Annotated in this window: 54 protein-coding genes and 2 pseudogenes (1 of these 56 running past the window's edge); 15 read left to right on the plus strand and 41 right to left on the minus strand. The window is 59.7% G+C overall.

Features of this window, described 5'->3' with window-relative positions; translation table 11 throughout:
• Both CYD26_RS14290 and CYD26_RS14295 read right to left on the minus strand, forming a co-directional pair.
• Positions 1–251, minus strand: the start of a protein-coding gene (locus CYD26_RS14290) for an efflux RND transporter permease subunit (protein ID WP_102052880.1). Its footprint begins 2,815 nt before the window's first position; only the first 251 of its 3,066 coding nucleotides appear in the window; its start codon is at positions 249–251; the stop codon falls past the left edge of the window.
• Between the two features lie 6 nt (positions 252–257).
• Positions 258–1,358 carry an efflux RND transporter periplasmic adaptor subunit gene (locus CYD26_RS14295; RefSeq protein WP_102052881.1) on the minus strand — a complete coding sequence of 367 codons (1,101 nt, stop codon included), beginning with the start codon at positions 1,356–1,358 and terminating at the stop codon, positions 258–260.
• A gap of 203 nt (positions 1,359–1,561) precedes the next feature.
• On the opposite strand from CYD26_RS14295, the gene CYD26_RS14300 reads away from it, so the two are divergent.
• The gene (locus CYD26_RS14300; protein WP_102052882.1) at positions 1,562–2,197 is read left to right on the plus strand and encodes a TetR/AcrR family transcriptional regulator; all 636 of its coding nucleotides are present in this window, start codon (positions 1,562–1,564) and stop codon (positions 2,195–2,197) included.
• Here the strand turns inward: CYD26_RS14300 and CYD26_RS14305 are convergent, their stop codons facing one another.
• Entirely contained in the window at positions 2,198–2,980 is a 783-nt protein-coding gene (locus CYD26_RS14305; protein ID WP_102052883.1) for a class I SAM-dependent methyltransferase, read from the minus strand.
• A 95-nt stretch (positions 2,981–3,075) separates the two neighbouring features.
• On the opposite strand from CYD26_RS14305, the gene CYD26_RS14310 reads away from it, so the two are divergent.
• The gene (locus CYD26_RS14310; RefSeq protein ID WP_102052884.1) at positions 3,076–3,696 is read left to right on the plus strand and encodes an energy transducer TonB; all 621 of its coding nucleotides are present in this window, start codon (positions 3,076–3,078) and stop codon (positions 3,694–3,696) included.
• Positions 3,697–3,718: 22 nt separating this feature from the next.
• Here the strand turns inward: CYD26_RS14310 and CYD26_RS14315 are convergent, their stop codons facing one another.
• From CYD26_RS14315 to ppc, 5 genes are all read right to left on the minus strand, one after another.
• Positions 3,719–4,588 carry a DUF72 domain-containing protein gene (locus CYD26_RS14315; protein WP_102052885.1) on the minus strand — a complete coding sequence of 290 codons (870 nt, stop codon included), beginning with the start codon at positions 4,586–4,588 and terminating at the stop codon, positions 3,719–3,721.
• A 3-nt stretch (positions 4,589–4,591) separates the two neighbouring features.
• Complete coding sequence (locus CYD26_RS14320; protein ID WP_102052886.1) at positions 4,592–4,885, minus strand: hypothetical protein; 294 nt, start codon at positions 4,883–4,885, stop codon at positions 4,592–4,594.
• Positions 4,886–5,014: 129 nt separating this feature from the next.
• Positions 5,015–5,689, minus strand: a complete 675-nt coding sequence (tsaB, locus tag CYD26_RS14325; protein ID WP_099773691.1) for a tRNA (adenosine(37)-N6)-threonylcarbamoyltransferase complex dimerization subunit type 1 TsaB — start codon at positions 5,687–5,689, stop codon at positions 5,015–5,017.
• Between the two features lie 88 nt (positions 5,690–5,777).
• Positions 5,778–6,425 (minus strand): adenylate kinase, encoded by a 648-nt coding sequence (adk, locus tag CYD26_RS14330; protein ID WP_099773690.1) that lies wholly within the window; start codon positions 6,423–6,425, stop codon positions 5,778–5,780.
• A gap of 209 nt (positions 6,426–6,634) precedes the next feature.
• Positions 6,635–9,262 carry a phosphoenolpyruvate carboxylase gene (gene ppc, locus CYD26_RS14335; RefSeq protein ID WP_102052887.1) on the minus strand — a complete coding sequence of 876 codons (2,628 nt, stop codon included), beginning with the start codon at positions 9,260–9,262 and terminating at the stop codon, positions 6,635–6,637.
• 132 nt (positions 9,263–9,394) lie between these two features.
• Between ppc and CYD26_RS14340 the strand changes: the two genes are divergently transcribed.
• A complete protein-coding gene (locus CYD26_RS14340; protein ID WP_099773688.1) occupies positions 9,395–9,739 on the plus strand; it encodes a pilin assembly protein in 345 nt (114 codons plus the stop codon).
• Between the two features lie 52 nt (positions 9,740–9,791).
• Here the strand turns inward: CYD26_RS14340 and CYD26_RS14345 are convergent, their stop codons facing one another.
• The 15 genes from CYD26_RS14345 to CYD26_RS14415 form a co-directional block, all read right to left on the minus strand.
• Complete coding sequence (locus CYD26_RS14345) at positions 9,792–10,118, minus strand: hypothetical protein (protein ID WP_065761723.1); 327 nt, start codon at positions 10,116–10,118, stop codon at positions 9,792–9,794.
• 2 nt (positions 10,119–10,120) lie between these two features.
• Positions 10,121–11,038, minus strand: a complete 918-nt coding sequence (locus CYD26_RS14350; protein ID WP_102052888.1) for an alpha/beta hydrolase — start codon at positions 11,036–11,038, stop codon at positions 10,121–10,123.
• Positions 11,010–12,287, minus strand: a complete 1,278-nt coding sequence (locus CYD26_RS14355) for a flavohemoglobin expression-modulating QEGLA motif protein (RefSeq protein WP_102052889.1) — start codon at positions 12,285–12,287, stop codon at positions 11,010–11,012. Before CYD26_RS14355 ends, CYD26_RS14350 begins: the two co-directional genes overlap by 29 nt.
• Positions 12,288–12,311: 24 nt before the next feature.
• A complete protein-coding gene (locus CYD26_RS14360) occupies positions 12,312–12,857 on the minus strand; it encodes a hypothetical protein (RefSeq protein WP_102052890.1) in 546 nt (181 codons plus the stop codon).
• A gap of 27 nt (positions 12,858–12,884) precedes the next feature.
• Complete coding sequence (locus tag CYD26_RS14365) at positions 12,885–13,589, minus strand: TetR/AcrR family transcriptional regulator (RefSeq protein ID WP_065761727.1); 705 nt, start codon at positions 13,587–13,589, stop codon at positions 12,885–12,887.
• A gap of 102 nt (positions 13,590–13,691) precedes the next feature.
• Positions 13,692–15,194, minus strand: a complete 1,503-nt coding sequence (gene lysS, locus CYD26_RS14370; protein ID WP_065761728.1) for a lysine--tRNA ligase — start codon at positions 15,192–15,194, stop codon at positions 13,692–13,694.
• Positions 15,195–15,268: 74 nt separating this feature from the next.
• Positions 15,269–16,364, minus strand: a protein-coding gene (gene prfB / locus CYD26_RS14375) for a peptide chain release factor 2 (protein WP_099773686.1) whose coding sequence is annotated in 2 segments (ribosomal slippage) — positions 15,269–16,291 and positions 16,293–16,364 — 1,095 coding nt in all. Because the reading frame shifts where the segments join, the coding sequence is not laid out codon by codon here.
• Between the two features lie 102 nt (positions 16,365–16,466).
• The gene (locus CYD26_RS14380; RefSeq protein ID WP_102052891.1) at positions 16,467–17,471 is read right to left on the minus strand and encodes a PleD family two-component system response regulator; all 1,005 of its coding nucleotides are present in this window, start codon (positions 17,469–17,471) and stop codon (positions 16,467–16,469) included.
• Positions 17,472–17,522: 51 nt separating this feature from the next.
• Entirely contained in the window at positions 17,523–18,533 is a 1,011-nt protein-coding gene (locus CYD26_RS14385; RefSeq protein WP_102052892.1) for a chemotaxis response regulator protein-glutamate methylesterase, read from the minus strand.
• Entirely contained in the window at positions 18,530–20,851 is a 2,322-nt protein-coding gene (locus tag CYD26_RS14390; protein ID WP_102052893.1) for a hybrid sensor histidine kinase/response regulator, read from the minus strand. Before CYD26_RS14390 ends, CYD26_RS14385 begins: the two co-directional genes overlap by 4 nt.
• Entirely contained in the window at positions 20,848–21,516 is a 669-nt protein-coding gene (locus CYD26_RS14395) for a chemotaxis protein CheW (protein WP_102052894.1), read from the minus strand. Before CYD26_RS14395 ends, CYD26_RS14390 begins: the two co-directional genes overlap by 4 nt.
• Positions 21,513–22,781 carry a protein-glutamate O-methyltransferase CheR gene (locus tag CYD26_RS14400; protein WP_102052895.1) on the minus strand — a complete coding sequence of 423 codons (1,269 nt, stop codon included), beginning with the start codon at positions 22,779–22,781 and terminating at the stop codon, positions 21,513–21,515. The genes CYD26_RS14395 and CYD26_RS14400 overlap by 4 nt, the downstream gene beginning before the upstream one ends.
• The gene (locus CYD26_RS14405; RefSeq protein WP_102052896.1) at positions 22,778–23,308 is read right to left on the minus strand and encodes a chemotaxis protein CheW; all 531 of its coding nucleotides are present in this window, start codon (positions 23,306–23,308) and stop codon (positions 22,778–22,780) included. Before CYD26_RS14405 ends, CYD26_RS14400 begins: the two co-directional genes overlap by 4 nt.
• A gap of 7 nt (positions 23,309–23,315) precedes the next feature.
• Complete coding sequence (locus CYD26_RS14410) at positions 23,316–24,938, minus strand: methyl-accepting chemotaxis protein (protein WP_102052897.1); 1,623 nt, start codon at positions 24,936–24,938, stop codon at positions 23,316–23,318.
• A gap of 137 nt (positions 24,939–25,075) precedes the next feature.
• Positions 25,076–25,759 carry a tellurite resistance TerB family protein gene (locus tag CYD26_RS14415; RefSeq protein ID WP_102052898.1) on the minus strand — a complete coding sequence of 228 codons (684 nt, stop codon included), beginning with the start codon at positions 25,757–25,759 and terminating at the stop codon, positions 25,076–25,078.
• 168 nt (positions 25,760–25,927) lie between these two features.
• On the opposite strand from CYD26_RS14415, the gene CYD26_RS14420 reads away from it, so the two are divergent.
• From CYD26_RS14420 to CYD26_RS14450, 7 genes are all read left to right on the plus strand, one after another.
• Entirely contained in the window at positions 25,928–26,839 is a 912-nt protein-coding gene (locus tag CYD26_RS14420) for a LysR family transcriptional regulator (RefSeq protein WP_065759944.1), read from the plus strand.
• 133 nt (positions 26,840–26,972) lie between these two features.
• On the plus strand, positions 26,973–28,430 hold the full coding sequence (locus CYD26_RS14425) for a gamma-aminobutyraldehyde dehydrogenase (protein ID WP_065759945.1): 1,458 nt from the start codon (positions 26,973–26,975) through the stop codon (positions 28,428–28,430).
• An 89-nt stretch (positions 28,431–28,519) separates the two neighbouring features.
• A complete protein-coding gene (gene ydcS / locus CYD26_RS14430; protein ID WP_065759946.1) occupies positions 28,520–29,671 on the plus strand; it encodes a putative ABC transporter substrate-binding protein YdcS in 1,152 nt (383 codons plus the stop codon).
• A 142-nt stretch (positions 29,672–29,813) separates the two neighbouring features.
• Positions 29,814–30,854: an ABC transporter ATP-binding protein gene (locus CYD26_RS14435; protein ID WP_102052899.1), complete on the plus strand. Its 1,041-nt coding sequence runs from the start codon at positions 29,814–29,816 to the stop codon at positions 30,852–30,854.
• 1 nt (position 30,855) lies between these two features.
• Entirely contained in the window at positions 30,856–31,806 is a 951-nt protein-coding gene (locus tag CYD26_RS14440) for an ABC transporter permease (protein WP_102052900.1), read from the plus strand.
• Complete coding sequence (locus tag CYD26_RS14445; RefSeq protein ID WP_102052901.1) at positions 31,796–32,602, plus strand: ABC transporter permease; 807 nt, start codon at positions 31,796–31,798, stop codon at positions 32,600–32,602. The genes CYD26_RS14440 and CYD26_RS14445 overlap by 11 nt, the downstream gene beginning before the upstream one ends.
• Positions 32,603–32,620: 18 nt before the next feature.
• Positions 32,621–34,045: a gamma-aminobutyraldehyde dehydrogenase gene (locus CYD26_RS14450; protein ID WP_102052902.1), complete on the plus strand. Its 1,425-nt coding sequence runs from the start codon at positions 32,621–32,623 to the stop codon at positions 34,043–34,045.
• A gap of 83 nt (positions 34,046–34,128) precedes the next feature.
• Here the strand turns inward: CYD26_RS14450 and CYD26_RS14455 are convergent, their stop codons facing one another.
• The 3 genes from CYD26_RS14455 to CYD26_RS14465 form a co-directional block, all read right to left on the minus strand.
• Positions 34,129–35,235 carry an NADH:flavin oxidoreductase/NADH oxidase gene (locus tag CYD26_RS14455; RefSeq protein WP_065759951.1) on the minus strand — a complete coding sequence of 369 codons (1,107 nt, stop codon included), beginning with the start codon at positions 35,233–35,235 and terminating at the stop codon, positions 34,129–34,131.
• A 125-nt stretch (positions 35,236–35,360) separates the two neighbouring features.
• Positions 35,361–37,070 carry a single-stranded-DNA-specific exonuclease RecJ gene (gene recJ / locus CYD26_RS14460; protein WP_102052903.1) on the minus strand — a complete coding sequence of 570 codons (1,710 nt, stop codon included), beginning with the start codon at positions 37,068–37,070 and terminating at the stop codon, positions 35,361–35,363.
• 46 nt (positions 37,071–37,116) lie between these two features.
• Positions 37,117–37,659 (minus strand): YaeQ family protein, encoded by a 543-nt coding sequence (locus CYD26_RS14465; protein ID WP_065759953.1) that lies wholly within the window; start codon positions 37,657–37,659, stop codon positions 37,117–37,119.
• 143 nt (positions 37,660–37,802) lie between these two features.
• On the opposite strand from CYD26_RS14465, the gene CYD26_RS14470 reads away from it, so the two are divergent.
• Positions 37,803–39,002, plus strand: a complete 1,200-nt coding sequence (locus CYD26_RS14470) for a CaiB/BaiF CoA-transferase family protein (protein ID WP_102052904.1) — start codon at positions 37,803–37,805, stop codon at positions 39,000–39,002.
• A gap of 20 nt (positions 39,003–39,022) precedes the next feature.
• On the plus strand, positions 39,023–39,901 hold the full coding sequence (locus CYD26_RS14475; protein ID WP_102052905.1) for a TIGR02285 family protein: 879 nt from the start codon (positions 39,023–39,025) through the stop codon (positions 39,899–39,901).
• Here CYD26_RS14475 and CYD26_RS25240 read toward each other — a convergent pair.
• The 11 genes from CYD26_RS25240 to ffh form a co-directional block, all read right to left on the minus strand.
• Positions 39,865–40,326, minus strand: coding sequence for a response regulator (locus CYD26_RS25240; RefSeq protein WP_145991794.1), 462 nt, complete (start codon positions 40,324–40,326; stop codon positions 39,865–39,867). The genes CYD26_RS14475 and CYD26_RS25240 overlap by 37 nt on opposite strands.
• A 183-nt stretch (positions 40,327–40,509) precedes the next feature.
• Positions 40,510–41,919 carry a threonine synthase gene (gene thrC / locus CYD26_RS14485; RefSeq protein WP_065759957.1) on the minus strand — a complete coding sequence of 470 codons (1,410 nt, stop codon included), beginning with the start codon at positions 41,917–41,919 and terminating at the stop codon, positions 40,510–40,512.
• Positions 41,920–41,946: 27 nt separating this feature from the next.
• Positions 41,947–43,251, minus strand: coding sequence for a homoserine dehydrogenase (locus CYD26_RS14490; RefSeq protein WP_102052906.1), 1,305 nt, complete (start codon positions 43,249–43,251; stop codon positions 41,947–41,949).
• A 79-nt stretch (positions 43,252–43,330) separates the two neighbouring features.
• A complete protein-coding gene (locus CYD26_RS14495) occupies positions 43,331–44,062 on the minus strand; it encodes a thioredoxin fold domain-containing protein (protein ID WP_102052907.1) in 732 nt (243 codons plus the stop codon).
• A 136-nt stretch (positions 44,063–44,198) separates the two neighbouring features.
• The gene (xerD, locus tag CYD26_RS14500) at positions 44,199–45,095 is read right to left on the minus strand and encodes a site-specific tyrosine recombinase XerD (RefSeq protein ID WP_102052908.1); all 897 of its coding nucleotides are present in this window, start codon (positions 45,093–45,095) and stop codon (positions 44,199–44,201) included.
• A 120-nt stretch (positions 45,096–45,215) separates the two neighbouring features.
• Complete coding sequence (locus tag CYD26_RS14505) at positions 45,216–45,623, minus strand: acyl-CoA thioesterase (protein WP_065759975.1); 408 nt, start codon at positions 45,621–45,623, stop codon at positions 45,216–45,218.
• A 94-nt stretch (positions 45,624–45,717) separates the two neighbouring features.
• Complete coding sequence (gene rplS / locus CYD26_RS14510) at positions 45,718–46,068, minus strand: 50S ribosomal protein L19 (protein WP_065759961.1); 351 nt, start codon at positions 46,066–46,068, stop codon at positions 45,718–45,720.
• Between the two features lie 42 nt (positions 46,069–46,110).
• Positions 46,111–46,863, minus strand: coding sequence for a tRNA (guanosine(37)-N1)-methyltransferase TrmD (trmD, locus tag CYD26_RS14515; protein WP_065759962.1), 753 nt, complete (start codon positions 46,861–46,863; stop codon positions 46,111–46,113).
• 3 nt (positions 46,864–46,866) lie between these two features.
• Positions 46,867–47,403, minus strand: a complete 537-nt coding sequence (gene rimM / locus CYD26_RS14520) for a ribosome maturation factor RimM (RefSeq protein ID WP_099773676.1) — start codon at positions 47,401–47,403, stop codon at positions 46,867–46,869.
• 5 nt (positions 47,404–47,408) lie between these two features.
• Entirely contained in the window at positions 47,409–47,660 is a 252-nt protein-coding gene (rpsP, locus tag CYD26_RS14525; protein ID WP_065759964.1) for a 30S ribosomal protein S16, read from the minus strand.
• Between the two features lie 245 nt (positions 47,661–47,905).
• Entirely contained in the window at positions 47,906–49,282 is a 1,377-nt protein-coding gene (ffh, locus tag CYD26_RS14530; RefSeq protein ID WP_065759965.1) for a signal recognition particle protein, read from the minus strand.
• A gap of 196 nt (positions 49,283–49,478) precedes the next feature.
• On the opposite strand from ffh, the gene CYD26_RS14535 reads away from it, so the two are divergent.
• The 3 genes and pseudogenes from CYD26_RS14535 to CYD26_RS25950 all read left to right on the plus strand — a co-directional run.
• Positions 49,479–50,291: an inner membrane protein YpjD gene (locus CYD26_RS14535; protein WP_065759966.1), complete on the plus strand. Its 813-nt coding sequence runs from the start codon at positions 49,479–49,481 to the stop codon at positions 50,289–50,291.
• A gap of 13 nt (positions 50,292–50,304) precedes the next feature.
• On the plus strand, positions 50,305–51,525 hold the full coding sequence (locus CYD26_RS14540) for a transporter associated domain-containing protein (RefSeq protein ID WP_102052909.1): 1,221 nt from the start codon (positions 50,305–50,307) through the stop codon (positions 51,523–51,525).
• 50 nt (positions 51,526–51,575) lie between these two features.
• A pseudogene (locus CYD26_RS25950) lies at positions 51,576–51,638 on the plus strand (hypothetical protein); the annotation flags it as partial.
• 48 nt (positions 51,639–51,686) lie between these two features.
• On the opposite strand, the pseudogene purT reads toward CYD26_RS25950, so the two are convergent.
• The 4 genes and pseudogenes from purT to CYD26_RS25015 all read right to left on the minus strand — a co-directional run.
• Positions 51,687–52,040 (minus strand): annotated as a pseudogene (purT, locus tag CYD26_RS14545) (phosphoribosylglycinamide formyltransferase 2); the annotation flags it as partial.
• A gap of 84 nt (positions 52,041–52,124) precedes the next feature.
• Entirely contained in the window at positions 52,125–52,562 is a 438-nt protein-coding gene (locus tag CYD26_RS14550) for a hypothetical protein (protein WP_102052910.1), read from the minus strand.
• Positions 52,549–54,588: a hypothetical protein gene (locus CYD26_RS25510; protein WP_256588027.1), complete on the minus strand. Its 2,040-nt coding sequence runs from the start codon at positions 54,586–54,588 to the stop codon at positions 52,549–52,551. The genes CYD26_RS14550 and CYD26_RS25510 overlap by 14 nt, the downstream gene beginning before the upstream one ends.
• A gap of 2 nt (positions 54,589–54,590) precedes the next feature.
• On the minus strand, positions 54,591–56,084 hold the full coding sequence (locus CYD26_RS25015; protein ID WP_145991795.1) for a site-specific integrase: 1,494 nt from the start codon (positions 56,082–56,084) through the stop codon (positions 54,591–54,593).
• Positions 56,085–56,134: the final 50 nt, after the last annotated feature.

The raw sequence follows: 56,134 nt of genomic DNA on the forward strand, positions 1-56,134 counted from the left end.
GACACGATCCGTTCGTACTCGCCGGTTTCCATCAGCGTTTTTTCAATACGTTCGGTCACCTGGCGCGACACTTCCTCGGCACTCGCGCCAGGCCAGAGGGTACGAACCACCATGGCCTTGAAGGTAAATGGCGGGTCTTCACTCTGGCCGAGTTTTGTGTACGACAATGCACCGACTATGGCGACCAACAACATCAGGAACAGGACGATCTGGCGATTACGCAACGCCCAAGCAGAAAGGTTGAAACCCATCAGGGACTACTCCTTAGTCGCCAGATTGACCACACGGTTGGAACGGTCCACCGGGCGTACCTGCTGGCCGTCGTGCAATACATGCACACCCGCAGCAACCACCCAGTCAGAGGGGCTCAAGCCCTCAAGCACCGGTACGCTGGTCTCGCCATAGGCACCGACACGTACCGGCGTTCGCTTGAGCGTATTGTTGGCGTCCACGCGCCAGACGTAGGTCTGGCCATTCTCGGCAGTCAACGCCGAAAGCGGCACCGCCAGCGGTACCTGCTCGACGTGCTGGATGAACACCCGCGCACTTTGCCCGAGTTCCGCGTGAACCTTGCCGACATTGAACGCAATACGGGCGGCGAACGTACGCGAGCGTGGATCAGCAGCAGGCGACAGCTCACGGATGACCCCATCGAACCGCTCTTGAGGCTGCGACCAGAGTTCCACCGACACCGGCAGGCCCACCTTGAAGCGGGAGAAATTCTGCTCCGGCAGGCTGATCAACACCTCACGCTCGCCATCGGCCGCGAGGGTGAACACCGTCTGCCCTGCCGCCACCACCTGCCCGACCTCGACCTGGCGTTTGGCGATCACCCCATCCTGCGGCGCGCGTAGCACCGCATAGCCGGCCTGGTTGCCCGCCACATCGAACTCGGCACGTACCTGCTTGAGCCGAGCCTGGCCTGCACGGTAGAGGTTCTCGGCGTTGTCATACTGGGAGCGACTGACCATCTGCCGCTCCAGCAACTTCTGGTAGCGATCGCGCTCAGCCTGCACCAGGCTCAGGTTGGCCTCAGCGGCCGCAACCTGGGCCCGCGCGGCCTCCAACTGCAAGCGCACGTCCTGCGGGTCAAGCTCGGCCAGTGGCTGATTGGCCTTGACCCGCTGCCCCTCCTCCACCAAGCGCCGGCTGACCTTGCCAGCAATGCGAAATGCCAACTCTGGCTCAAACCGCGCGCGCACTTCCCCCGGATAACTGGCGACCGCCGCACTGGCTGGTTGTGGCTGAACCACCATGGCCGGCCGAATGGTTACCTGTTGCGGACCTTCCTGGCCACACGCACTCAGTAACACGGCAAAACTGACGGGCAAAGCAAGGGGCAGGAAATGGCGCAACATATGGAAAACCCTTTCGCGAGTGGCGCTTTTAATATTTGAACTGATCGGTATATTAATCAGAGCCCATAGCGCTGGGAAGCGAAAGTCCCGTTTTTTTGTCCGACAATTTTTTGAGCGCGCTTGACCGGCCAATCGAATTTCCCGCTCGCACAAGGAGCACGCGATGTACCATGAACGCCCTTTAACCGCTGCCTAAGGACACCATGCTCAACGAAACCCCCGCACCCAACGGTCCAGGCCGGCCGAAAGACCTGGCCAAGCGCCAGGCCATTCTTGAAGCGGCCAAGCGACTGTTCCTGACCCATGGCTATGCCAGCACCAGCATGGATGCAGTCGCGACAGCGGCAGGTGTTTCGAAACTGACGGTCTACAGCCACTTCACCGACAAAGAGACACTGTTCTGCACGGCAGTGGTGGCAACCTGCAAGGCACAACTGCCCGAGTTGATTTTCGAACTGCCCGACGGCGCCTCACTGCAACAGGTGCTGTTGAACATTGGCCGTGGCTTCCAGGGGCTGATCAACGGCGAAGAGTCGGTCAAGCTGCACCGCTTGATCATGGCGCTGGGCAGCCAGGACCCCAAGCTCTGCCAGATTTTCTTCGAGGCAGGCCCGATGCGCTTGCTAAGGGAAATGGAGGCACTGCTGCAGAAGGCTGACGAACTTGGCCTGCTGCGGATCGAGCATCCGGGCAATGCTGCAGAGCACTTTTTCTGCCTGCTCAAGGGCGCCCCCAACTTCCGCTTGCTGCTCGGCTGCGGCGAACCGCTGGATGCCGAGGGCGCCGAAGCGCACGTACAGGATGTGGTCAGCCTGTTCATGCGCGCCTTCGCGCCCTGATCAGGCCTTGAGGGCTTTCTTCGGATAGATGTCGTAGCGGCTCGACTTGCCTTCCAGGCTATGGCTTGGCTTGGTGCCTTCGATGATCGGCGCCTTGCGCGGGCGCTTGACCACGACCCGGTGAGTGGCCAGTGCCAAGGCGGCTTCAAGCAGCGCCGGGGCATCGAGATCGTCACCCACCAACGGGCGGAACACGCGCATTTCCTTCTTGACCAGTGCGCTCTTGTCACGGTGCGGGAACATCGGGTCGAGGTAGATCACTTGCGGCGCCTCGCCCTGCCAATAGCGCATCAGCTCAATCGCGTTGCCGGTCTGCAGCTGCATACGTGCCACGATTGGACCGACCTCGGCATCACCCCGGCCTCGCGCCAAGCCGTCCTCAAGCAACGCAGCGACCAGCGGCTGACGCTCGATCAGTTGCATCTCGCAACCCAGGCTGGCCAAGACAAAGGCATCCTTGCCCAAGCCCGCCGTGGCATCCAGTACACGCGGGCGCACGCCTTGGGCGATGCCCACGGCCTTGGCGATCATCTGCCCGCTTCCGCCGCCGAACAGCCGTCGGTGAGCGGCTTGCCCTTCCACGAAGTCGACCCGCACAGGGCCGGGCGCCTGCGGCCCCAACTGCTGGATCTGCAGCCCTTCGCTCCCAACCTGAACGGCGAAGCCAGCAGCGTCGTCATCCAGCGGCAAGCCCAGGCGTTGTGCCCATTGCTCGGCATGCCCCTGATACTCGGGCGACAACGCCTCGACCCGCAGACGGCTGTCCGCCAGTTGCTCAACCATAGTTCGTGCATCCAAAAAAAATTAAATGATCGGCGGCCGTGGCCGATAACGAAAGTACTCAGTATTTTGCCAGACCCGGACAGCCTCCGACTGCCATGTCAGACATTCTTCAGCTCAATTCAGGCTACCTGTCGCCCGTCGGCGACTATAGCCGCCACAACACCCAGGCATTGGGTGGCGTAAGCCACCTGTGGCAAGACTTCTTTGCCCGGGCCTTGGCGGAGCAACAGGCTGAAGGCAGTGAAGCGACAACACTGGCGAGTGCCCCGGTAGATGCCACCACAGGCGAACCCGTAGGCGGCAGCCAGACCCTGGCACAGATCAATAGCCAGCGCGACTGCGATGTTCAGGACAGCGAGATCATCCCACCTGAGCCCCTGTTTCTGCCGATCGCCGAGTTCGAGCCGGAACTGCTGGAAAAACCGGCGCCCCCCTTCAGCGCCGCCGAGTTGATCGAGCAACAACGCCAACTGGACATCAGCAACAGCTGGGTTCGGCCAATCGTACTCAGCGCCGGGCAGCCCACACCTGAGCCAGGCCCGGCCCCTCAAGCACGCCCACTGCACCTGCCAATAGCCGAGTTCGAGATGGACCTGCTGGACAAGGCTGCAGAACCATTCGATGAGCACACGCTGATCGAACAACAGAAGCACCTGGACTTCGACCTGCGCTGGGCTCGCCCGGTGGTCCTGAACAACGTACGCCTCGCCGCGTGACGGCAAGCCGTCCACTAACCGACTAGAGCAGGCCCAACTGCTCGGCAAGTGGTGCCCTTTCCAACTCAGGCAATGGCGCCAGACCCGGCAGCCGCTCCATCAAGCCCTGATGAAAACGTTGAGCCAGCGCAGCGGCCAGGCGATTGTCGGCTGTGTGCAGGAAAACGTAGGGGGTGCGCCCCTCTTCGATCCAGGCCGCAACCTTATCCAGCCAAGGCCGCAAAAATGGCTCATTGGCAGCAAGCTCGGGGTGCCCGATAAAACGCACCTGCGGGCACGCGGTGAATGCGGCGGGCCGTGGCGGTACCTTGGGCTTCTTGGCTTGGGCATGCAGCACCGAGGCCTCGCGGGATGTGCAACTGAACAACGCACGCGGGTCCAGGCAAATACGCTCCACGCCCCGCTCCATTAGCAGGCGATTGAGCAGGCGCTCCTCTTCCCCCTTGGCAAAGAAGTCCGCATGGCGAACCTCTACTGCGACAGGCACACCGACTTCGTCCAGAAACCCGACCAACTCCGCAAGCCGCGAAGGCCCAAAACTGGCCGGCATTTGCAGCCAGTAAGGGGCGACCCGCTGCCCCAAAGGCCGCAGCAACTCAATGAAACCCTGGGCAGCACTCAGTTGCTCGCGCAGGTCACCGCCATGGCTGATGTCGCCAGGAAACTTGGCGGTAAAACGGAAGTGCTCAGGCATGATCTGCGCCCAACGCTGAACCGTGGCAGCAGCCGGGCGGGCATAGAACGTGGTGTTGCCTTCTACGGCATTGAACACCTGGCAGTAAAGCCCAAGGAAGTCGGTGGTTTTCGCGTCAGCGGGGTACAGGTACTCGCGCCAGGCGCTTTCACTCCAGGACGGGCAACCCAGAAAATAAGGAAGGGATGAGGGAATCATCCGTCAAATGTACAGGTCCAGCCCGAGCACTTCCATCTCCCAATCCACAAAGCCGGCGGTGGTCAGGTAGCTGCTAAGGGCCTTGGCAGTGCGCTTGTTGCTGGCCCGAGGAAAGATCATGTCCTGCTGACGGACGGGAAGACCCGCACTACGGCTGGCACCTGTACCCGCCGATGGCTGCGCCTGGGTTTCAAATTCACCCGGAATATCGTCGTCCAGTTCTTCTTCACGCAGCGGCGCCTTACGCGCGGAGCGTTTGACCGGATAAGACTGCGAGGAAAAACCGTCGATACGCATGGCGGAATACTCAGGAGCAATGATGGCAATTTAGCGGCACCCGAGAGCCTTCGCAAATGCCTGACTGATAACTGGACCACAGATCAGGCAAAAGATTCGGGGTTGCTGGCGCTAACTGACCGGCGGCGCTCAGCGCGCCTTAGGCGTGGCCACCTTATCGCGCAGGTAGACCGGCTGCGCCAGATCAGCGGCGATTGCCTCGCCACGCTGCCAGGCAAACGTTGCCAGGCTGAGCAGGTCCTGGGCATGAGGCAGCAGGCTGGCGTCCTGGGCGCTGACCTTGACCGCAAGGCGCTCGGCATAGCCCCAGCCCGTACCCGCACCAAACCAGTCCCCGGTAGCACCTGCTGGCAAGGCCACCTGCTCCGGTGGCAGCACAGCCTCTTCACCCAGCAGGCGCATTTCACCTGCCGTCGACTGGTAGCAGCCCCAGTACACTTCATCCATACGGGCGTCGATGGCAGCGGCGACCTGCTGCACACCCTGTTCACGCATTGCCCGCTGCGCCAGCACGGCCAGATTCGATACCGGCAGCACCGGACGCTCCAGCGCGAAGGCCAGGCCCTGGACCACACCAATAGCGATACGGACACCGGTGAAAGCGCCTGGACCGCGACCGAAGGCAATGGCATCAAGCGCCGACAACGCGATACCCGCCTCGGCGAGCAGGGTCTGGATCATTGGCAGCAGCTTCTGCGCATGCAGGCGCGGAATCACCTCGTAGTGGCTCAACACCTTGCCGTCATGCAGCAGGGCAACGGAGCAGGCTTCAGTGGCGGTATCCAGGGCCAGCAAAGTGGTCATCGGTGATTCCAGGCGAAAGAAAAAAGAGCGGCATTATAAACAACAACGGCCCGCAAGCGGGCCGTTGTTCAAGGGCTGGAGCAATAAATCAGCTCAGCGCTTCCAGCACCTTGGCAGTGATGGCCTCAACAGAGCCAACGCCTTCAATGTGGCTGTACTTCGGCTTGCCATTGGCGGCAGCCAGCTTCTGGTAGAAGTCCACCAGCGGTTTGGTCTGGTCGTGGTAGACCGCCAGGCGGTGACGTACGGTTTCTTCAGTGTCGTCTTTACGCTGAACCAGCGAATCGCCGGTCTCATCGTCCTTGCCTTCAACCTTTGGCGGGTTGTAGATCACGTGGTAGACGCGACCCGAGGCCTCGTGAACACGGCGGCCGGCAATACGCTTGACGATTTCCTCGTCAGCCACAGCGATCTCGACAACGGCATCCAGCTCAACACCGGCAGTTACCAGGGCTTCGGCCTGGGGAATGGTGCGAGGGAAACCGTCGAACAGGAAGCCCTTCGCGCAGTCAGGCTGAGCGATACGGTCCTTGACCAGGTTGATGATCAACTCGTCGGAAACCAGCTTGCCAGCGTCCATGATCGCCTTGGCCTCGAGGCCCAGCGGAGTACCCGCCTTGACGGCGGCACGCAGCATGTCACCGGTGGAGATCTGTGGAATACCAAACTTTTCGGTGATGAACTTTGCCTGAGTACCTTTACCGGCCCCGGGAGCTCCCAGCAGAATTACACGCATCTTGTGCTCCTCAATTTTTATAAGCAAATCAAAGGATTCGCCGCTAGGGCAAAATCCCGGAATTAGGTCATGACCACAATTCGGTCAAAAGGCTGCTCAAGATACACAGCAGCTTTCGGCCACACAAGCGCCCCAAAGTCGGAATAACCTGCTGCCGAAGGCCCTGTCATGCTCTGGTTGCGCCGGGCGCAACCCGGCGCAAGCACGCCTCAACCCGTGTTCCGCAAGCCTGCCGCGATACCTGCCACCGTCACCAGCAATGCCTGCTCCAAAGGGCTGTCCAGAGCGGCATCACGGGTGCGCGAGCGGGCCAGGAGATCAGCCTGGAGCAGATGCAGCGGGTCCAGATAGGTATTGCGCAAACGAATGAACTCCAGGGTATCGGGGCTGTGTGCAAGTAGCACCGGCTGCCCGGTAAGCCCCAGTACAACCTGGCACGCCTGCGACAATAGGTCGCGCAGATGTGCACCCAAAGGTCGCAGTTGCGATTGCACCAGACGCTCATCATAGGAACGCGCAATTTCAACATCGGCCTTGGCCAGGACCATTTCGAGCATGTCGATACGGGTACGGAAGAACGGCCATTGCTCACGCATTTCTGCCAGCAGCCCACCTTGCCCGCGCGCCAGTGCATTGCTCAACGCCGCCTCCCAGCCCAACCAGGCCGGCAGCATGAGCCGCGTCTGGGTCCAACCGAAGATCCACGGAATCGCCCGCAGGCTTTCAATACCGCCCGCACGGCGTTTGGCCGGCCGACTGCCCAACGGCAAGCGGCCCAGTTCCTGCTCCGGCGTGGCCTGACGGAAATACTCAACGAACTCCGGGTTGTCACGCACCACACTGCGGTAAGCCTTCAGACCATCCGCCGCGAGTTGGTCCATCAAGCCGCGCCACGCCGGTTGCGGGGGTGGCGGTGGCAACAGGGTCGCCTCGAGCACCGCAGCCAGGTACAGGTTCAGGTTCTGCTCCGCGATGTCCGGCAGGCCGAATTTGAAACGGATCATTTCGCCCTGCTCGGTGGTACGGAACCTGCCGGCCACCGAGCCCGGTGGCTGCGACAGGATCGCCGCATGGGCCGGGCCGCCGCCACGGCCCACAGTACCGCCACGACCGTGGAACAGCAGCAATTCGACGTTCTGCCCTCGACAGATCTCCACCAGGGTTTCCTGGGCGCGGTACTGGGCCCAGGCCGCTGCTGTGGTACCGGCGTCCTTGGCCGAATCGGAGTAGCCGATCATCACTTCCTGAGGGCCGTGCAAACCCGCACGATAGCCCGGCAGGCCCAGCAGACGCTGCATGACCGGCCCGGCATTGTCCAGGTCGGCCAGTGTTTCGAACAACGGCACAACCCGCATCGGACGGGCAACGCCCGCCTCCTTGAGCAGCAACTGTACCGCCAGCACGTCTGAAGCCGCGCCGGCCATGGAGATCACATAAGACCCCAGCGAGGCTGCCGGGGCGGCAGCGATTTCACTGCAGGTCGCAAGCACTTCAGCCGTCTCGGCCTGAGGCCGGAAATGCCGTGGCAACAATGGACGACGGTTGTTCAGTTCGGTCTGCAGGAAGGCGATACGCGCCTCTTCATCCCAATCCTCATAGCGCCCCAGCCCCAGATAATCGGTGATCTCACTCAACGCCGAAGCGTGCCGTGCTGCGTCCTGACGCACATCCAGGCGCACCAGGAACAGGCCAAAGGTCACTGCTCGACGCAAGGTGTCGAGCAGCGGGCCATCAGCGATAACGCCCATGCCGCACTCATGCAACGACTCATAGCAGAGCCGCAACGGCTCAATCAGGTCGTGATTGTCGTGCAAGACCTCGGCGGATGCCGGTTGCGTAACAGCCAGTGACGACTGCGCCCAGCTTCGGGTTGCCCGCAGGCGCTCGCGCAGTTGCTTGAGCAACGCCCGGTAGGGTTCGGCATGCTCACCCACCCTGGCCCGCAGCGCCGGGCTGGCCTGCTGCATGGACAACTCGGCAGCCAGAAAATCAACGTCTCGCAGGAACAGGTCTGCCGCCATCCAGCGGGCCAGCAACAGCACTTCGCGTGTGACCGTGGCGGTGACATTGGGGTTACCGTCGCGGTCACCGCCCATCCACGAGGCAAATCGAATCGGCGCAGCTTCTAGCGGCAGGTGCAGGCCCGTGGCCGCGAACAAGGCCTTGTCCGCCTTGCGCAGGTGGTTGGGGATAGCCTGCCAGAGCGAGTTCTCAATGACCGCAAAGCCCCATTTGGCTTCATCGACCGGGGTGGGTCGGGTACGGCGGATTTCTTCGGTATGCCAAGCTTCGGCAATCAGCCGCTGCAGACGCTCGCGGACCTGCGCACGCTCGGCGGGTGTCAGGTCGCGGTGGTCTTGAGCCGCCAACTGCGCGGCGATGGCATCGTACTTGTGAATCAAGGTGCGGCGGGCGACTTCGGTCGGGTGCGCAGTCAGCACCAGTTCGATGCTCAGTTTGCCGAGCTGACGGGCCAATGCGTCAGGACTGTGACCCGCCTTTTTCAGGCGGTCGAGCAATTCGGGAAGCACCCTGGCCTCGAACGGCTCGGGCTGATCCGCGTCGCGGCGGCGGATCAACTGGTACTGTTCGGCGATGTTGGCCAGGTTGAGAAACTGGTTGAACGCTCGGGCCACCGGCAGCAACTCGTCCTCGGACAAGCCGTCGAGGCTGGAGCTCAGTTGCTCGGCACTGCCACTGCGGTCCGCCTTGGCGCTGCGACGAATGTCCTCGATTTTCTGCAGGAAAGCTTCGCCGTACTGTTCGCGTACGGTGTCCCCCAACAATTCGCCCAACAGATGGACGTCTTCACGCAAGCGCACATCAATACCAGTCATCAGCCTTCATCTCCAACGCGGGCAAACAGCGATGACATCAGAGTGCCGCAGTACCGCCTGTGCTTCAAGGCAGACCAAAGTGCGACCAGTAGCTACGCTGAAAGAAGGCCATCCGTCTTCAACGAGGTCACCATGAAAATCCGCGAACTTGCCCAGAACTGGGAACAGACCGCCACGGGGCGCATGAGCCCTACCGGTTATGTGTTGCACCTGGATGTCGAAGCCGCGGCGCGTCTGGCGGCGCTGGCCGAGATGTACCCCAAGCGTCAACCCGAGGAACTGCTCGGCGAACTGCTTGGCGCCGCGCTCGAAGAGCTGGAGGCCAGCTTCCCTTATGTCCGCGGTCAACAGGTCATCGAGACCGATGAGGAAGGTAATCCGCTGTATGAAGACATCGGGCCAACACCCCGGTTTCTAGCGTTGTCCCGACACTACCTGCAGACCTTAAGCGCGGAAAAAGAGGCGTCCAACGACTGAAACCGGTGGGTGCCGGGTTTGCCAGCGATAGGGACGCCGCCAATTGACGGTATTACTGTACCTGCTGCGGCGTCTCCTGCCCCATGCAGCGCACCGCCTGCTTCTTGTTGTCGACCAGTACGCCGGTCAGGCCCTTCTGCTGGGTGTCGAACAGCACCAACACGCCATCGATGCATTGCGCCACCTGTGGCGCCGGGCTGAGCGAAACCTTGTAGTCTTCACCGGGAACAGTCTTGAGCATGGTGAAGTCGGACAGCAGCAGCGCATCCTCCGGCTTGGCAAAATGCAGGTAGCCGTAATACCAAAGCGCACCGACAGTGCCAATGATGCTGCAGACACCGGTGATGATCAGCGGGATGGCGTTGCGTTCTTCACTCATTACTACTTCTCGTCAGGGTAATTGGGGACTTCGGCCAAACGTCGCAGTCCATTGAAATGTTCAGGGTCTTCCAGAAAGCGCAGCATTACCTTACGCCAAATCGGGTCGTTGAAGGTCTGCACATGACCACCACGGGTCAACTGCAGCACGCGCGGTGGTGGGGCTGCCTGATACAGACGGATACCATTGACCATGGGTACGGTGGTGTCGTCGATGCTGTGGTAGATCAACTTCGGAACCCCGGACAATTGCCCGACCGAGCGCAAGGCGCTGTCGCCATCCGGCACCAGCCATGACAGCGGAACCTGCAGAGGCCAGGTCAACCAGTTCGAACTCAAGGCGCTACGCCCGACATCCCGGTAACTGGCCGGCACTCCGTCGAAAACCATGGCCTTGATCCGATGTGATTGCTCAGGGTGTTGCGCCAGGTAATGGATGGCCAGGGCGCCACCCAGGCTTTGCCCCAGCAACACCAGCGGCTTACCCTGCGCTTCAGGCGCCTGCTGCAGCCAGTCCATCGCCGCGGCAATGTCGTCATAGACTTCCGGCAAGCTCGGCGTGCCTTCCGACAAGCCATAACCCCGGTAGTCGATCATCAACACCTGATAGCCCTGCTCCGGTAGCCACCAACTGCCGCCCAGGTGCAACGCCAGGTTGCCACCGTTGCCATGCAGGTGCAGCACCGTCCCCTTGACCGCTACCCCCTCCTTGGCCGGCAACCACCAACCATGCAGGCGCGTACCGTCTGCAGCGGTCAGGGTGAGGTCACGGTACTCAAGCTTGGCCCGCTTCGGCGTGAAGGGCTCGCCCGGCTCGGGGTAAAACAGCAAGGCACTGCAGCCGGCCAGACTCAACAGCACAAGAAGCAGGCACAGCGGCCTGCCAAGGACGTCAGAGAATGTTCGAGTAGTCGGCTTCAATACGGTCCAGGCTCAAGTGATTGAGGAAGTTGGAGAAGCACATCCAGGCCGACAGCGCGTTCAAGTCGCGGAACTGCTCAGGCAGGTACTTGGGCGGCTCCACCAGGCCTTCGTCGACCAATTGGCGCAGAGTCCGCATATCTTCCAGCGTCGTCTTGCCGCAAAACAGCAAAGGAATCTGCTCAAGCTTGCCTTTACGCACGGCCAACTGAATATAGTTGTAAACCATGATAAAGCCCTTGAGATAGGACAAGTCCTTGGTAAATGGCAACCCATTGGGCACCGAGCCACGAAACACGCGGCTGGCATTGCCATAGCTCTCCTGCATGCCAAACCCTTGAGCGCGAAAGAACTCGAACACCTGGAGGAAATCGGCCCCCTCCTCGACCATGTGAATGGCACGGGTGCGGTTGGTCAGCTTGCGCAGCCGGCTGGGGTACGAGGCGAAAGCAATCACCTCCATGAGGATCGCCAGCCCCTCTTGGGTGACCGTGGAAGAAGGCGGGCCTTTGGACAGAAAGGTACAGATCGGCTGGTTCAGGCCGTTGAGGGTGGTGCCGACATGCACCAGCCCCTCATGGACCTCCAACGCGCGGACATCGCGGTTGTTGAACATCGCGTCAGCGCGGATCTTGATGTAGTCGGCACCGGCGGCCGCGTCGGCAACGATACCGTCCGACTCGAATACACGGATGGTCTCTTCCGCCTCACCGAACACCTTGTTCAAGCGATGCTGAAGTATTTCCACGGCCTGCTTGGCGGTAAGGTTCTTCGGCTCGTCCTTCAAGTCACCCAGGCAATCGATGTTGTTCAGGTAGTCGGAGAGCATCAGGCCCAGATCGGACAGGGTCGGGTCACCGGCATGAAAGGCATCGGATGCGGCGCCGTAGAGCTCCTGGGAGATCAGCCCGAAATCCTCGGTGCCGCGCGCCTCGAGCATGCGCACCACCATGCGGTACTCCTTGCACATGCGTCGCATGATCTGCCCAACCGGGTTGAACTGGCCAAGCTGGCGCGTAATATCACGCTCGATGTTCTGAAACTCAAGCTTCACCGCACTGGAGTCAAAGGACAGTGGTCGACCTAGATAGTACTCACGGTCCACCTTCGGCAACTCTTTGCCCTTGGCCTTGAGGAACCCCTGGCGGATGCTATCGTCCCACTTCACCGCATCGAGCACGCGGATCGGCGTCTGTGCCTGAACAATGCGATCAGACAGGCCGCGTATCGTCTGCTGGTACTCGTCCACACCACACTCCTTGCTTCGAATCGGTTATTTGCCTGCGCGCTGGAACCGCGCGACTTCGATGAACAGATCGGAGTTGGCAGGGTCATCCAGATAGGCGAAAACCTGTTGTGCAGGGCTGTCGATCAAGACACCCTCACCATTATCTTCCGGCACTTCGTAACGTTGACCACTGAGTGCCTTCTGCTCCAACGCCTGGTTGATCCGTTCAACATCAAGGTTGTAGAGCACTAACTCGTTGTTACCGATCACGTCAAAACCGGCAATCAGGAAGTTCCCGCCGAGCTTTTTCGGCACGCCAGCCGAGAAATACCAGCGGTTACCGTGACGCGAGACCGTGAAGGTATATTCCTGCCGTGGCTTGCCCTTGGCCGTGGCCACTGCCTTGTAGGCATTGCCCCCCGTGCGACTGATCAGCAGTTTCAAGGGTTCGCCCCAGGCATCCTTGCTGCTCCAGCTACCGAGCAACGCCTTGGGCGCCGGCTGATTCGCCGGAATGGGTTCATTGAAGGTCACCAGACAACCGCCAAGCAGTAAAAACGACAAGGCCAACAGCACACGCCAGGCTTTCATCAGGTTCTCCTTGAAATGGATCGTGCCTTAGACCGCAGCCAATACCAGATGCAGGTATCGCGTAAGAATAGCGAGCATCTGCGCTTCGGCGTGTGGTCGTTCAGCATCGAGCAGGCCCTGATATTCCATCTGCTCGATTATCGCCGTCAACACCAAGGCGTCCTGCTGAGGTTCACGCGAGCCCACGACCTGAAGCATCTGGCCCGCGCCGCGTAGCAAAATCTGCTCGTGCGACTTGACCAGTTCGGCCAATTTCGGACACAGCAGCGCCTCCTGGCGAAAGGCCTGCTCGGCCATCAGGAAGTTGCGGCGGTTATGCAGTTGGCGTTGCACATACTCGCTCATCATCTTCGCCACTTCGTCGGCCAGCCGCGCCCGGGATTGTGGACTGCCGTCGCCCTGAGACAACAACTGACGCAGCACCACTTCGGTGTGCTCCCAGAGCTTGGCCATGTACGCAGCGCTGCGCTCCACGTACTGGGCAAAGCTGTCGATCAGCAGGTCTTCGATATCCTTGAAGTAGTAGGTGGTGGCCGACAAGGGCACCCCTGCCTCGGCGGCTACCGCACGGTGCCGCACACCCCGCACGCCATCACGGACAACGATGCGCATCGCCGCGTCGAGAATCTCCTGACGACGCTGCTCACTGCCACGACGGCTCGCCTTGCGCCCCTGGTACTGAACACTTTCCGCCACCGCTGTGGCCACGCCAGCAGCACCTTGTTGAGCCATTGCAGGAGTCACTACAGGTCTACCTCTATGAATTGCTGTCGATTCGATCAACTTATTGCGGGCAAGAAAAAGCCGCCCCGGAAGGCGGCTTGTTCAGTACGCTCAGGCCTGTGGGCGCATGTGCGGGAACAGGATCACGTCACGGATCGACGGCGAGTCAGTCAGCAGCATGACCAGGCGGTCGATACCAATGCCTTCACCGGCGGTAGGCGGCATGCCGTACTCCAGGGCACGTACGAAGTCGGCATCGTAGTGCATGGCTTCGTCGTCACCGGCATCCTTGTCGGCCACCTGCGCCATGAAGCGTTCGGCCTGGTCTTCGGCATCGTTGAGCTCGGAGTAGGCGTTGGCGATTTCACGGCCACCGATGAACAGCTCGAAACGGTCGGTGACGTTCGGGTTCTTGTTGTTGCGACGTGCCAATGGCGACACTTCGAACGGGTATTCGGTGATGAAGGTCGGCTGCTCGAGTTTATGCTCGACCAGTTCTTCGAAAATCATGGTCTGCAGCTTGCCCAGGCCCTCGAAACCTTTGACGTCGGCACCGGCCTTCTTGGCCAGGGCGCGCGCCTTGTCGATGTCCTGCAGGTCGGCAGCGGTGATTTCCGGGTTGTACTTGAGGATCGAATCGAACACCGAAATACGCTGGAACGGCTCGCCGAAATGGAACACCTTGCCCTGATACGGCACGTCAGTGCTGCCCAGAACCAGTTGCGCCAGTTCGCGGAACAGTTCTTCGGTGAGGTCCATGTTGTCTTCGTAATCGGCGTACGCCTGGTAGAACTCCAGCATGGTGAACTCAGGGTTGTGACGCGTCGACACACCTTCGTTACGGAAGTTGCGGTTGATCTCGAACACACGCTCGAAACCACCGACCACCAGGCGCTTGAGGTACAGCTCCGGGGCAATACGCAGGAACATTGGCAGGTCCAGCGCGTTGTGGTGGGTTTCAAACGGCTTGGCCGCGGCACCGCCAGGGATGGTCTGCAGCATCGGCGTTTCGACTTCAAGGAAGTCGCGCTTGGCCAGGAAACTGCGGATGTGGCTGATGACCTGCGAACGAACGCGGAACGTCTGGCGGGTGTCTTCGTTGACGATCAGGTCAACGTAGCGCTGACGGTAGCGGGTTTCGGTATCGGTCAGGCCGTGGTGCTTGTCTGGCAGCGGGCGCAGCGACTTGGTCAGCAGGCGCACGTTGGTCATTTCCACGTACAGGTCGCCCTTGCCGGAACGCGCCAGGGTGCCTTCAGCGGCGATGATGTCGCCCAGGTCCCAGGTCTTGACCGCAGCCAGGGTTTCTTCCGGCAAGGTCTTGCGGTTGACGTAGACCTGGATACGACCGGTCATGTCCTGAATCACCATGAACGAACCACGGTTGAGCATGATACGGCCGGCAACCTTGACCGGGATCGCTGCAGCTTCCAGCTCTTCCTTGGTCTTGTCGACATACTGTTTCTGCAGGTCGTTGCAGTAGCTGTCACGGCGGAAGTCGTTGGGGAAGGCCTGACCCTGTTCGCGCACAGCGGCAAGTTTTTCCTTGCGCAGGGCGATCAGGTTGTTTTCTTCCTGTTGCAGGTCTTGCGGATCGAGTTGTAGGTCGCTCATGTCTTCACATTTTCCATCACGGGTTCGTTGCCCTCGCCCGTCGGGCGAGGGACTTGTGGCAGGTCTCGGAGGGGTTATAGCCCCTGCTTGAGACTGGCCTCCAGGTATTCGTCGAGATCGCCGTCGAGCACCTTGTCGCAGTCGCTGCGTTCGATGCCGGTACGCAGGTCCTTGATCCGCGATGCATCAAGCACGTAGGAACGGATCTGATGCCCCCAGCCAATATCGGACTTGCTGTCTTCAAGGGCCTGGGAGGCGGCGTTACGCTTCTGCATTTCCTGCTCGTACAACTTGGCCCGCAGCATTTTCATGGCGGTGTCCTTGTTGGCGTGCTGGGAGCGTTCGTTCTGGCAGCTGACCACGGTGTTGGTCGGGACGTGGGTAATCCGCACCGCCGAGTCGGTGGTGTTAACGTGCTGACCGCCGGCACCGGACGAACGATAGGTATCGATTCGCAGGTCGGACGGGTTGATATCGATTTCGACCTTGTCATCGATCTCGGGCGAGACGAACACCGCCGAGAACGAGGTATGACGGCGGTTGCCAGAGTCGAACGGGCTCTTGCGCACCAGGCGGTGAACACCGATCTCGGTGCGCAACCAGCCGAAGGCATACTCACCCTTGATATGCAGGGTGGCGCCCTTGATACCGGCCACTTCGCCTTCGGACAGCTCCATGATCGTGGTATCGAAGCCGCGCTTGTCGGCCCAGCGCAAGTACATGCGCAGCAGAATGTTGGCCCAATCCTGAGCCTCGGTACCGCCGGAACCGGCCTGGATGTCCAGGTAGGCGTTGTTCATGTCCATCTCGCCGCTGAACATGCGACGGAACTCGAGCTTCTCGAGCGCGACGCGCAGGCGGTCGAGTTCACTGACGACGTCCTCGACAGCGGCTTCGTCGTCTTCTTCAACGGCCATGTCCAGCAGGTCACGGCAATCGGCCAGGCCACCGGACATTTCGTCCAGGGTCTCGACGATCTGCGCCAGCATGGCGCGCTCACGGCCCAGTTCCTGGGCGTATTCGGGCTTGTTCCAGACGTTCGGGTCTTCAAGCTCGCGGTTGACTTCGATCAGGCGCTCATGCTTTTGATCGTAGTCAAAGATACCCCCGAATAGTCTCGGAGCGCTCGGTCAGGTCCTTGATGGTGTTCAGGATCGGGTTGATTTCCATGGGCGGGCAGCTCTCGTGCGTAATCTGTCAAAAGCCGGAGAGTATAACGCACTCAAATGCCTGCGGCAGCCCGCCCGACGGCCTGCCGCAAGAAAACTCGCCTCAGGCCACCCCGACCTGGTTGCGCCCGCCATTCTTGGCCAGGTACAAGCCTTTGTCCGCCGCCGAAATCAGCTGCCGGCAATGGCTACCAACCGCTGGGATGTGCGTCGCCAGGCCAATACTGACCGTCAGGCTTGAGCCGGCCTCTGGCAGGGTGTGTGCAATCTGCAGCGCTTCCACGGTCTGGCGCAGTTTCTCGGCCACCAGGCGGGCGCCGCCCGGAGAGGTATTGGGCAGCACCAGCGCGAACTCCTCACCACCATAGCGCGCCGGCAGGTCGCTGGGCCGGCTGCAGGAGCTGCGAATGGCCTCGGCGACCTTGCGCAAGGCCTCATCGCCAGCCAGGTGGCCAAAGGTATCGTTGAACGCCTTGAAGTAGTCGACATCAATCATCAACAGCGACAATTGTGTCTGCTCGCGGATTGAACGGCGCCATTCCAGCTCAAGGTACTCGTCGAAGTGGCGGCGATTGGACAACCCGGTCAAGCCATCGGAGTGCATCAACCGCTGCAGCACCAGGTTGGTGTCGAGCAACTGTTGCTGGCTGACCCGCAAGGCCCGGTAGGCCTCGTCACGCTGCAGCAGGGTCAGGTACGAGCGCGAGTGGTAACGAATTCGCGCCACCAACTCGATGTTGTCCGGCAACTTGACCAGGTAATCGTTGGCACCGGCAGCAAACGCGGCGCTCTTGACCAGAGGGTCTTCCTTGGTGGAAAGGACGATGATCGGAATGTCCTGGGTGGCCGGATTGCTGCGGTATTCACGTACCAGCGTCAGGCCATCAAGACCGGGCATGATCAAATCCTGGAGGATCACGGTCGGCTTGATACGGATCGCCTGGGCCACTGCCTGATGAGGGTCGGCACAGAAATGAAAATCGATGTTCTCTTCCTGGGCCAGGCCGCGTCGCACCGCTTCATCGATCATGGCCTGATCATCTACCAGCAGAACCATCGCTGAATTCTCATTGGTGCTCGGAAAGCCACTGATCGGTAAATCATTCATGCGCTGTCACCTGGCCTCTGCCGGCCAAACGGCCCGCTTCAATAGATATTGTCATTTTGAAAAAATTTCCAGCAGTCGGGGGGCAATGCGTTCCAGCGAACGAACCTCCACCGCTGCATCAATGGCCGCAGCAGCCTTGGGCATACCGTAAACGGCGCTACTTTGCTGATCCTGGGCGATCGTCAGAAACCCCTGCTGGCGCATCAACTTCAACCCCTGGGCACCATCACGGCCCATACCGGTAAGCAACACACCGACCGCATCACCACGCCAGAACCGTGCCACGCTCTCGAAAAACACATCGATCGAGGGACGATAGATTTCGTTCACCGGTTCAGCGGTATAACCAAGGGTGCCATTGCTCAACAACCGAATGTGGTGATTGGTTCCCGCCAGCAACACCTGACCGGGCTGCGGCGGCTCGCCCTCAAGTGCCAGGCGTACGTTCAAGCCAGAAGCACTCGCCAGCCAGTCGGCCATGCCGGCGGCAAACACCTGATCGACGTGCTGAACCAGAACGATCGCGGCGGAAAAGTTGCGCGGCAGGCCCTTGAGTAACACTTCGAGTGCGGCCGGACCACCCGCCGAAGAGCCAATGGCAACCAGCCTCTGACGCTGCGCCGCATCCCGCAAGTGTGTGTTCAACGGCTGCAGCGCGGCATTGCGCTGGCCGATCAGCCAGCTGATGTTGAGGATCTTGCGCAACAGCGGGGCCGCTGCCTCTCTGGGCTCACCGCCGCCCAAGGCGGGCGTATCGACCACATCCAGGGCGCCATGCCCCATGGCCTCAAAGACCCGGTGCACATTCTGTTTACGGTCGACCGTGACGATGACGATGGCGCAGGGTGTTTCGGCCATGATCCGCCGGGTAGCCTCAACACCATCCATCACCGGCATGATCAGGTCCATCAGGATCAGGTCCGGGAGCAACTCGGTGCAACGCTGCACCGCCTCGGCACCGTTGCTCGCGACCCAGACCACCTGGTGCGCGGGCTCAAACGCCAAGGCTCGGCGCAAGGCCTCAACCGCCAAGGGCATATCGTTGACAATGGCGACTCTCATCCCTGTGCTCCCCCGATCAGTTCCACCACGGCATCGATCAAGGCATCATCGTGAAAACTGGCCTTTGCCAAATAGTAGTCGGCACCGGCATCAAGTCCACGTCGGCGATCCTCTTCACGGTCCTTATAGGAGACCACCATCACCGGCAGCGACTGCAATCGATTGTCACGACGCAGCAGGGTAACCAGTTCGATACCGTCCATGCGCGGCATGTCGATATCGGTGATGAGCAAATCAAAGTCTTCGCTGCGCAGGGCATTCCAGCCATCCATGCCATCAACCGCTACCGCGACGTCATAACCGCAATTGCTCAGCAGCTTGCGCTGCAGCTCACGCACGGTCAGCGAGTCATCGACCACCAGAATGCGCTTGCGTACGCTGTTGCTGGCAACGCCCCGACCACGCTCAATGCGCTCCAGGCTACCGGTACTGAGCAGCTTTTCAACCGAGCGCAGCAAGTCCTCCACATCAATGATCAGGACCACCGAACCGTCATCCAGCAACGCACCGGCAGAAATATCCTGGACCTTGCCCAAACGGGCGTCGAGCGGCATCACCACCAGCACCCGCTCACCGATCAGGCGCTCGACCGCAACCCCATAGAGTGTCTCGCGCTCACGGATCACCACCACCTTGATGCCTTGCCCATCAGAGGCGCTAGTCGGCCTGTTCAATAGCTGGCTAGCCGCGACCAGGCCGATATGTCGGCCTTCATGCCAGAAGTGCTGACGCCCGTCGATCTGCACGACCGCCTCAGCCGGCAACTCCAGCGTGCGTTCAATATGGGCCAGCGGGAAGGCATAGGCCTCTCCCCCCACCTCAACGACCAGGCTGCGCACCACTGACAAGGTCAGTGGAACTTCAAGGTGGAAACAGCTGCCCTGACCGCTGACCTGGGTCAACTCGATTGACCCACGCAGTTGGCGGACCATGTGCTGCACAGCGTCAAGCCCAACACCACGGCCGGAGACTTCAGTCACGGTATCGCGCAAACTGAAACCGGGCAGGAACAGGAAGGTGAGCAGTTCGGACTCACTCATCTGCGCCACGGTTTCCGCAGGGGACAACTGGCGCTCGACAATGGCGTGACGTAAGTGCTCCAGATCAACCCCGGCACCGTCATCGCGCAGTTCCAACACCAACAATCCCGCCTGATGCGAGGCGCGAAGACGAATTCGACCCTCCAGGGGCTTACCCGCCAATAAGCGCTGCTCAGGCGTTTCAATGCCGTGATCAACGGCGTTGCGCAACAGGTGCGTCAAAGGCGCTTCGAGCCGCTCAAGCACATCGCGGTCGACCTGCGTTTTTTCGCCTTCGATTTCCAGCCGCACCTGCTTGTTCAGCGAGCGACCGAGGTCGCGCACCATGCGGCTCTGTCCCGTCAGTACATCGGCGAAGGGACGCATCCGGCAGGCCAGCGCTGTATCGTAAAGCAGCTGCGCGCGCTGGCTGGCCTGCCAGCCAAACTCGTCAAGGTCCGCGGCCTGTTGCAGAAGGATCTGTTGCGTTTCACCCAACAGACGCTGTGCCAACGCCAGCGCTTCCTGCACTTCAGCGCTCTGACCGCTTGCTTCCAATTGATGCTTCAGGCCATCAAGGGCTCGAATGCTCTGGTTCTGCATGCGCTTGAGCCGCTGCAAGGTGGCCAGGTAAGGCTTGAGCCGCTGCGTCTCGACCAACGACTTGCTCGAGAGGTCCAGCAGGCTGTTCAAACGCTCGGCGGTCACCCGCAACACGCGCTCCGAGCCCTCACTGCTGCGCTTGCTCCGACGCCCGCTGACCGGCACGGCAACAACGGGCTCGTCTGGCGGCGCCAATGGCGCAGGCTCGGGCATCGACAGGTGCTCGGGCGCGCTGGACAGGAGTGCCGGCGGACTGACAACTGGGGCGCTGGGGATGGGCGGTTCGGGAACGACCGCAGCAGTCGCCGCCGGATCCAGCAGCACCGCCATCTGCACCAGAAACGCCTGGACCGCCGCATCAATCGAAACATCGCCAGGGGTGGCGATGCGCATCAACAGGTCCGTGCCCTGCAGCAGGGCGTCGATATGTTCCGGGCGCAGAAACAACCGCCCCTCCTGCGCACCAACCAGGCAATCTTCCATGACATGGGCAACGCTGACTCCGGCGTCAACCCCGACAATGCGCGCTGCGCCCTTGAGCGAGTGCGCCGCACGCATACAGGCTTCCAGTTGATCCGCCTGCCGCGGATTGCGCTCCAAGGCCAACAACCCGGCGCTCAGCACCTGGGTCTGCGCTTCGGCCTCAAGGCTGAACAGTTCGAGCAACGACGCATCACGCATTTGCTCTGGGGTCATGACAGGCTCCGGCTCACGGCAGACAGCAATTGTTTTTCATCCAGCACCCTCACCGTGCGCCCACGCCATTGCAAAACAGCCTCGGTAAAGCGCTCTTCGGGCGGGCTGTCCTGAGTCAGCCGGGACAGCTCAAGGGCATGAATGCCCTCTACTTCATCAACTGGTGCCACGACAGAGCCACCTTCGGCGGCCAGAATCAACATCCGTGGTACCACACGCGACACCGTCGAGGTTGACGCGCCGCCCTCAAGCCCAAGCAGATACCCCAACGACAGGCATGGCACCAGCGCCCCCCGCACATTGGCAACCCCCTGCAGTACCCGGGAACGCTGATGCGGCAAGGAGTGCACCGATTGCAGCGGCGCGACTTCCACCAGGCAGCGCGACGCCAAGGCCAGCCACTCATCGCCTAATCGAAACAACAGCAAGGACCGTGTAGGGCCAATGTTCTGGACACTCTCCGCTTGCTGATGCGCATCCTGAGACAGGGCATAACGGTCAAGCAAAAGGGTTGCCGCAGCCGCATAAACAGCGCAGTTACGACAATGAACATGCTCGACCAACAACGCGCACTGCTTGTCGCCGTGAACACCGATGCGATTCCAGCAGTCGTCGATACTCGGCTGGTCGCTGGCAATCACACTCCATGCCTTGTGCTCGTTCATCGTTCAGACTCCCGTTCCAAGCGTCCCGCTCGCTCCTGCAATCGACGCGCACCGACCAGGTCACCCTGAGAGGCCAACAAGGCGGCCAGATGAACCAGCGCCTCAGGGTGCTGCGGCTCCAGATACAGGGCCTTGCGGTAGTACCGCACAGCGTCAGCACTGTCACCGGCCGTATCGGCAAGCAGCCCCAGCCAATAGAACACCTGGGCGCAAGGCTCATGCTCGCGCAAGTAACGCTCGCACACGGCACGTGCTTGCGCACTGCTGCCGCTATTGGCCAACTGGGCAATCTGTGCCAGCAATTGCACAGCGGTCTCAGTGCTGGCCTGTGGCTGTGGTTGCGGCTTGAGCTGAGGCGCGGTAAATGGCCGTCGCGCAGGTTCCAGCACCGGGCGGGGTACAACCACTGGTGCCGGTTTCAATACCGGCACAGGCTTGCTGACCGGCAGCTCCGCCGGCAGTTCCACCGGCGTCTGACGGACATAGGCAAATGATTGGGGAATACCCAAGGGACGCATACCCAGGCGCGCCAGCAGGCTGCCCTCGGCCGGGCCAATGAACAAGACCCCTTCTTCGTGGGTCAGGCCCTTCAGCACTTCAAAGACCCGTTGCTGAGTGGGCACGTCAAAATAGATCAGCAAATTGCGACAGAAGACGAAATCGTACGTCCCTTCACGCGTGCGCAGCATCGAGTCCAGGACATTACCAACCTGCAAGTTGACCTGTTGCTGCACGCGTTCATCCAGTCGATGCCCCTCGGCACACTCACTGAAATGCGTCTGGCGAAAGTGCTGCTGCTGGCCACGAAACGAGTTTCGGCCATACACAGCCTGTTTCGCACGGGCTATAGAGCCGCCACTGATGTCGATACCATCCACACGAAACGCTTGCGCAGGGACGCCAGCATCCAGCAAGGCCATGGCAATCGAGTAGGGCTCTTCGCCGGTCGAACACGGCAGGCTGAGAATACGCAATGGCCTGCTACCCGCGATCACGGCCAGTCGCTTGAGGGCCAGGCTGGCCAACGCCGCGAACGACTCCGGGTAACGAAAGAACCAGGTCTCAGGGACAATGACCGCCTCGATCAGCGCCTGCTGCTCTTGGCTCGACTGCTGCATTTGCAGCCAATAGTCGTCCAGATCACGCGCCGAAACCGCAGCGCAGCGCTGATGCAAGGCGCGCTCGACCATTGGCTCACCCACCGAGGCGACATCCAGGCCAATACGCTCCTGAAGAAAGCGAAAGAAGCGTTGCTGGCTGCTCATGCCCGCTGCTCCTGGCCCGCTTCGGCTAAGGCCGGAAACAGCAACTGGCGCACCTCATCGCTCAACAGCGCCTGAACCCCAATCCACTGCAGCAGGCCTTGCGCATCTTCGCGCACCGGCCCCAGGTAAGGCGCCTGGCTGTTATCCAGGCCATAGGGGCGAAATTCATCAGGATCACAGCGCAAGGTGTTGCTGGCCTGCTCCAGAATCAGCCCCAGCAACAAATCTGGTCGTTCGGGATCGACACGGTAATGCACCAGTACCAGTCGGGTACTGGTACGCACAGGTGCCGGTTGGCCAAAGCTCAACGCGCCAACATCAATCACCGGCACCAGAGCGCCCCGGTGGGCCAGCACCCCGGCCACCCAATGTGGCGCCTGGGCAATAGGCTTGAGTGGCAAACGTGGCAACACCTCAACCACTTCATGGGTGTCGAGGGCAAAACGCTGATCACCAATGCGAAACAACAGGAAGAGTCTGCCCTTGTTGGTCGCATCCGCGCTGCCGTGTGCCGGGAGGTCGTTCATCGGCGTGTCAGACTTTGAACCGTGAAACGCCGCCACGCAGGCCACTCGCGACCTGGCTCAGCTCGTCGATGGCAAAGCTGGCCTGACGCAGCGACTCCACTGTCTGGCTGCTGGCATCGCCCAACTGAACCAACGCATGATTGATCTGCTCGGCGCCTGTGGCCTGGGCCTGCATGCCTTCATTGACCATCAATACACGCGGTGCAAGGGCTTGAACCTGCTGAATAATCTGGGAGAGCTGCTCGCCGACCTGCTGCACCTCAAACATGCCGCGGCGGACTTCCTCGGAGAACTTGTCCATGCCCATGACCCCTGCCGAAACCGCCGACTGAATCTCCCGCACCATCTGCTCGATATCGTAGGTCGCCACGGCGGTCTGATCGGCCAGACGGCGCACTTCCGTAGCCACCACCGAAAAGCCGCGACCATACTCGCCCGCCTTCTCAGCCTCAATCGCTGCATTGAGCGACAGCAGGTTGGTCTGGTCGGCCACCTTGACGATGGTCACGACCACCTGGTTGATATTGCCGGCCTTCTCATTGAGGATCGACAACTTGTTGTTCACCAGGTCCGCAGCCCCCATGACCTGAAGCATGGTCTCTTCCATGCGTGCCAGGCCCTGCTGCCCGGAACCGGCCAGGATGGAGGCCTGATCGGCAGCGCTGGTCACCTCGGTCATGGTGCGCACCAGGTCGCGCGAGGTGGCGGCGATTTCCCGTGACGTAGCACCAATTTCAGTGGTCGTCGCTGCAGTTTCAGTCGCCGTAGCTTGCTGCTGCTTGGAGGTGGCGGCAATTTCAGTCACCGAGGTGGTCACCTGCACCGAAGAACGCTGGGCCTGAGATACCAGATTGGTCAACTCGACCATCATGTCGTTGAAACCGGTTTCCACTGCACCGAACTCATCCTTGCGGTGCAGGTCCAGACGCACACTGAGGTCACCACTGCGCAGCCCATCCAAAGCGCGAACAATCAGTTGCATAGGCGTACTGATCGCACGCATCAGCACAAGACCGCAGACGGTGGCTGCCACAATCGCCATCAACAACGAAATGATCATGCTGACCTTGGCGGTAGACACGGCACTGACGATCGACGACGTCGCATCTTCGGCCATATGACGGTTACGCTCGATCACCCCATTCAGGTTTTTCCGGCCATTCATCCAGGCAGGCGTCAGCTCCTGCTCCAACAGACGCCGTGCCTCTGGGTAGTTTTTGCCGCGATAGGCATCAAGCACTTTGTCGAGGGTAGCCCGGTACGCTTGTTCAAGGCGCGCGAATTCCTCGAAATTGGTTTTTTCCTCAGCGTCCTCAATGGTTGCCTGGTAGCTGGCCATGTGTTGCTTCACGCGCTCGTCGAAGCTTTTGTAGAGCGCCATGTCAGCACTGGTGATTTCACGGTTGTCACTCAACCCAACCAACTGCTGGGTGGTCACGTAGCTATCGACCCAGGCGCCACGAATCATCGAACTGTAGTAGACACCCGGGATGCTGTTGGCACGCACATCCTCCTCACCGGACTCGATCGTCACCAGCCGTGAGTAGGCAGCAACCACCATCAGCGACATGATGGCGATGATCACGGCGAAGCTCGCCAGGATCCGTTGGCGCAATGTCCAATTATTCACAGTCAGCCCTCAAGTGTTCTACGCGAGCGGAAAAATGGGCGGATTATAGCCCGCCACTCGTCGCTTTTGCGGCTGACATAGCGCATGGAACTGGCTGAAAGTCATAAATAGTGGCAATCAGCCCATATTTTTTGACCTCAGGCTTCGCGAACCTGTACCTCCAGTGCCTGCTTCAATGCCGGGTCGAGCCCCAGTTGCCTGGCCAGTTCATCGAGGTAGGCGCGCTCCATGAAGTGCTCTTCATCCACCAGCATGACACTGGCGATGTACATTTCGGCGGCCATTTCCGGCGTACTGGCTGCACGGGCAACATCCGCCGGATCCAGGGGTTTGTTCAGCTCGGCATGCAACCATTGGCGCAATGCCTGATCCGGCGTCAGTTTGACGAACTCCCCCTCGATCAGTGCACGTTCGCGCTCATCGACATGCCCATCGGCCTTGGCTGCCGCCACCAGCGCCTTGAGGATCGCCTGGCTGTGCTGTTCGACCTGCGCAGGAGGCAGGCGATCAAGGGTCTGCGGCTCGCCCTTCGGTGCCGAGGCCTGACTGGCCTGCCAGTTGCCATACGCCTTGTAGGCCAGCACACCCAGGGCGGCCAAACCGCCATAGGTCAACGCCTTGCCACCATACTTGCGCGCCTTCTTGTTACCCAGCAACAAACCCATGGCTCCGGCAGCCAGCGCGCCGCCTCCGGCACCCGAGAGCAAGCTGCCAAGCCCGCCGCTCTTGGTAGCCTTTGCGGCAGTCACATTGCCAGCCTGGTTCTGCAACAGGTCCTTGCCGGATTTGAGTAGTTGGTCGAGCAAGCCACGGGTATCCATTCACAACCTCCAGGAGAGGGACGAAAAACTGCCGTCCAGATTAAGCCGATCGGCTTTCCTGCATACCGGTGTATTTGCTTCTGGATGTTGCACCCGACGCAAAACACGCCTATTGATAAAAACGATATAGACTCACAAATCCCATAAAAACTCATAAAAGCCAACGCCATGATGACCTTGCGCCAGATCCGCCATTTCATCGCCGTCGCTGAAACCGGGTCCATTTCCGCCGCCGCTCAAACCGCGTTCATTTCCCAATCAACCCTGACCCTGGCGATCCAGCAATTGGAGCAGGACATCGGCGTCAGCCTGTTCAGTCGGCACGCCAAGGGAATGACCCTGACCCATCAGGGCCATCAGTTCCTGCGTCAGGCCCACCTGATCCTCGCCACGGTCGACAATGCCAAGCGCAGCCTGCAGCAGAGTACCGATCAGGTTGCCGGGCAACTGACCATTGGCGTAACCAGCCTGGTCGCCGGTTACTACCTGGCCGACCTGCTGACGCGCTTCCAGCGGGCCTACCCGAATGTCGATATCCGAGTGACCGAGGACGAACGCCCCTACATCGAGCACCTGTTGGTCAACGGTGAAATTGATGTCGGGGTACTGATCCTGTCCAACCTTGAAGACCGCCTGGCCCTGCAGACTGAAGTCCTCACCCACTCACCCCACAGGCTCTGGCTGCCCGCGCGTCACCCCCTGCTCGAACACGACAGCATCAGCCTGGCCGACGTTGCCCGCGAACCGCTGATCCAGCTCAACGTCGATGAAATGGAGCGTAATGCCCAGCGCATCTGGGCGGGTGCCGGCCTGCAGGCCAACATCAGCCTTCGCACCGCCTCCACCGAAGCGGTGCGCAGCCTGGTCGCGGCCGGCCTGGGGGTTTCGATACAACCGGACATGACCTACCGCCCCTGGTCGCTGGAGGGCGACATTATCGAGGCCCGCCCCCTGGCCGACCTCAACCAGACCCTCGACGTCGGTCTGGCCTGGCGCCGAGGCACGGCAAGGCCGGCCTTGGTCGACCCCTTTCTCACCGTGGCCCGCGAACAACCCTCCGGGCGCAAGCCATCTATTTAATCGAACGCAGCCTTCAGTATTTAGAATTTGTAGGCCTAGCTCATGGCCACTAGTCTCTCCGTGACGAGCACGCAAGGCCCCAGGCTTCCCGACGAAGCACTTGGCACCGACAGAACAAAAGAGAACTCGCACTATGGCTGGCACGCCCCCACTGCTGACCCATCTGCTGATTGACGGCGAACAGGTGGCCGGTCACGGTCGGGCCGAAGCGATCCTCAATCCTGCGACCGGCGAGGTGCTGACTCAGGTTGCCGACGCCAGCACCGAGCAGGTCGAACAGGCCATTCAGGCGGCTCAACGGGCATTTGCTGGCTGGGCCCGCACAACACCACAGCAACGCTCCAGCGCCCTGCTCTCGATTGCCGATGCCATCGAAGCGCAGGCAGACCTGCTGGCACGCCTTGACGCCATGAACTGCGGAAAACCCCTGCATTTGGCACGCCAGGACGACCTGACAGCCGCCATCGACGTGTTCCGGTTCTTCGCCGGGGCCGTGCGCTGCCAGACCGGTCAACTGGCCGGTGAGTACCTGCCCGGCTACACCAGCATGGTGCGCCGTGATCCACTCGGTGTGGTCGCCTCGATTGCGCCATGGAACTACCCGATCATGATGGCCGCCTGGAAGATCGCGCCTGCGCTGGCCGCCGGCAACACCGTGGTGTTCAAACCTTCCGAGCACACACCACTGTCGATCCTGGCACTGGCCCCGGCGCTGGCCGAACGCCTGCCACGCGGGGTACTGAATATTGTCTGTGGCGGTGGCGAGGGGGTTGGCAGCCACTTGGTCAGCCACCCGGCGGTACGCATGGTGTCGTTGACCGGCGATATCGTCACCGGCCAGAAAATCCTCCAGAGCGCGGCCAAAACCCTGAAGCGCACACACCTGGAACTGGGCGGCAAGGCACCGGTGATCGTCTGCAACGATGCCGACCTCAAGGCCGTCGTCGAGGCTGTACGCACCTACGGTTACTACAACGCCGGCCAGGACTGCACCGCGGCCTGTCGCATCTATGCCCAAGCCGGCATCCATGATCGGCTGGTCAGCGAGCTCGGCAGCGCCGTTTCCAGCGTACGCTTTGCCGGCAAGCGCGATGCCGACAACGAGATCGGCCCACTGATCAGTATCCGCCAGCGGGACCGGGTCGCAAGCTTCGTCGAGCGCGCCCTGAGCCAGCCCCACATTGAACGCATCACTGGGGCTGCGGTGCATTCCGGGCCAGGTTTCTTTTACCAGCCGACCCTGCTGGCTGGCTGCAAACAGACCGACGAAATTGTCCAGCGTGAGGTATTCGGCCCGGTGGTGACCGTCACCCGCTTCGACGAACTGTCCCAGGCCGTGGACTGGGCCAACGACTCCGAATACGGCCTGGCCTCATCGGTATGGACGCAGAACCTGGATAAAGCCCTGCAGGTCGCGGCTCGACTGCAGTATGGCTGCACCTGGATCAACAGCCATTTCATGCTGGTCAGCGAAATGCCTCACGGCGGGCTCAAGCGCTCCGGGTATGGCAAGGACCTGTCCAGCGACTCACTGCAGGACTACAGCGTGGTCCGGCACATCATGGCCCGCCAGGGCGAACCATGGGGTTAGACCCGCAGAACCGCACTACGCTTATAAGAAGTAGATCAGATAACGCCTTCACTACTGCCCCGACCATAATTTAAAGAAGAGGGATAACCATGTTCGTGAACAAGACTGCAGTGCTCAGTTCCTTGGCTACCGCACTGCTGGCCAGTGCCAGCCTGCAAGCGGCCGAACCACTCAAGGCTGTTGGCGCGGGTGAAGGCCAACTGGATATCGTCGCTTGGCCCGGCTACATCGAACGCGGCGAAAGTGACAAGAACTACGATTGGGTAACCGGTTTCGAGAAAGAGACCGGGTGCAAGGTCAGCGTGAAAACCGCCGCGACCTCCGACGAGATGGTCAGCCTGATGGCCAAAGGCGGTTACGATCTGGTCACTGCCTCGGGCGATGCCTCCCTGCGCCTGATCGTTGGCAAACGCGTACAGCCGATCAATACCGCACTGATCCCCAACTGGAAGAACCTCGATCCGCGCCTGAAAGATGGCGCATGGTATGTGGTCAACAAGCAAGTCTATGGCACCCCGTACCAATGGGGCCCGAACGTGCTGATGTACAACACCAATGTGTTCAAGCAGGCCCCGACCAGCTGGAGCGTGGTGTTCGAGCCACAGAACCTGCCAGACGGCAAACCCAACAAGGGCCGGGTCCAGGCCTATGACGGCCCCATCTACATTGCCGATGCGGCGCTCTACCTGAAATCGGCCAAACCGGAACTGGGTATTCAGAACCCCTATGAACTCACCGAAACCCAGTACAAGGCCGTGCTTGACCTGCTGCGTCAGCAGCAACCGCTGATTCACCGCTATTGGCATGACGCAACCGTCCAGATGAGCGACGTGAAAAACGAAGGCGTGGTTGCCTCCAGCTCGTGGGGCTACATGGTCAACGGCCTGAAAGCCGAGCAACAGCCTGTGTCCTCGACTATTCCCAAGGAAGGCGCCACGGGCTGGGCGGACACCACCATGCTGCATGCCGAAGCCAAGCACCCCAACTGCGCGTACAAGTGGATGGACTGGTCATTGCAACCGAAGGTCCAGGGCGATGTAGCGGCCTGGTTCGGCTCGCTGCCCGCCGTCCCTGCGGCCTGCAAGGCCAGTGAACTGCTGGGCGCAGAAGGCTGTGCAACCAACGGCTTCGACCAGTTCGACAAGATCGCCTTCTGGAAGACCCCGCAGGCCGAAGGCGGCAAGTTCGTGCCTTACAGCCGCTGGACTCAAGACTACATCGCGATCATGGGCGGTCGCTGACAGCTTCAAGTGCCGACCTTGCCGGTGCAGTAACAACCCTGCACCGGCAAGGTCAATGCCTTGAGAGACACCTTACATCGATTTCAGCAGTCCAGGCGTTGGGCGCGCTGCGCGCCCTTACGCCTATCCGGAGCACCGCACCATGACGCTTGCAGTCCAGTTCACCCACGTTTCCCGCCTGTTCGGCGAAGTGAAGGCCGTAGACCGGGTTTCCATTGATATTCAGGACGGCGAGTTCTTCTCCATGCTGGGCCCGTCCGGCTCAGGCAAGACGACCTGCTTGCGACTGATCGCCGGTTTCGAACAACCCAGTGCCGGCTCGATTCGCATACACGGCGTGGAGGCTGCCGGCCTGCCGCCCTATCAGCGTGACGTCAACACGGTGTTTCAGGACTATGCCCTGTTCCCGCACATGAACGTTCTCGATAACGTCGCCTACGGCCTGAAGGTCAAAGGCGTCTCAAAAAACGAACGCCACGCCGCCGCCGAAGAAGCCTTGGCCATGGTCGCGCTGGGGGGCTACGGCGCGCGCAAGCCGGCACAACTGTCCGGCGGTCAACGCCAGCGCGTGGCCCTGGCCCGCGCCCTGGTCAATCGGCCGCGCGTACTGTTGCTCGACGAACCCTTGGGCGCCCTCGACCTGAAGCTGCGCGAGCAGATGCAGAGTGAGCTGAAGAAGCTCCAGCGTCAGTTGGGCATTACCTTCATCTTCGTCACCCACGATCAGACCGAAGCGCTGTCGATGTCTGATCGCGTAGCCGTATTCAACCGAGGGCGCATCGAACAGGTCGATACCCCACGCAATCTTTACATGCAGCCGGCCACCACGTTCGTCGCCGAGTTCGTCGGCACCTCCAACGTGGTCCGTGGCGAACTGGCCCAACAGCTCAATGGCAGTAGCCTGCCGTTCTCCATTCGCCCGGAACATATCCGCTTTGGCGAAGGCCCCTTGGCCAGCCATGAGGTGCAGGTCAGCGGGCTGCTCCATGACATTCAGTATCAGGGCAGCGCCACCCGCTACGAACTGACGCTGGACAGCGGCCAGACCCTGGCGGTGAGCCAGGCCAATAACCAGTGGCAAGCCCAGTCGCCGGTATTTCAGCCTGGCCAACGCCTGACCGCGCGTTGGGCCCGCGAGGCCATGACCGCCCTGCAGGAAACCGCGTTGCACGAGGGTCAGTAAGATGAGCCTGACCCTGGATAAACAGGCGCCCGTACAGCACGAGCCTGCGCTGCGACGCTTCTCCAACCTGCTCTACCGACGGCCGAACCTGTACCTGGCCTTGCTGCTGGTGCCGCCACTGATCTGGTTCGGGGCGATTTACCTGGGCTCACTGCTGACGTTGCTCTGGCAAGGGTTCTACACCTTCGACGACTTCACCATGGCGGTCACCCCCGAGTTGACCCTGGCGAACTTCACCGCCCTGTTCAACCCGTCAAACTTCGACATCATCCTGCGCACCCTGGGCATGGCCGTCGCGGTCTCCCTGGCCAGCGCAGTGGTGGCATTCCCGATTGCCTACTACATGGCGCGCTATACCAGTGGCAAGACCAAGGCCTTTTTCTACATTGCCGTGATGATGCCCATGTGGGCCAGCTACATCGTCAAGGCCTATGCCTGGACCCTGCTGCTGGCCAAGGGCGGGGTTGCCCAGTGGTTCATTCAGCAACTGAATCTGGAGCCAGTGCTGCATGTCATCCTCGGTATTCCCGGCGTTGGCGGCAGCACCCTGTCGACCTCGCACCTGGGCCGTTTTCTGGTGTTTGTCTACATCTGGCTGCCGTTCATGATCCTGCCGATCCAGGCATCGCTGGAACGCCTGCCGCCCTCATTGCTGCAAGCCTCGGCGGACTTGGGCGCCAAACCCCGGCAAACCTTCATGCAGGTCATCCTACCGCTGTCGATACCGGGCATTGCCGCCGGTTCGATCTTTACCTTCTCGCTGACCCTGGGCGACTTCATCGTGCCGCAACTGGTCGGCCCGCCCGGCTACTTCATCGGCAGCATGGTGTATGCCCAGCAAGGCGCTATCGGCAACATGCCGATGGCCGCAGCCTTTACCCTGGTGCCGATCGTGCTGATTGCCATCTACTTGTCCATCGTCAAACGACTGGGGGCCTTCGATGCACTCTGAAAAAGCGTCCCTGGGCCTGCGCCTGGCTGCCTGGGGCGGGCTAGTGTTCCTGCACTTCCCGATCCTGATCATCTTCCTCTACGCCTTCAACACTGAAGACGCCGCCTTCAGTTTTCCGCCTCAGGGCTTCACCCTGAAGTGGATCAGCGTGGCGTTCTCGCGCCCCGACGTGCTGGAGTCGATCAAGCTCTCGTTGCAGGTCGCCTGCATGGCCACCCTGATTGCCCTGGTACTGGGAACCCTGGCCTCCGCGGCCCTGTACCGGCGCAGTTTCTTTGGCAAGGAAAGCATCTCGCTGATGCTGATCCTGCCGATTGCCCTGCCTGGCATCATCACCGGTATCGCTCTGCTCTCCGCGTTCAAGCGCCTGGGCATCGAGCCGGGTATTTTCACCATCGTCGTCGGCCACGCCACCTTCTGCGTGGTGATCGTCTACAACAACGTCATCGCTCGCCTGCGCCGAACCTCGCAAAGCCTGATCGAGGCGTCCATGGACCTGGGTGCCGATGGCTGGCAGACCTTCCGCTTCATCGTTCTGCCCAACCTGGGCTCAGCCCTGTTGGCGGGCGGGATGCTGGCCTTTGCCCTGTCGTTCGATGAAATCATCGTCACCACCTTTACCGCCGGCCATGAGCGCACCCTGCCGATCTGGCTGCTCAATCAGCTCAGCCGGCCACGCGATGTACCTGTCACCAACGTCGTCGCAATGCTGGTGATGCTGGTGACCATGCTGCCGATCCTTGGCGCCTACTACCTGACCCGCGGCGGCGAAAGCGTTGCCGGCAGCGGCAAATAACTCCTGGAGGACTCGAACATGCAAACCAAACTGCTGATCAACGGCCAACTGGTTGCCGGCGAAGGTAGCGCCTACCCAGTGATCAACCCGGCACAGGGCAGCGTGCTGGTAGAAATCAATGAAGCCAGCGAAGCGCAAGTCGACAGCGCCGTCCGCGCGGCAGACCTGGCCTTTGAAAGCTGGTCGCAGACGACGCCGAAAGACCGCTCACACCTGTTGCTGCAACTGGCCGATGCCATCGAAGCGCATGGTGGCGAGCTGGCAAAACTGGAGTCGGACAACTGCGGCAAACCGTACCACGCGGCCCTGAATGACGAGATCCCGGCCATTGCTGATGTGTTCCGCTTCTTCGCCGGTGCCAGCCGTTGCCTGAGCGGCTCGGCGGCGGGCGAGTATTTGCCGGGGCATACGTCGATGATCCGTCGCGACCCGATCGGTGTTGTTGCCTCCATCGCTCCGTGGAACTACCCACTGATGATGGTCGCCTGGAAGATCGCCCCCGCGCTGGCCGCCGGCAATACCGTGGTGCTCAAGCCCTCGGAACAGACCCCTCTGACGGCCCTGCGCCTGGCCGAACTGGCCGCACCGATCTTTCCGGCGGGGGTCCTCAACATCCTGTTTGGTTGTGGCCCGAGTGTCGGCACGCCGCTGGTGACTCACCCGAAAGTGCGCATGGTCTCGCTGACCGGCTCCATCGCCACCGGCGCCAACATCATTTCCAGCACGTCCGACAGCGTGAAACGCATGCACATGGAGCTGGGCGGCAAGGCACCGGTCATCATCTTTGACGACGCTGACATCGATGCCGCCGTCGAAGGCATCCGCACGTTCGGCTTCTACAACGCAGGCCAGGACTGCACTGCCGCCTGCCGCATCTACGCCCAGAGCGGTATCTATGAACGTTTTGTCGAGAAACTCGGCAAGGCGGTGTCCACCATCAAGTACGGCAAGCAAGGCGACCCCAGTACCGAACTCGGCCCATTGATCACCGCCCAGCACCGTGAGCGCGTTGCCGGCTTCGTCGAGCGCGCGATTGCCCAGCCACATATCCGTCTGATCACGGGCGGCAAATCAGTGCCGGGCCATGGTTTCTTCTTCGAGCCAACCGTACTGGCCGACGCCCAGCAGGACGATGAAATCGTCCGCCGTGAAGTGTTTGGCCCAGTGGTTTCCGTGACCCGTTTCGAGGATGAAACACAAGTAGTGGCCTGGGCCAACGACTCCGACTACGGCTTGGCCTCCTCGCTCTGGACCGCCGACGTGGGCCGTGCACACCGTATCTCGGCACGCCTTCAGTACGGCTGCACCTGGGTGAACACCCACTTCATGCTGGTCAGTGAAATGCCGCACGGCGGGCAAAAGCTGTCAGGGTACGGCAAGGACATGTCGATGTACGGGCTAGAGGACTACACCTGCATCCGCCATGTAATGTTCAAGCACTGACCGCCCAAGCGCAGGCAAGCCCAGATGGCAGCAGCGGGCTTGCCTGCGATGTTTTCCAAAGCATCGACGATGAAGGCTCGCCTTCAATCGCGCAAATCCGACTCGTGAATCGGCTGCTCGCGGCTGGTGGCGCGCTGGTATTGAGCAGGCCAGACCGCCTTGTTGCCGCCCAGGTCATCATCGGCATGCAGCGGCCAATAAGGATCGCGCAGCAGCTCTCGGGCCAGCAGGATAATGTCGGCCTGACCGGTGCGCAGGATATGTTCGGCCTGAGCTGGCTCGGTGATCATGCCCACTGTGCCGGTAGCGATTTCCGACTCCTTGCGTACCCGCTCGGCAAATCGGGTCTGGTAGCCTGGCCCGATCGGGATTTCGGCATGTACGGAGGTCCCGCCGGAGGACACATCGATCAAATCGACCCCCAGGGCTTTCAGGCGTCTGGCCAATTCGACGGTTTCATCCGGGTTCCAGCCATCCTCGACCCAATCAGTGGCCGACACCCGTACGAATACGGGCAGATCACGGGGCCAGACCTCACGGACAGCTTCGGTGACCTGCAGCGTCAAACGAATTCGGTTTTCAAAGCTGCTGCCGTACTCATCACGGCGCTGATTACTCAAGGGCGACAGGAACTGGTGCAGTAGATAACCATGGGCGGCATGCACCTCGACCACTTTGAAGCCGGCCGTCAACGCACGCTTGGCCGCACTGACGAAGGCCTGAATCACCTCGTGAATCTGCGCCACGCTCAATTCGCTGGGGGCGGTGTGCTCAGGGTCGAAGGCAATTTTCGACGGCCCCACCGGTACCCAGCCACCGTCTTCGGGTTTGACGCTGCCACGCTTGCCAAGCCAGGGCCGATGGGTGCTGGCCTTACGCCCGGCATGCGCCAGCTGAATGCCGGGTACCGCGCCTTGGGCAGTTATGAACCGGGTAATACGTTGCAATGGGGCGATCTGTGCATCGTTCCACAGGCCAAGGTCCTGAGCGGTGATCCGGCCTTCGGCGGTGATCGCAGTCGCTTCAGTAAAGACCAACCCGGCACCACCGACCGCGCGGCTCCCCAGATGTACAAGATGCCAGTCATTGGCCAGCCCATCCGCGGCCGAATACTGGCACATGGGTGATACGGCGATTCGGTTGGGCAGGGTCAGTTGGCGCAGGGTGTAGGGCTCAAGCAGCAAGCTCATGGGGCACCTCTCAAATTAAGTGGTAAGGCTCCAGAGGCATTGATCGGCCGACCACAGAATCTTCCCCGCAGGCTCTTCGACCCGATCAACCCTTTTTAGAGCCTAGACCACTTTGCTCCCTGCAATCAGCGCGGCTCCATATGGACGATCATCAATTGCACGGTTTCCTGCCCTCGGAACTCGTTGAGGTCGAGTTTGTAGGCCAGTTCCACCCAACGCACGGTAGGGTTGGGCCAGATATCCCGATCAATGCCAAAGGCAATACCGTCGAGCTTGACCGAGCCACACTCACTCTTGAGCACCACTTTCAGGTGGCGCTCACCCACCACCCGCTGTTCGACCAGTTGAAACACCCCGTGAAACAGCGGTTCAGGGAAGTGTTGCCCCCATGGACCGGCATGACGCAACGCCCGCGCCAGTTCCAGGTGAAACTCCTCAGCCGAAAGGCTGCCGTCGGACAACAACCGACCGGTCAGGTCTTCTTCACGCAATTGCCGACGCACTTCCTCATCAAAGGCCTGAGCGAACGCCGGAAAGTGTTCTGCCGGTAATGACAGACCGGCCGCCATCGCGTGGCCACCGAACTTGCTGATCAACTGAGGATGGCGAGCAGCTACCGCGTCCAGTGCATCGCGGATATGGAACCCCGGCACCGAGCGGGCCGAGCCCTTGAGCATCCCCTCCCCGGCATCGGCAAAGGCGATGGTCGGGCGGTGGTAACGCTCCTTCAGTCGCGAGGCGAGAATACCGATGACGCCTTGGTGCCAGTCAGGCTCGAACAGGCACAGGCCGAACGGCATCGACTCCAGTGGCAAGTCCTTGAGCTGGGCCAGCGCCTCACGCTGCATGCCCTGCTCGATGGATTTGCGGTCCTGGTTCAACTCGTCAAGTTGGGTAGCCATTTCCTGCGCCTGGCCCGCATCCTCGCTGAGCAGGCATTCAATGCCCAGGCTCATGTCATCCAGACGCCCGGCCGCATTGAGCCGTGGGCCGAGAATGAACCCAAGGTCAGTCGAGGTAATACGCCGATGGTCACGTCGGGCCACTTCCAGAATGGCCTTGAGCCCAGGCCGGGCCCGCCCGGCGCGGATGCGCTCCAGGCCCTGATGCACCAGAATGCGGTTGTTCGCATCCAGCGGCACAACGTCAGCGACGCTGCCCAGGGCCACCAGATCAAGCAGTTCGCCGATGTTCGGCTGCGGCCGGTTGGCGTAATGCCCGAGGCTGCGCAGCCGCGCCCGCAGCGCCATCAGCACATAGAAGATCACCCCTACCCCGGCCAATGCCTTGCTCGGGAAGGTGCAGCCCGGCTGGTTCGGGTTGACGATGGCATCCGCTGCCGGCAGTTCGTTGCCGGGCAAATGGTGATCGGTCACCAATACCTTGAGCCCGGCGGCCTTGGCTGCCGCCACGCCCTCGACACTGGAGATGCCGTTGTCCACGGTAATCAGCAACTGAGGCTGACGCTCCAGGGCTACTGCAACGATTTCCGGGGTCAGGCCGTAACCGAACTCGAAACGGTTGGGCACCAGGTAATCGACGTGGGCCGCCCCCAGCAAACGCAAACCGAGCATGCCCACCGTGCTGGCGGTCGCGCCGTCGGCATCGAAGTCACCGACAATCAGAATACGCTGGCGCTGCTCCAGGGCTTCGACCAGCAGGTCGACCGCCGCATCAATGCCCTTCATCTGCTGGTACGGCAGCAGGCGCGCCAGGCTTTTATCCAGCTCGGCCTCGGACTGCACGCCACGCGCAGCGTACAAACGGGTCAACAGGGGTGGCAGATCGCCAAGGAAAGGCAACGTGGTCGGCAAGGGCCGCGGTTCGATACGCATGGGGCTAAAAGGGCTTCTCTGGCATTCGGGAAAACGAAGGGTGGGCTCAGACGCGCTCGCCGAGCAGCCACTCCAACTGAACTTCATGCTGACCGCGATCATCGGTGACGAAAATGGTCCCTTCACTGATCATCACGTCCCACTTGATTGCACGAGGCATGTCCGTGGCCAGCGTCTCCAGCACGTCCTGGGGCACCGCTGCGATGTTGACGTTCTTCAGACCCTTGACCGCATCGACGACCTTGGTTTGCCAGACACGCAAGCTGCCATAGGCCAACAGGCTGGTGCGCTCTGTGCGTCGCGAGCACCAGGTCAGGCGATCGGCATCTGGCTGACCAACTTCAATCCAGTGCAGGACGCGATCATCCAGGCTCTTTTCCCAGAGTGCCGGCTCGTCGACGTCCGACAAGCCTCGGCCGAACGCCAACTGCTCGTTGTACCAGAAGGCATAAGCCAGCAGGCGTACGGCCATGCGCTCTTCGGTTTCCGAAGGATGGCGGGCGATGGTCTGCTTGACGCTTTCATACACACCGCGATCGAGGTCAGTAAGATTCAGTTCAAACTTGTAGGTAGTGGACGGCTGGGCCATGAACGGGCTTCTTGCGAAAAAAGAAAGTCGCCCAGTCTAACCGATCTCGACACCCAGTCCCTTACAAACCTGCGCCAGAGCAGTATCTGTCGTCGCACAGCTGTGATAAAAACAGTGCTCTGCCCAGTTGCAACGGATGCCTAATGTCTACGCCCAGCAAACCACTCGCCGGCTTGAAAGTCATCGAACTTGGCACCCTGATCGCCGGCCCCTTTGCCTCGCGTATCTGCGCCGAGTTCGGCGCCGAGGTGATCAAGGTCGAGTCCCCGGATGGCGGCGACCCGTTACGCAAATGGCGCAAGCTGTATGAAGGAACCTCGCTGTGGTGGTTCGTACAGGCACGCAACAAGAAGTCGCTGACACTGAACCTGAAACACCCCGAAGGCCTGGGCATCCTCAAGCAGTTGCTCAGCGACGCAGACATCCTGATCGAGAACTTCCGCCCCGGCGTACTGGAAAAGCTCGGGCTGGGCAGGGACACCCTGCATGCACTAAACCCGAAACTGGTCATGGTGCGGCTTTCCGGCTTCGGTCAGACCGGCCCGATGAAAGACCAACCCGGCTTCGGTGCCGTCGGCGAGTCCATGGGCGGGCTGCGCTACATCACCGGTTTCGAGGACCGCCCGCCTGTACGCACCGGCATCTCCATCGGCGACTCCATCGCCGCCTTGTGGGGTGTGATTGGCGCACTGATGGCCCTGCGTCATCGCGAAGTCAATGGCGGCCAGGGCCAAGTGGTCGACGTTGCGCTGTATGAAGCCATCTTTGCCATGATGGAAAGCATGGTCCCGGAGTTCGACGTGTTCGGTTTCATTCGTGAACGCACCGGCAACATCATGCCCGGCATCACACCGTCATCGATCCATACCAGTGCCGACGGCAAGCACGTGCAGATCGGCGCCAATGGCGATGCGATCTTCAAGCGCTTCATGCACGCGATTGGGCGCGACGACCTGGCCGACGATCCGGCACTGGCCAGCAACGATGGCCGCGACCTGCGCCGCGACGAACTCTATGGGGTGATCGACCGCTGGGCCCAGAGCCTGCCACTGGACGCCCTGATGCAGACGCTGAACGACGCACAAGTGCCTGCCAGCCGCATCTACTCTGCCGAAGACATGTTAAGCGACCCTCAATTCCTCGCTCGCGAGATGTTCCTCCAGGCCAAGCTGCCCGATGGCAAGCCCTTCAAGATGCCTGGCATCGTGCCCAAACTGTCCGAAACGCCCGGCTCAAGCGATTGGGTGGGGCCCGAGCTGGGCGCCCATACCGATGCCCTGCTGAAGGACCTGGGCTATGACCCACAGGCGGTCGCCCGCCTGCGCGAGCAGGGCGCGGTCTGAACAGGGCGCGCAAACGGAGCATGCTCGGCGCTGTGCTGGGCATATTGCTCGGCATTGCCCTGCCGACTTCCGCCTCGGCCAAGGAAACGCTGACTTGGCTGCTGCGCGACCTTCCGCCACTGACAATCTTTGAAGGCCCGCAGAAAGGCCAGGGTGTGGTCGACCTGTTACTCAAAGAGCTGATCGCCAATATGCCCGAATACGATCACAGTATCGTCAGGGTGAACCGCGCACGTGCCCTACAAATGCTGCAAGCGCCGACCTTCACCTGCGATCCGACGTTGATCTGGACACCTGAACGCGACCGCTATGTGACGTATTCAATCCCGAACCTCGGCGCATTGAGTAACGGCTTGGTCGTGCGCAAACAGGACGCCTCGCTGATCACGCCGTTTCTCAAGGATGGCAAGGTCGACCTGGAAGCGCTGCTTGCCAGTCGCTTGCTCAAACTCGGCATCGTCGCCGAACGCAGCTACGGCCCGGTCATCGATGACATGTTGAAAGCCGCGCCTCAGGAGACCCTGAGCCGACACTATGGCAACGATGCCGTGACCAACCTGCTGCAGATGCAGCATCTAGGGCGCCTGCACCTGTTACTGGGCTATCTGCCGGAAATCCGCTATCTGAGCAAAGAGCAGCAACTGAACGCGGACCACCTGACGGTATACCCGCTCAAAGGCCTCCCACGCTATCAGTTCACCCACGTCGGCTGTTCAGATACCCCGCAAGGTAACGAAGCCATCAAGCACATTGATCAGTTGCTGCAGTCACTGCGTCAGGACCTGATGCCAACAGCCTATGCCCGCTGGCTGGATCCGGAGCTGCACGACAGCTACCTGAATGACGCCCGGCACTTTTTCGATCAGCGGGCAGCAGACGCTGCGGCGCAGACGCCTTGAGTCGACATGAGCGACTGGGGCCGTGCGCTGGCACATGAATACCCTTCACGGTAGCGACGCAACTGCTGGTCCAGCGCCGGCACCGTAACAGGCCATGGCAGGCCACCCAACACCCATACCCCTTGCGCGCGCGCCCTGCTGCAGAGGCTCTTGGGTGACGTGGGATCTACCTCACCGACAACGAGCAGCGCCCTGACGCCTGAGTGATCGAGCAGGTACGCCAGCAATGCCTCACTCGCCTGCTCAGACATGGCGTCATCGCAGATCAACAGGTCGACCTGCTTGCAACGCGTCAGTACGTCCATGGCTGATGCCAGGGTATCAGCGGTGAGCACGTTGAACACCCCATTGGCGTTGAGCATTTGATGCAATGCCATCAGCTGAAAGGGCTGCTCTTGAAGCACCAGTACATTAAGGGTTTGCATGGCGGTTTTCCTGTTGCAGGCGTGATCGGTCGAACACGCGGGTACACTCTAGAAAACCCCTCACAGACATCCCATAGGACAATTCCGAAACACTGCCGGGATAAGTCCACAATCAACTCGCCATAAACGCGAGCGAAAAAAAACCCGTCAAATGACGGGTTTTTCTCTTCTCGGATCAGCCGATTACAGCGGCTTGCCGCGATTGCCATGCTGGCTGACGAAAGCTTGTACAGCCTTCAGGTCATTCGCCAACACCGTGCATTTCTCTTCACGGCTGAACAGATCGGCAAGGTGAGCCGGCAGCTCAAGTGCCTTGCCAACACCCGCCTTCTCGACCGCTTCCGGGAACTTGACCGGGTGCGCGGTGCCCAGCACCACCATCGGAGTGTCCAGGCTACGACGGCACTCACGAGCGGCTTTGACGCCGATAGCGGTGTGCGGGTCGAGCACTTCACCGGTCTGGGCAAAGACGTCAGCGATGGTCTCGCAGGTTTGCGCGTCGTCGACCGCCAACGAGTCGAACAGCTTGCGTGCTTCGGTCCAGCGATCCTGCTCGACGCTGAAACCGCCGCCCTGCTTGAAGTTGTCCATCAACTCAGCGATGGCCGCACCGTTACGCCCATGCAGGTCGAACAGCAGACGCTCGAAGTTCGACGAGACCATGATGTCCATCGACGGCGACAGGGTCGCGTGCAGGGTTTCCTTGACGTACTGATTACCGCTCATGAAGCGGTGCAGGATGTCGTTGCGGTTGGTCGCGACGATCAGTTGGCTGATCGGCAGGCCCATGTTACGTGCCAGGTAGCCAGCGAAGATGTCACCGAAGTTACCGGTTGGCACCGAGAAGGCAACCGAACGCGCCGGGCCGCCCAACTGCAGGGCAGCGTGGAAGTAGTAAACGATCTGGGCCATGATCCGCGCCCAGTTGATCGAGTTCACGGCCACCAGGCGCGTGCCCTTGAGGAAGCCCTGGTCAGCGAAGCTGGCCTTGACCATTTCCTGGCAGTCATCGAAGTTGCCTTCGATGGCGATGTTGTGGATGTTCTCACCGAAGATGGTTGTCATCTGGCGGCGCTGAACCTCGGAAACACGCTGGTGCGGGTGCAGGATGAAGATATCGACGTTGTCGCAACGACGGCAACCCTCGATAGCGGCCGAGCCGGTGTCGCCGCTGGTAGCACCGATAATCACCACGCGCTCGCCGCGCTTGACCAGAACGTGGTCAAGCAGGCGACCCAGCAGTTGCAGGGCGAAATCCTTGAACGCCAGGGTCGGGCCGTGGAACAGTTCAAGCACCCACTCGTTGCTGTTCAGCTGACGCAGCGGAGCAACGGCTGCGTGGGCGAACTCACCGTAGGTTTCTTCGAGAATCTTCTTGAAATCGGCATCGGCAATGCTGCCGGTGACGAACGGGCGCATCACTCGGAATGCCAGTTCGTGGTACGGCAGACCAGCCCAGGAAGCGATCTCTTCCTGGGTGAAGCGTGGCAGGTTCTCAGGCACGTACAGGCCGCCATCGCTGGCGAGACCTGCCAGCAACACGTCTTCAAAATTCAGGGCCGGTGCCTGGCCGCGGGTACTGATGTAACGCATGACCTATTCCTCTAACGCAAAGACTGCTCAGTTCAGTTGTTCGACGCGAATACGCACCACGTTGCCCACGACATCCTGCAGGGCTTCCAGCGCGGTGATGGCGTCGTTCATACGCTGCTCGAGCACTCGGTGAGTCAGCAGGATCATCGGTACCAGGCCGTCGTGTTCCTCGACTTCCTTCTGCATGATCGATTCGATATTGATACCGCGCTCCGACAGGATGCTCGCCACCTGGGCCAGCACGCCCGGATGATCCTTGGCCTGAATACGCAAGTAGTAAGCACTTTCGCAGGCTTCGATCGGCAGAATCGGGTGAGCAGACAGCGAGTCTGGCTGGAACGCCAGGTGCGGCACACGGTTTTCCGGGTCCGAGGTCATGGCACGAACCACGTCCACCAGGTCGGCAATAACCGAAGAGGCGGTCGGTTCCATGCCGGCACCCGCGCCGTAGAACAAGGTCGAACCCGCCGCATCGCCATTGACCATCACAGCGTTCATCACGCCGTTGACATTGGCGATCAGGCGGTCCGACGGAATCAGGGTCGGATGGACGCGCAGCTCGATACCATTGGCAGTGCTGCGGGCCACGCCCAGGTGCTTGATGCGATAGCCCAGTGCTTCGGCGTAGTTGACGTCAGCCGTGGTCAACTTGGTGATGCCTTCGGTATAGGCTTTGTCGAACTGCAGCGGAATACCAAAGGCGATGGACGCCAGAATGGTCAGCTTGTGCGCCGCGTCGATACCTTCGACGTCGAAGGTCGGATCGGCTTCGGCGTAGCCCAATGCCTGGGCTTCGGCCAGCACATCAGGGAATGCACGGCCTTTCTCGCGCATTTCGGTGAGGATGAAGTTACCGGTGCCGTTGATGATCCCGGCAACCCAGTTGATGCGGTTGGCCGAGAGGCCTTCGCGAATCGCCTTGATCACCGGAATGCCGCCTGCAACGGCTGCTTCGAAGGCGACGATAACGCCCTTCTCGCGGGCCTTGGCGAAAATTTCGTTGCCATGCACTGCGATCAGCGCCTTGTTCGCGGTGACCACGTGCTTGCCATTCTCGATGGCCTTGAGCACCAGGTCGCGGGCGATGGTGTAACCGCCGATCAACTCGATGACGATATCAATCTCAGGGTTGCTCGCGACCTCGAACACGTCAGCGGTAATGGGGGTACCGGTAATCTGGCAATTCGGGTTTTGCGAACGCATGGCAATTTGTGCCACTTCGATTCCACGCCCGGCGCGGCGGGCAATCTCCTCGGCGTTACGCTGAAGTACATTGAAGGTACCGCCACCGACGGTCCCCAACCCACAGATGCCTACTTTGACCGGTTTCACTGTGAACTCCCCATTAAACGACCGGCATGAGGCCGGTCGTGAAAACAGCCACGACCTCAGGTCGCGGCTCGCGATTGAATTACTTGTCGGCCAACGCCAGCTTGGCTACTTGCGCAGCTGGTTGGTAACCTGGAATCACCTGACCGTTCTCCAGCACGATGGCTGGTGTACCGTTGACGCCGATCGACTGACCCAGCTGGAACTGCTTGCTGACCGGGTTGGCACACTTGGCCGCCTTGATTTCCTTGCCGTCGATCATCTTGTCCAGTGCGCCCTTGCGGTCGCTGGAACACCAGACCGCCTGCAACTGCTCATCGCCCGGTGAGCCAAGGCCCTGACGCGGGAAAGCAACATAACGCACTTCAATACCGCGCTTGTTCAACTCAGGCACTTCGGCGTGCAGCTTGTGGCAGTACGGGCAGGTGGTGTCGGTAAAAACGGTAATGTGCGACTTGGCTTGGCCAACCGCAGGATAAACCACCATTTCCCCGGCTGGAATGCCGTTGATGGTCTTGGCGATTGCCTGACGCTCGGCTTTCTCGGTCAGGTTGACCGGCTTGCCATCCTGGATCTTAAACAGGTAGCCCTGCATGACAAACTGGCCATCGGCACTGGCATAGAGCACACGGCCGCCCTTGAGCTTGACCTCATACAGGCCATTGAGCGGGCTGGCCGCAACGCTCTCCACTGGCACATCCAGCTCAAGCGACTGCAGGGTCTTGCGAATGGTCTGCTCGGCCTCATCGGCAGCCGCGGCAAAGGTACTGACCAACGCCAGTGCGGCGGCGGCAAAAATCTGGGTCACGCGCATGGGAACTCCTGAAGGCGGACAAGGGCTCTGGACAGCCAGACCGTGCTGGAAACACGCGGGACCATCGCCTGAAAAGCTAAACCGTCCAAGCCTACCACAGAAGCCGCGCCACTCCGACTGTGTACGACATATGCCCTCACCCCCGCGGGTGATGCTGTGCATGCAGTTCCTGCAAGCGCGCCCTGGCCACGTGGGTATAGATTTGCGTGGTCGACAGGTCGCTGTGCCCCAACAGCATCTGCACTACGCGCAGGTCTGCGCCGTGATTGAGCAAATGGGTGGCAAACGCATGGCGCAAGGTATGCGGTGACAATGCCTTGTCGATCCCGGCGACCAGCGCCTGGTGCTTGATCCGATGCCAGAACGTCTGGCGGGTCATCTGCTCACCGCGCTGACTCGGAAACAGCACATCGCTAGGACGCTCACCCAGCAGCTCATTGCGGCCATTACGCAAAAACCGCTCAACCCACACCACCGCCTCCTCCCCCATCGGCACCAGGCGCTCCTTGCTGCCCTTGCCCATCACCCGCAATACCCCCTGGCGCAGGTTGACCTGGTCAAGGGTCAGGCTGACCAGCTCGGTCACCCGCAAACCACAGGCATACAGCACTTCGAGCATGGCACGGTCACGCTGGCCAATAGGCTGGCTGAGGTCGGGGGCCTTCAGCAGGGCTTCGACATCAGCTTCCGATAGCGACTTGGGCAACGGCCTGCCCAACTGTGGCATCTCCACCAACAATGTAGGGTCGGTAGCAATCAGCTTCTCCCGCAACAGGTAACGGTAGAAGCCACGCAAGCCCGATAGAAACCGCGCTGTCGAACGCGGCTTGTAAGCCTTATCGAGGCGCCAGGCCAAATGATCGAGAATCAACTCTCGGCCAGCATCAGGCAACGCAATGCCTTTTTCCTGAAGCCAGCCGTTAAACAAGGCCAGGTCGCTTCGATAGGACTCACGGGTATTGTCGGCCAGGCCCTTTTCCAACCACAGGGCATCGAGGAACTGGTCAATCAGCGGGTGTTCTAGAGCGGGCATGTGAACTCGATGGCAGGCAAACGAAACAACGTAATGCCTTTAGTCTTCCATAACACTGCCAGCCAGGGAAACCCGAATGAACAAACGCTGCACGCGTCAGCCTGCACCCCCAGGCCTCAGCTAGAACCCTGGCAGTACAGGAACCGGGCGCTTCTCCTCGTCTATCGCAACAAAGCTGAACAGGCCATGGATAGCCTTTTCACGCCCATCGCAGGTCATGCTCTCGACAAAGACTTCAACTTCAACCTTGAGGCTGGTGTTACCCACCTTGACCACACGCCCCACCAACTCAACAATCGAACCCGCCGCGATCGGGTGCTTGAAATCGATACGGTCAGTGGAGACGGTAACCAGCGGCAACCGGCAAAAACGCGTGGCCGCGATGAACGACACTTCATCCATCCAGGCCAGCGCGGTGCCACCGAACAAGGTGTTGTGGTGGTTGGTGGTCGACGGGAATACCGCCTTGGTTACACGGGTCACCGACAATTCGGTACGACGCTCGATTTCCTGCTCTCTACTACTCATCAACATCACATCTTGGAAAAATTTCGGGCAACAAAAAAGCAGCCCGAAGGCTGCTTTTTTCGCATGGCGGCCGCAGCCGCCGGTCAAACTGGACTTAAGCCAGTTTTTCCTTGATGCGAGCGGCTTTACCGGACAGGTCGCGCAGGTAGTACAGCTTGGCTTTACGCACGTCACCACGACGTTTCACGGCCAGGCTGTCGATTTGCGGGCTGTAGGTCTGGAAAGTACGCTCAACGCCAACACCGTTGGAGATCTTGCGAACAGTGAAAGCACTGTTCAGACCACGGTTACGCTTGGCGATAACAACGCCTTCGAAAGCCTGCAGACGAGCGCGATCACCTTCCTTCACTTTCACCTGAACGACGATGGTGTCGCCCGGGGCAAAGGTCGGGATCTCTTTGGTCATCTGCTCAGCTTCGATCTGCTGAATGATTTTGTTGGTCATGCTGTGCTCCTAAGGTAAATCGTCGGATCTACCATCGATACGTTAACTATCGTCCCGCCCGCGGAGATACTCCTCGAGCAGCTTCTTCTCTTCTCCAGAAAGTGAGCGACTTTCCAGAAGATCGGCGCGTCGCTCATAGGTCCGCCCAAGGGACTGCTGTAAACGCCATCGCCGGATGTGTGCATGGTTGCCACTTAGCAACACGTCGGGAACACGCTGATCCGCATACACCTCCGGACGGGTGTAATGCGGGCAATCAAGCAGACCATCGGTGAAGGAGTCTTCCTCCGCCGAGTCCGCATGCCCTAAAGCTCCGGGCAGCAGCCGCGTAACCGCATCGATCAGTACCATCGCCGGCAGCTCGCCGCCAGACAGGACATAGTCACCAATCGACCACTCTTCATCGACATGAGCTTCAATAAAACGCTCGTCAATGCCTTCATAACGACCGGCAATCAGAATCAACGATTCAGACTTGGCCAGGTCTTTAACCGCCGACTGAGTCAGCCTGCGGCCTTGTGGCGACAGGTAAATAACCTTCGCCGCCCCCCCGGTTGCCTGCCTGGCATTCACCAAGGCATCTTCCAGAGGCTTGATCTTCATTACCATCCCCGGACCACCGCCAAACGGCCGATCATCCACCGTATGGTGACGATCTGTGGTGTAGTCCCGCGGGTTCCAGCAGGTCAGTTGCAACAACCCCTGTTTCACCGCGCGGCTGGTAATGCCGTACTCACTGATGGCCGAGAACATCTCGGGGAACAACGTGATGACTTCTACGCGCAGGCTCGCCATTGCTTAGAAATCCGCGTCCCAATCCACCCTCATTTCACCTGCACCCAGGTCGATAGCCAGCACGCATTGCTCTGTATAGGGCAACAACCGCTCGCGATCATCCAGGCTGCCAGCACAGGGCTTGACCACCATTACATCGTTCGCGCCGGTCTCCAACAGGTGATCGATCTTCCCGAACAGTTGCCCGAGTTGGTCGATGACTTTCAGACCCACCAGCTGGTACCAGTAGTACTCGCCGTTGGTCAGGTTGGGCAAAAGGCTACGTGAGATGCAAATCTCATAACCGCTCAGAAGACGCGCTTCATCACGATCATCGAGCCCCTTGAGCTTCGCGACCAGGTCCTTTTGAGTGGAACGGCCACTGACCAGCTCTACCTGTTTTACCGAACCGTCACGACGAAGCGTCCAGTTACGGTACGACAACAGGTTTTCAATCGGATCGGTAAAGGAATAAACCTTCACCTCGCCGCGAACGCCGTGAACCGAAAAAATCTTGCCAACAACGATCAGGTCATCAGCACTTTCTGGCGTCGCGTTCATACTGCTCAGGCAGCAGCCTTAGCAGCGTCCTTCAGCAGCTGAGCAACACGCTCAGACGGCTGTGCACCTTGGCTCAGCCAGTAGGTGGCGCGCTCTTGGTTCACGGACAGACGAACTTCACCACCGGCAGCAACCGGGTTGAAGAAGCCAATACGCTCAACGAAACGACCGTCGCGCGCATTGCGGCTGTTGGTCACGGTGAGGTGGTAGAACGGGCGCTTTTTGGAGCCGCCACGGGCAAGACGGATGGTTACCATGTGAACATCATTCCTGTAGTCGGTGCTGCAAATCTGTAATGCACAGCGGGCACGGGTGCCCGAAAGGCCGCATATTCTCAAGGAATATACGGACTTTTGCAAATGCCTTTTTCCGGCGACCCCAGGGGCGCCTTGCAGATTTGCCAGTTGTGCCGCTGCTGACAGCGGCGTTTGTATCCGCCAATGGCGGAACCCAGTGCATCGGTACAGGCCCAACAGGCCCGACCGACGCCTTGAATTTGAGGTTACAGCTTCGGCATGCCGCCGCCTGGCATCATGCCGCCCAGGCCGCGCATCATTTTTGCCATACCGCCCTTGGCGGAGAACTTCTTCATCATTTTCTGCATTTGCTTGTGCTGCTTGATCAAGCGACCGATGTCCTGCACCTGGGTACCGGAACCGATGGCGATGCGGCGCTTGCGCGAACCGCTGATCATCTCGGGGTCACGGCGCTCGGCCGGGGTCATCGAGTTGATGATCGCTTCCATCTGCTTGAACTGCTTCTCGGCCGCGCCCTGGGCACTGCCCATCTGCGCCAGGTTGACCCCACCAATGCTTGGCAGCTTGTCCATCAGGCCGCCGAGGCCACCCATGTTCTTCATTTGCTGGAGCTGGTCACGGAAGTCTTCGAGGTCGAAGCCCTTGCCCTTCTTCAGCTTCTTGGCCAGCTTGTCGGCCTTTTCCTTGTCGAGGGTCTGCTCGGCCTGCTCGATCAGGCTGAGCACGTCACCCATACCCAGGATTCGCGAGGCGATACGGTCTGGGTGGAAGGGCTCGAGGGCTTCGGTCTTCTCGCCCATACCGATGAATTTGATCGGCTTGCCGGTAATCGCACGCACCGACAGTGCAGCACCACCACGGGCATCGCCGTCGACCTTGGTCAGCACCACACCGGTCAGGGGCAGCGCATCACCGAAGGCCTTGGCCGTGTTCGCCGCATCCTGACCGGTCATGGCATCAACCACGAACAGGGTCTCGATCGGCTTGACCGCGGCGTGCAGCTGCTTGATCTCGGCCATCATCTCGGCGTCGACGTGCAGGCGACCGGCGGTATCGACGATCACCACGTCGATGAACTTCAGCTTGGCTTCGCGAATTGCCGCTTCAGCGATAGCTACCGGCTTCTGGCTGATATCCGACGGAAAGAACGTCACGCCGATATCGTTGGCCAGGGTTTCCAGCTGCTTGATTGCCGCAGGACGGTAGACGTCGGCAGACACCACCATCACGGTCTTTTTCTTGCGCTCTTTAAGGAAGCGCGCCAGCTTGCCGGCGGTGGTGGTTTTACCCGCACCCTGCAAGCCGGCCATCAGAACTACGGCGGGCGGAGCGGCATTGAGCGCCAGGTCTTCGTTGGCCGCCCCCATCAGGCCTTCAAGCTCGGCCTGGACGATCTTCACGAACGCCTGGCCTGGTGTCAGGCTGCGCGACACTTCAGTGCCGACCGCACGTTCCTTGACCTTGTTGACGAAATCCTTGACCACCGGCAGGGCGACGTCGGCCTCGAGCAACGCCATGCGCACTTCACGCAGGGTGTCTTTGATGTTGTCTTCGGTCAGTTTGGCTTTGCCGGTGACATGGCGCAGCGTCTGTGACAGACGGTCGGTCAAGTTTTCAAACATGGGGATCCTTTCAGGCTCTGTTGAACCGAGGTTTATCAGCTGCCTCTGGCGCGCTCGGCCAGCCTAGGGCGAAGGCAGGCCGACGATTATAACGAAGACTGAGCACTAAGCACACCAGGCCGTCGGCTTGCAGTCTTCCTTGGTGCACGCGTTCTATGCCAAACTCAGTTTCTTTCGGGCTTGCCTAACAGGACTTATGCTCCCCTTGTCACCCAGTCTGCTACCCAATTTGATCGCCGCCTGCCTCTACGCCGCCGCGACCCTCTATCACGGTACACGCCTCGCACAGGGCACCAAGGCCAACAAACGCCTGCTCAGCCTGCTAGGCTGCTTTGCCGTTGCCGCACAAGGCACCGCACTGTACTGCCAACTGTTGACGCCGCTGGGCTTGAGCCTGGACTTTTTCAGTGCCGCCAGCCTGATCGCGACGGCGGTGATCACCTTGACGCTGGTCGCCTGCCTGCGCATCCCGGTGGAAAACCTGCTGGTATTACTGTTCCCACTCGGGCTGGTCACCGCCTTGAGTGCGCAGTTCGCACCTGCCGGCACGCCGCCGCTGATCAATGAAGAACCAGGCATCCTTGCGCATATCCTGCTGTCGATCCTGGCCTACGGCATGTTCACCATCGCCGTATTCCAGGCACTGCTGCTACTGCTGCAGGACCACCAGCTCAAGCACAAGCACCCTTCCGGCCTGATCAAGAACTTCCCACCCCTCCAAACCATGGAAAGCCTGCTGTTTGGCTTTCTCTGGGCCGGCTGGGGGCTGCTGTCGCTCTCGCTGATCTCCGGCTGGCTGTTCGTCGAGAACCTCTTTGCCCAACACCTGGTGCATAAAACGCTACTGGCCTGCCTGGCCTGGATCGTGTTCAGCGTGCTGCTCTGGGGACGCAACCGCCTTGGCTGGCGCGGGCACAAGGCGATCCGCTGGACCCTGGCCGGTTTCTGCCTGCTGATGCTGGCCTATTTCGGCAGCAAGCTGGTACGCGAATTCATCCTGCATATCTGACAGGCCGCCACCTATGGACAACCTGCCACTAGGCCCTCTGCTCGGCGCACTGGCGCTGGCACTGATATGGTCGGCACTCTTCGCCACAGTGGACGCGGCCCGACAGCAGATGCTGCAGCGGCGCAACGGTCAGCAAGGCGAGCGGCCCCTGCTCGAATTGCCCTTGTACGCCCTGATCCTCTGCGCCAGCCTCGGCAAACTGCTGGTGTTTGCCCTGGCCGTGCTGCTTGGCCTGCGCTGCATGGGCGATACCGGCTTCTGGGCAGGCGCCGCAGCCGCAGCCGCAGCCCTGCTGGTGTTCGCCGAGTACATGCCTCGCCGGCTGGCGCGACGCTGCCCAGAGGCAATCGTTGGCCTCGGCAACAGCCTGCTCAAGTACCCACTGCACGCCATTCAACCACTGGCCTGCCTGTTCGATGGTATTGCCCGCCTGCTGATACGCCCCTTTGCCCTGAAGGCCAATACGGTCAGCCAGCACGACAACAACGAGCAGGATACGCACAGCGAGCAGGACGCCGCACTGGACCACAGCCACCACAAAGCCCCGCTGCTCCATAGCCTGCAGACCCTGGACAAGGTGACGGTCAACGACATCCTGGTGCCGCGCAACGACGTGGACGGCATTAACCTGGATGATTCGATCGAAACCATCATCGAACAGCTGATCATCAGCCGCCACACGCGCCTGCCGGTGTTCCACAGCGACATCAACCAGGTCGAAGCAGTACTCAACACCCGGCAGATCAGCCACCTGCTACCCAAGGGCGAACTGACCAAGGAAATCTTGCTGGCAACCTGCTACGAACCGTACTTCGTCCCCGAAAGCACGCCCCTGCAGTTGCAACTGCTGAATTTCCACAAACAGCAGCGCCGCCTCGGCGTGGTGGTCGACGAATACGGTGAAGTGCTGGGCATCGTTACCCTGGAGGACATCCTCGAAGAGATCGTCGGCGAGTTTGAGGATGAACACAGCCTGGACAACCCGCATATCCATCCGCAGGCCGACGGCCGTTTTGTCATCGAAGGCGCTGCTTCATTGCGCGAACTGAACCGCTGCCTCGGCTGGCATCTGCCCAGCGATGGGCCCAAAACGCTCAACGGGCTGGTTACCGAGGCCCTGGAAAGTATCCCCGAAAGCGCTGTATGCCTGAAAATAGGCCGATATCGCATGGAAATCCTCGAAACCGAGGACAATTGCGCCAGTCGCGTGCTGATCTGGACGGTAACCCGCTAGCGGTACTCGATGCACGCTTACCCATGGCGCACTGAGCTGCTCTCGCCCCTGTGCGCTACACCGGCGCTTCGGCAGCCTATAACCTGGGTGGCATCATCGGTGCATCGGTAGCAAGCCTGCCTCCAGCAGAAATCAGGCTTGCCTCCGAGGGTGCTTAAACCTTACAACTCAACCTTGACCGCTTGCGAAGCGCGGGTCGCCTTGGCCCGGGCGGCCTCGATCGACTCGTCACGCGCCAGGCACACACCCATGCGGCGCTGACCATTCACCTCCGGTTTGCCAAACAGACGCAGCGCGGTATCCGGCTCGCTCAGCGCGGCGCCCAGATTGGCAAATGCGGTCTGCTGCGACTGCCCCTCAACCAGAATGACCGCCGACGCCGACGGGCCAAACTGACGAATCAACGGGATTGGCAGGCCAAGAATGGCACGCGCATGCAGGGCGAACTGCGACAGGTCCTGGGAAATCAGGGTAACCAGACCAGTATCATGCGGGCGCGGCGATACTTCGCTGTACCTGTGCGTTGTCATGCCATGGACACTGAGCAAACGCCTGCGAATGCTTGCCTTGTACTTAAATGGTCGTTGTCCATGGATGCTTCACTCTCCCCTCTCAATTCTTGAGACTATGTCCATAGTCTTAGCCGTTGGTAACAAGCTGCTTAGACGGCCTTTTAAGTATTCGATCTCTCTTGCCTGGTAGAGAATCGTTGCGTCAGCCTCGACGAGCAAGGAAAGGGCTTGATCCCTTTCGACTTTAAAGGATTCGAGCTGGTCTCGCAGAGAGCGATTGCGCCTGCGGTGCGCCAACATCTTTTGTCTCTCTGATGATGGGGATTCTGTCTGATGCTCGGCTATCCAACGCTGAATCTCAGCCACAAGGCTTGGATAGCGGCTTTTCCGAAGAGCGGAAGGATCACACCCAGCCTCTTTGGCTACATTGTTCTGGCTAACCGGTGTGTTCCTGGGCAGCAGATTCGGCGCCCCCTGCTTCAGCCGCTCGAACGCCTCCCTAAATGATTTCTCAGCTGACGACATTGAGATAATTCCTTACCGAACGCTTCTGAGCCTCTAGCGACTCGCGTAGTGGGCTGCCAGTAGGAGCCGCGATCAAACGAGAATCAAGTAAGGCATCTAGCCTCTTTATATCCGACAACCGCTCTTTGTCGTAAATAACATCTGCACAGGGAGATGCGCCACCGCCACCGCATTGTGCAACTGAATCAATACCTCCATAGGGACAAATTTCACGACTCATACAGTAACCCAGTAGAATGGGCCTACAGCTAATCAAGCCTTTTTTAGCTGCCACCGACAGCTCATTGACTTCCTTTACTGTGATGAGCTGAACCATGTCGGTCTTTCGCTTATCACCATGTGGTGAGATAAAACGCCCCTCAGTTAATCGTGCAAACTCCCTACCTAAAACCTCGTACATAGTTCGCACATACAATAGCCGTGATTCATTGTTTACTCCCAGTCGCGAATAGTTTTTCCCGTAATACAGGCTCATCCCTCTACTTGCATGCTTAAGAAGGTATTGCAAGGTAGAGTCCGACACCAAGCCCGATGACTGCATATTGACTGCACCAGTCCGCCGCAACTGGTGCCAAGCAAACGGCCAAATTTCTCCAACCTTATAAATGCTCGGATCCAAGGATGGGGTAATAAATCGAGCCAACTCCAAGTCCTTCGCTGTAATTCGGAGCTCATCACTGTCAAATAACAAAGGATTTCCATCGATTACTTCTTGGTAGTACGAGCCAAAATCTGGTCGCACTGCACGATTACCGCACCGAGCGACCGCCCAAGGTTCATACCATCGATCTATAAGATAAGGATTTTCATCAGCATCACCTGTATAGTCAGGATGTGCCTGGGCGCAAATTAGCCTTAACCTTGCAATAGAGGACATAGCCTCGGTCGCGACTTTAACAGAGGGCGACGTTGGCCAACGGGCATCAACATCATTGACGGTTTTAGATGTCTTGCTACGCAGGACGTAAATCTCACCGAATCTCTCATCATTCTCAACCATGAGGCAATCTAAACGTAAGTTCCATGCCTCCTCAATTCGCATCAATGAGAAATTAATTATATAAGCCAATCCCGCTCGCGAGATCAAGCTCATATACGATGCGAGAAGTCTTATTCCGCTCACCGGCGAACCCTTAGGGGTAATTCCTACCCATTTAGCAAGCAACTCATATATTCCAAACCTGCGCGCTGTTTCCAGAAAAGGACCATGAAATTTGCATCCTGTCGTTGCACCAGAGGTCTTGCCAACTGGATTAATAAATGGTCTCCGGTGTTTTGGATAACTATTTGTTATCGCACTCTCCAGAGAACCAGAGTTGCTTGCGTAGGCATCAACGGCATATCGATAACAGGCCTCAAATCTATCCATATATTTCAGATAGTCATCCAAGCACTCGCGCAACCTAGTCACCTGATAGGCCCAAATACGGGGTGGGATATACGGGGTCTGTTTGGTCTCATGATCAGGCAAGGCAGCTTCCAAGCGAGCCAACCCTACACTGTCGAGAAGGGTAAAGCCGAGAAACCCGCTGTAGTTGAAAACTTCATGCAGCACAATAATCGCCTGCGCTGCCTTTGACGGCACCAAAATACCGGGTATAAGTTCGGCCACAGCAGGAAATCGCGCTAGGTCAGAGGCCAAAATACCATTCTGCGAGCACAAGGCAACACACATGCGGAGTATTGAGAATTTGTTTGTTAAGGTACCTACGCTCCGCGCACCATTTGGCCCCCAGATAAGTAATCCAGCCAACAGCCTAAGCAAGTTAGCATTTTCTTGATCAATTCTAACCGTATTGGTTACATGACCATCGCCGAAATTTAGCGTAATGGACCGACCCGCCCATGGATCAAGACGCCAAATGGAATCTCCCCAGCGACTAATCGTTACACCAGCACCGTCAATTATTACCGGCCAATCATCTGGAGGCGGCCAACTCGGCGGTCGGAAATTCACCGCCCCAGGACTAACCAATGGAGAGTCAATATGAAGCCCAAATTCAGTCAAACTTCCTTTAGCAATCATGATTACTCTTCTTGCAATCGAATGAACCCATCCCACATAGGGTGGTAGGCTGCCTCCATAACCCGGGCTTGAGCTTCATGAACCCATATCGAACGTACCTCGCTAGAACCCTCGTAGAACTTCAGCTTAGTCGTTATCCTATTAATGGCAGCGAGCGCGGGAGGGACGATTGAACTGTTCTGCACTGACGGTCTAAATCTTGCCAGTTCCAAAGTTTTCAAATATCGAAAACTGGCGAGTGACCAAACATGATCTTGGCTGTCAATGTCACGGTTATTCGTACAGAAAAGACAGCCTGCTGCGTTGATACAGTCTGGCTGTGTTGCCTCAGCAGGTATGGAGGGGACAGCCTGTGGAGCCACAGAAACACAGGCACCAGGCCCAGGCGGGGCAATAGCGGGATCATTTTTATGATGAAATCGAGCAATTTCGATCATTGCCACCTGCAAATTCGGCTGATCGTAGACTCGCAAAAGTGTTTGTTTTGAGTGTTGAGCCATCTCTGCAGCCAAATCATCATCCCGAGAGCGTCGCATCATCCAATTGATTCGAGTTTTGCGTAACGATGCAGGACCGAAATAGCGAACACCTAAATCGCTACAAATTTTTTTAATCAGAAAAAACTGAGGAGCCTTCTCCACCGACCGACCGCCTACTCGAACAAGTGGAAACATTAAGCCATCGGAATCATCTGGGAAGATAGCTCTCCGCCACTCTAAGTAGCGCTCAAAGTGAGCCCGATAATCTTCATATATATAAAATTCTACATCCCCATGCCGCCGAGCCTTATAGCGTCGTCGCACCTGGTAGCCATCCAAATAGCTACTGTAATGAAAGTCTCCGACTTTAATATTATGAGCCTGAGCCAAGTTCATTCCTGTTTGAGAAATAAACATTAACAGCTCCGCCTGAACTCTAAGATTCACTAAAGGATAACGAGCGCACAGCGAACGATCTGCATTAAACGCCTCCAAAGCCTTAGCCGACACCCTCGCATTATTTTTTTGCCAAGCTTTTTGTTTAGAACTTGTAGGCTCGACCTGCTTCTTTAAAGACACACGTCCGCACCAGTAATCAATAAAAGCCCCAGTGCGAAAATTGATTCTAACCGGAATATCTCCCCAAACTTTCTCCAAAGACAAAGAAAGACAAATATCCATAATCGCATAGCCAAAGGCGAAAGTTTCTTCTAGATTCTGCTTATCAGACCGCCCCTCATAAAAGCCCGACGAACGCGTCAACTTACTTATACGCGTCATCCCGACAATCTTGGTACGACGACCCAGAACTTTATCTAGCAAACCACCCACAACCACAGAGTAAGAACGAGCAGTTCTTTCCCCAAGATCCCCAACAACTCGTACCCGCTGCAACAAATAATCAGTATAGTTAATATAGGCATCCTTTACCGCAAAAATACTCAGAGAAAGATTACTCCTTTCACTCCAAGCAAAAAATCTACGAACCTCGGCGGTTGCAGGAGCTGAGTGCAACACGGTTATTGAATTGAAGCCGGAGCATCATGCCGCATTGCCATGGCATTTTG

Origin of the sequence: Pseudomonas sp. FFUP_PS_473 (genome assembly GCF_002858665.1) — a bacterium.
Lineage (GTDB): Bacteria > Pseudomonadota > Gammaproteobacteria > Pseudomonadales > Pseudomonadaceae > Aquipseudomonas > Aquipseudomonas defluvii.

Excerpts from the sequence above, each read along its gene's own strand:
- CYD26_RS14455 (WP_065759951.1), bottom strand. The coding sequence starts at position 35,235 with ATGAGCTTGCTGCTTGAGCCCTACACCCTGCGCCAACTGACCCTGCCC.
- CYD26_RS14535 (WP_065759966.1), top strand. The coding sequence starts at position 49,479 with ATGCTCCCCTTGTCACCCAGTCTGCTACCCAATTTGATCGCCGCCTGC.
- CYD26_RS14445 (WP_102052901.1), top strand. The coding sequence starts at position 31,796 with ATGCACTCTGAAAAAGCGTCCCTGGGCCTGCGCCTGGCTGCCTGGGGC.
- CYD26_RS14425 (WP_065759945.1), top strand. The coding sequence starts at position 26,973 with ATGGCTGGCACGCCCCCACTGCTGACCCATCTGCTGATTGACGGCGAA.
- tsaB (WP_099773691.1), bottom strand. The coding sequence starts at position 5,689 with ATGACCACTTTGCTGGCCCTGGATACCGCCACTGAAGCCTGCTCCGTT.
- thrC (WP_065759957.1), bottom strand. The coding sequence starts at position 41,919 with ATGCGTTACATCAGTACCCGCGGCCAGGCACCGGCCCTGAATTTTGAA.
- rimM (WP_099773676.1), bottom strand. The coding sequence starts at position 47,403 with ATGAACGCGACGCCAGAAAGTGCTGATGACCTGATCGTTGTTGGCAAG.
- CYD26_RS14405 (WP_102052896.1), bottom strand. The coding sequence starts at position 23,308 with ATGAACGACCTCCCGGCACACGGCAGCGCGGATGCGACCAACAAGGGC.
- CYD26_RS14295 (WP_102052881.1), bottom strand. The coding sequence starts at position 1,358 with ATGTTGCGCCATTTCCTGCCCCTTGCTTTGCCCGTCAGTTTTGCCGTG.
- CYD26_RS14450 (WP_102052902.1), top strand. The coding sequence starts at position 32,621 with ATGCAAACCAAACTGCTGATCAACGGCCAACTGGTTGCCGGCGAAGGT.
- ydcS (WP_065759946.1), top strand. The coding sequence starts at position 28,520 with ATGTTCGTGAACAAGACTGCAGTGCTCAGTTCCTTGGCTACCGCACTG.
- CYD26_RS14340 (WP_099773688.1), top strand. The coding sequence starts at position 9,395 with ATGAAAATCCGCGAACTTGCCCAGAACTGGGAACAGACCGCCACGGGG.
- ffh (WP_065759965.1), bottom strand. The coding sequence starts at position 49,282 with ATGTTTGAAAACTTGACCGACCGTCTGTCACAGACGCTGCGCCATGTC.
- CYD26_RS14465 (WP_065759953.1), bottom strand. The coding sequence starts at position 37,659 with ATGGCCCAGCCGTCCACTACCTACAAGTTTGAACTGAATCTTACTGAC.
- CYD26_RS14540 (WP_102052909.1), top strand. The coding sequence starts at position 50,305 with ATGGACAACCTGCCACTAGGCCCTCTGCTCGGCGCACTGGCGCTGGCA.
- CYD26_RS14435 (WP_102052899.1), top strand. The coding sequence starts at position 29,814 with ATGACGCTTGCAGTCCAGTTCACCCACGTTTCCCGCCTGTTCGGCGAA.
- CYD26_RS14385 (WP_102052892.1), bottom strand. The coding sequence starts at position 18,533 with ATGAGAGTCGCCATTGTCAACGATATGCCCTTGGCGGTTGAGGCCTTG.
- CYD26_RS14400 (WP_102052895.1), bottom strand. The coding sequence starts at position 22,781 with ATGAGCAGCCAGCAACGCTTCTTTCGCTTTCTTCAGGAGCGTATTGGC.
- CYD26_RS14345 (WP_065761723.1), bottom strand. The coding sequence starts at position 10,118 with ATGAGTGAAGAACGCAACGCCATCCCGCTGATCATCACCGGTGTCTGC.
- CYD26_RS25240 (WP_145991794.1), bottom strand. The coding sequence starts at position 40,326 with ATGCAAACCCTTAATGTACTGGTGCTTCAAGAGCAGCCCTTTCAGCTG.
- recJ (WP_102052903.1), bottom strand. The coding sequence starts at position 37,070 with ATGCGTATCGAACCGCGGCCCTTGCCGACCACGTTGCCTTTCCTTGGC.
- CYD26_RS14315 (WP_102052885.1), bottom strand. The coding sequence starts at position 4,588 with ATGATTCCCTCATCCCTTCCTTATTTTCTGGGTTGCCCGTCCTGGAGT.
- CYD26_RS14380 (WP_102052891.1), bottom strand. The coding sequence starts at position 17,471 with ATGAATGATTTACCGATCAGTGGCTTTCCGAGCACCAATGAGAATTCA.
- CYD26_RS14390 (WP_102052893.1), bottom strand. The coding sequence starts at position 20,851 with ATGACCCCAGAGCAAATGCGTGATGCGTCGTTGCTCGAACTGTTCAGC.
- CYD26_RS14310 (WP_102052884.1), top strand. The coding sequence starts at position 3,076 with ATGTCAGACATTCTTCAGCTCAATTCAGGCTACCTGTCGCCCGTCGGC.
- CYD26_RS14320 (WP_102052886.1), bottom strand. The coding sequence starts at position 4,885 with ATGCGTATCGACGGTTTTTCCTCGCAGTCTTATCCGGTCAAACGCTCC.
- CYD26_RS14365 (WP_065761727.1), bottom strand. The coding sequence starts at position 13,589 with ATGGCTCAACAAGGTGCTGCTGGCGTGGCCACAGCGGTGGCGGAAAGT.
- CYD26_RS14475 (WP_102052905.1), top strand. The coding sequence starts at position 39,023 with ATGCTCGGCGCTGTGCTGGGCATATTGCTCGGCATTGCCCTGCCGACT.
- CYD26_RS14420 (WP_065759944.1), top strand. The coding sequence starts at position 25,928 with ATGATGACCTTGCGCCAGATCCGCCATTTCATCGCCGTCGCTGAAACC.
- CYD26_RS14360 (WP_102052890.1), bottom strand. The coding sequence starts at position 12,857 with ATGAAAGCCTGGCGTGTGCTGTTGGCCTTGTCGTTTTTACTGCTTGGC.
- CYD26_RS14300 (WP_102052882.1), top strand. The coding sequence starts at position 1,562 with ATGCTCAACGAAACCCCCGCACCCAACGGTCCAGGCCGGCCGAAAGAC.
- CYD26_RS14440 (WP_102052900.1), top strand. The coding sequence starts at position 30,856 with ATGAGCCTGACCCTGGATAAACAGGCGCCCGTACAGCACGAGCCTGCG.
- CYD26_RS14395 (WP_102052894.1), bottom strand. The coding sequence starts at position 21,516 with ATGAACGAGCACAAGGCATGGAGTGTGATTGCCAGCGACCAGCCGAGT.
- CYD26_RS14470 (WP_102052904.1), top strand. The coding sequence starts at position 37,803 with ATGTCTACGCCCAGCAAACCACTCGCCGGCTTGAAAGTCATCGAACTT.
- rplS (WP_065759961.1), bottom strand. The coding sequence starts at position 46,068 with ATGACCAACAAAATCATTCAGCAGATCGAAGCTGAGCAGATGACCAAA.
- CYD26_RS14305 (WP_102052883.1), bottom strand. The coding sequence starts at position 2,980 with ATGGTTGAGCAACTGGCGGACAGCCGTCTGCGGGTCGAGGCGTTGTCG.
- lysS (WP_065761728.1), bottom strand. The coding sequence starts at position 15,194 with ATGAGCGACCTACAACTCGATCCGCAAGACCTGCAACAGGAAGAAAAC.
- trmD (WP_065759962.1), bottom strand. The coding sequence starts at position 46,863 with ATGGCGAGCCTGCGCGTAGAAGTCATCACGTTGTTCCCCGAGATGTTC.
- CYD26_RS25510 (WP_256588027.1), bottom strand. The coding sequence starts at position 54,588 with ATGATTGCTAAAGGAAGTTTGACTGAATTTGGGCTTCATATTGACTCT.
- xerD (WP_102052908.1), bottom strand. The coding sequence starts at position 45,095 with ATGCCCGCTCTAGAACACCCGCTGATTGACCAGTTCCTCGATGCCCTG.
- CYD26_RS14550 (WP_102052910.1), bottom strand. The coding sequence starts at position 52,562 with ATGTCGTCAGCTGAGAAATCATTTAGGGAGGCGTTCGAGCGGCTGAAG.
- adk (WP_099773690.1), bottom strand. The coding sequence starts at position 6,425 with ATGCGTGTAATTCTGCTGGGAGCTCCCGGGGCCGGTAAAGGTACTCAG.
- CYD26_RS14505 (WP_065759975.1), bottom strand. The coding sequence starts at position 45,623 with ATGAGTAGTAGAGAGCAGGAAATCGAGCGTCGTACCGAATTGTCGGTG.
- rpsP (WP_065759964.1), bottom strand. The coding sequence starts at position 47,660 with ATGGTAACCATCCGTCTTGCCCGTGGCGGCTCCAAAAAGCGCCCGTTC.
- ppc (WP_102052887.1), bottom strand. The coding sequence starts at position 9,262 with ATGACTGGTATTGATGTGCGCTTGCGTGAAGACGTCCATCTGTTGGGC.
- CYD26_RS14415 (WP_102052898.1), bottom strand. The coding sequence starts at position 25,759 with ATGGATACCCGTGGCTTGCTCGACCAACTACTCAAATCCGGCAAGGAC.
- CYD26_RS14495 (WP_102052907.1), bottom strand. The coding sequence starts at position 44,062 with ATGCGCGTGACCCAGATTTTTGCCGCCGCCGCACTGGCGTTGGTCAGT.